General features: G+C 31.0%; 50 protein-coding genes, 2 tRNA genes and 1 pseudogene (1 of these 53 cut by a window edge). 31 read left to right on the top strand and 22 right to left on the bottom strand.

Annotation, left to right across the window (positions count from 1 at the left end; translation table 11 throughout):
• On the bottom strand, positions 1-1,476 hold the 5' portion of the coding sequence (locus tag ACQ65T_RS02445; protein ID WP_430399513.1) for a TonB-dependent receptor family protein. Its footprint begins 756 nt before the window's first position; only the first 1,476 of its 2,232 coding nucleotides appear in the window; its start codon is at positions 1,474-1,476; the stop codon falls past the left edge of the window.
• A 237-nt stretch (positions 1,477-1,713) separates the two neighbouring features.
• Here ACQ65T_RS02445 and ACQ65T_RS02440 point away from each other — a divergent pair, with 237 nt between their 5' ends.
• Positions 1,714-2,115, top strand: coding sequence for a hypothetical protein (locus tag ACQ65T_RS02440; RefSeq protein WP_430399512.1), 402 nt, complete (start codon positions 1,714-1,716; stop codon positions 2,113-2,115).
• Here the strand turns inward: ACQ65T_RS02440 and ACQ65T_RS02435 are convergent, their stop codons facing one another.
• The 4 genes from ACQ65T_RS02435 to ACQ65T_RS02420 all read right to left on the bottom strand — a co-directional run bounded on the left by ACQ65T_RS02435 (position 2,116) and on the right by ACQ65T_RS02420 (position 5,325).
• Positions 2,116-2,238: a FeoB-associated Cys-rich membrane protein gene (locus ACQ65T_RS02435; RefSeq protein WP_430399511.1), complete on the bottom strand. Its 123-nt coding sequence runs from the start codon at positions 2,236-2,238 to the stop codon at positions 2,116-2,118. It lies immediately after the preceding gene.
• A gap of 7 nt (positions 2,239-2,245) precedes the next feature.
• Positions 2,246-4,348 (bottom strand): ferrous iron transport protein B, encoded by a 2,103-nt coding sequence (gene feoB, locus ACQ65T_RS02430; RefSeq protein WP_430399510.1) that lies wholly within the window; start codon positions 4,346-4,348, stop codon positions 2,246-2,248.
• A 5-nt stretch (positions 4,349-4,353) separates the two neighbouring features.
• A complete protein-coding gene (locus ACQ65T_RS02425) occupies positions 4,354-4,590 on the bottom strand; it encodes a FeoA family protein (protein WP_430399509.1) in 237 nt (78 codons plus the stop codon).
• Positions 4,591-4,665: 75 nt separating this feature from the next.
• Entirely contained in the window at positions 4,666-5,325 is a 660-nt protein-coding gene (locus ACQ65T_RS02420; protein WP_430399508.1) for an SCO family protein, read from the bottom strand.
• 130 nt (positions 5,326-5,455) lie between these two features.
• On the opposite strand from ACQ65T_RS02420, the gene ACQ65T_RS02415 reads away from it, so the two are divergent.
• Entirely contained in the window at positions 5,456-8,833 is a 3,378-nt protein-coding gene (locus tag ACQ65T_RS02415; protein ID WP_430399507.1) for a T9SS type A sorting domain-containing protein, read from the top strand.
• 580 nt (positions 8,834-9,413) lie between these two features.
• On the opposite strand, the gene ACQ65T_RS02410 is transcribed toward ACQ65T_RS02415, so the two are convergent.
• The gene (locus ACQ65T_RS02410; protein ID WP_430399506.1) at positions 9,414-12,536 is read right to left on the bottom strand and encodes a M36 family metallopeptidase; all 3,123 of its coding nucleotides are present in this window, start codon (positions 12,534-12,536) and stop codon (positions 9,414-9,416) included.
• Between the two features lie 186 nt (positions 12,537-12,722).
• Between ACQ65T_RS02410 and ACQ65T_RS02405 the strand changes: the two genes are divergently transcribed.
• Positions 12,723-14,816 carry a M13 family metallopeptidase gene (locus tag ACQ65T_RS02405; protein ID WP_430399505.1) on the top strand — a complete coding sequence of 698 codons (2,094 nt, stop codon included), beginning with the start codon at positions 12,723-12,725 and terminating at the stop codon, positions 14,814-14,816.
• Between the two features lie 45 nt (positions 14,817-14,861).
• Here ACQ65T_RS02405 and ACQ65T_RS02400 read toward each other — a convergent pair whose 3' ends face one another.
• Genes ACQ65T_RS02400 through ACQ65T_RS02375 form a run of 6 tightly spaced genes read right to left on the bottom strand, consistent with a single transcriptional unit; the run spans position 14,862 to position 18,218 of the window.
• On the bottom strand, positions 14,862-15,785 hold the full coding sequence (locus tag ACQ65T_RS02400; RefSeq protein ID WP_430399504.1) for a DMT family transporter: 924 nt from the start codon (positions 15,783-15,785) through the stop codon (positions 14,862-14,864).
• Between the two features lie 2 nt (positions 15,786-15,787).
• Entirely contained in the window at positions 15,788-16,648 is an 861-nt protein-coding gene (locus ACQ65T_RS02395; protein WP_430399503.1) for an SDR family NAD(P)-dependent oxidoreductase, read from the bottom strand.
• Between the two features lie 8 nt (positions 16,649-16,656).
• Positions 16,657-17,007: a hypothetical protein gene (locus ACQ65T_RS02390; RefSeq protein ID WP_264559816.1), complete on the bottom strand. Its 351-nt coding sequence runs from the start codon at positions 17,005-17,007 to the stop codon at positions 16,657-16,659.
• The gene (locus ACQ65T_RS02385) at positions 17,000-17,311 is read right to left on the bottom strand and encodes a hypothetical protein (protein ID WP_430399502.1); all 312 of its coding nucleotides are present in this window, start codon (positions 17,309-17,311) and stop codon (positions 17,000-17,002) included. Before ACQ65T_RS02385 ends, ACQ65T_RS02390 begins: the two co-directional genes overlap by 8 nt.
• Positions 17,298-17,720, bottom strand: coding sequence for a hypothetical protein (locus ACQ65T_RS02380; protein WP_430399501.1), 423 nt, complete (start codon positions 17,718-17,720; stop codon positions 17,298-17,300). Before ACQ65T_RS02380 ends, ACQ65T_RS02385 begins: the two co-directional genes overlap by 14 nt.
• The gene (locus tag ACQ65T_RS02375) at positions 17,721-18,218 is read right to left on the bottom strand and encodes a DUF6265 family protein (RefSeq protein WP_430399500.1); all 498 of its coding nucleotides are present in this window, start codon (positions 18,216-18,218) and stop codon (positions 17,721-17,723) included.
• 199 nt (positions 18,219-18,417) lie between these two features.
• Between ACQ65T_RS02375 and ACQ65T_RS02370 the strand changes: the two genes are divergently transcribed.
• Positions 18,418-18,741 (top strand): single-stranded DNA-binding protein, encoded by a 324-nt coding sequence (locus ACQ65T_RS02370; RefSeq protein WP_264559813.1) that lies wholly within the window; start codon positions 18,418-18,420, stop codon positions 18,739-18,741.
• 42 nt (positions 18,742-18,783) lie between these two features.
• Here ACQ65T_RS02370 and ACQ65T_RS02365 read toward each other — a convergent pair whose 3' ends face one another.
• Complete coding sequence (locus ACQ65T_RS02365) at positions 18,784-19,473, bottom strand: HAD family hydrolase (protein WP_430399499.1); 690 nt, start codon at positions 19,471-19,473, stop codon at positions 18,784-18,786.
• Position 19,474: 1 nt separating this feature from the next.
• The gene (gene metG / locus ACQ65T_RS02360; RefSeq protein WP_430399498.1) at positions 19,475-21,538 is read right to left on the bottom strand and encodes a methionine--tRNA ligase; all 2,064 of its coding nucleotides are present in this window, start codon (positions 21,536-21,538) and stop codon (positions 19,475-19,477) included.
• A 159-nt stretch (positions 21,539-21,697) separates the two neighbouring features.
• Between metG and ACQ65T_RS02355 the strand changes: the two genes are divergently transcribed.
• From ACQ65T_RS02355 to ACQ65T_RS02260, 20 genes are all read left to right on the top strand, one after another.
• Positions 21,698-22,594, top strand: a complete 897-nt coding sequence (locus tag ACQ65T_RS02355) for a S66 peptidase family protein (RefSeq protein ID WP_430401308.1) — start codon at positions 21,698-21,700, stop codon at positions 22,592-22,594.
• Positions 22,595-22,653: 59 nt separating this feature from the next.
• A complete protein-coding gene (locus ACQ65T_RS02350; RefSeq protein WP_430399497.1) occupies positions 22,654-23,013 on the top strand; it encodes a YraN family protein in 360 nt (119 codons plus the stop codon).
• 52 nt (positions 23,014-23,065) lie between these two features.
• Positions 23,066-23,731: an aspartate kinase gene (locus tag ACQ65T_RS02345; RefSeq protein ID WP_430399496.1), complete on the top strand. Its 666-nt coding sequence runs from the start codon at positions 23,066-23,068 to the stop codon at positions 23,729-23,731.
• A 103-nt stretch (positions 23,732-23,834) separates the two neighbouring features.
• A complete protein-coding gene (locus tag ACQ65T_RS02340) occupies positions 23,835-26,456 on the top strand; it encodes a gliding motility protein (RefSeq protein WP_430399495.1) in 2,622 nt (873 codons plus the stop codon).
• A gap of 20 nt (positions 26,457-26,476) precedes the next feature.
• On the top strand, positions 26,477-26,872 hold the full coding sequence (locus ACQ65T_RS02335; protein WP_430399494.1) for a bactofilin family protein: 396 nt from the start codon (positions 26,477-26,479) through the stop codon (positions 26,870-26,872).
• Positions 26,847-27,068, top strand: a complete 222-nt coding sequence (locus tag ACQ65T_RS02330) for an AtpZ/AtpI family protein (RefSeq protein WP_430399493.1) — start codon at positions 26,847-26,849, stop codon at positions 27,066-27,068. Before ACQ65T_RS02335 ends, ACQ65T_RS02330 begins: the two co-directional genes overlap by 26 nt.
• On the top strand, positions 27,058-27,438 hold the full coding sequence (locus ACQ65T_RS02325) for a hypothetical protein (protein ID WP_430399492.1): 381 nt from the start codon (positions 27,058-27,060) through the stop codon (positions 27,436-27,438). The genes ACQ65T_RS02330 and ACQ65T_RS02325 overlap by 11 nt, the downstream gene beginning before the upstream one ends.
• 156 nt (positions 27,439-27,594) lie before the next feature.
• Positions 27,595-28,635 (top strand): F0F1 ATP synthase subunit A, encoded by a 1,041-nt coding sequence (gene atpB, locus ACQ65T_RS02320; RefSeq protein ID WP_430401306.1) that lies wholly within the window; start codon positions 27,595-27,597, stop codon positions 28,633-28,635.
• A gap of 40 nt (positions 28,636-28,675) precedes the next feature.
• Positions 28,676-28,876 (top strand): ATP synthase F0 subunit C, encoded by a 201-nt coding sequence (atpE, locus tag ACQ65T_RS02315; RefSeq protein WP_320815916.1) that lies wholly within the window; start codon positions 28,676-28,678, stop codon positions 28,874-28,876.
• Between the two features lie 71 nt (positions 28,877-28,947).
• Positions 28,948-29,439, top strand: a complete 492-nt coding sequence (locus ACQ65T_RS02310; protein ID WP_430399491.1) for a F0F1 ATP synthase subunit B — start codon at positions 28,948-28,950, stop codon at positions 29,437-29,439.
• A 5-nt stretch (positions 29,440-29,444) separates the two neighbouring features.
• The gene (gene atpH / locus ACQ65T_RS02305; protein WP_430399490.1) at positions 29,445-29,978 is read left to right on the top strand and encodes an ATP synthase F1 subunit delta; all 534 of its coding nucleotides are present in this window, start codon (positions 29,445-29,447) and stop codon (positions 29,976-29,978) included.
• Positions 29,979-30,021: 43 nt separating this feature from the next.
• Positions 30,022-31,596 (top strand): F0F1 ATP synthase subunit alpha, encoded by a 1,575-nt coding sequence (gene atpA / locus ACQ65T_RS02300; RefSeq protein ID WP_430399489.1) that lies wholly within the window; start codon positions 30,022-30,024, stop codon positions 31,594-31,596.
• 79 nt (positions 31,597-31,675) lie between these two features.
• Positions 31,676-32,533, top strand: a complete 858-nt coding sequence (gene atpG / locus ACQ65T_RS02295; protein ID WP_430399488.1) for an ATP synthase F1 subunit gamma — start codon at positions 31,676-31,678, stop codon at positions 32,531-32,533.
• A gap of 100 nt (positions 32,534-32,633) precedes the next feature.
• Positions 32,634-33,122, top strand: a complete 489-nt coding sequence (locus ACQ65T_RS02290; protein ID WP_430399487.1) for a hypothetical protein — start codon at positions 32,634-32,636, stop codon at positions 33,120-33,122.
• Between the two features lie 28 nt (positions 33,123-33,150).
• The gene (locus ACQ65T_RS02285; protein WP_430399486.1) at positions 33,151-34,602 is read left to right on the top strand and encodes a lipopolysaccharide biosynthesis protein; all 1,452 of its coding nucleotides are present in this window, start codon (positions 33,151-33,153) and stop codon (positions 34,600-34,602) included.
• Complete coding sequence (dut, locus tag ACQ65T_RS02280) at positions 34,602-35,036, top strand: dUTP diphosphatase (protein ID WP_430399485.1); 435 nt, start codon at positions 34,602-34,604, stop codon at positions 35,034-35,036. The genes ACQ65T_RS02285 and dut overlap by 1 nt, the downstream gene beginning before the upstream one ends.
• A gap of 16 nt (positions 35,037-35,052) precedes the next feature.
• A complete protein-coding gene (locus ACQ65T_RS02275; protein WP_430399484.1) occupies positions 35,053-36,066 on the top strand; it encodes a sugar phosphate nucleotidyltransferase in 1,014 nt (337 codons plus the stop codon).
• Between the two features lie 5 nt (positions 36,067-36,071).
• On the top strand, positions 36,072-37,424 hold the full coding sequence (locus ACQ65T_RS02270) for a tetratricopeptide repeat protein (protein WP_430399483.1): 1,353 nt from the start codon (positions 36,072-36,074) through the stop codon (positions 37,422-37,424).
• Entirely contained in the window at positions 37,424-38,191 is a 768-nt protein-coding gene (locus ACQ65T_RS02265) for a DUF4292 domain-containing protein (protein WP_430399482.1), read from the top strand. Before ACQ65T_RS02270 ends, ACQ65T_RS02265 begins: the two co-directional genes overlap by 1 nt.
• 37 nt (positions 38,192-38,228) lie before the next feature.
• Positions 38,229-39,455, top strand: coding sequence for a murein hydrolase activator EnvC family protein (locus ACQ65T_RS02260; RefSeq protein WP_430399481.1), 1,227 nt, complete (start codon positions 38,229-38,231; stop codon positions 39,453-39,455).
• 273 nt (positions 39,456-39,728) lie between these two features.
• Here the strand turns inward: ACQ65T_RS02260 and mfd are convergent, their stop codons facing one another.
• The 3 genes from mfd to ACQ65T_RS02245 form a co-directional block, all read right to left on the bottom strand.
• On the bottom strand, positions 39,729-43,037 hold the full coding sequence (gene mfd, locus ACQ65T_RS02255) for a transcription-repair coupling factor (RefSeq protein WP_430401304.1): 3,309 nt from the start codon (positions 43,035-43,037) through the stop codon (positions 39,729-39,731).
• Between the two features lie 133 nt (positions 43,038-43,170).
• Positions 43,171-44,817, bottom strand: coding sequence for a hypothetical protein (locus ACQ65T_RS02250; protein ID WP_430399480.1), 1,647 nt, complete (start codon positions 44,815-44,817; stop codon positions 43,171-43,173).
• Positions 44,818-44,820: 3 nt separating this feature from the next.
• Positions 44,821-45,450, bottom strand: a complete 630-nt coding sequence (locus ACQ65T_RS02245; RefSeq protein WP_430399479.1) for a hypothetical protein — start codon at positions 45,448-45,450, stop codon at positions 44,821-44,823.
• A 153-nt stretch (positions 45,451-45,603) separates the two neighbouring features.
• On the opposite strand from ACQ65T_RS02245, the gene ACQ65T_RS02240 reads away from it, so the two are divergent.
• Entirely contained in the window at positions 45,604-46,557 is a 954-nt protein-coding gene (locus ACQ65T_RS02240) for an NAD-dependent epimerase/dehydratase family protein (RefSeq protein WP_430399478.1), read from the top strand.
• Here ACQ65T_RS02240 and ACQ65T_RS02235 read toward each other — a convergent pair.
• From ACQ65T_RS02235 to ACQ65T_RS02215, 5 genes are all read right to left on the bottom strand, one after another.
• The gene (locus ACQ65T_RS02235) at positions 46,554-47,060 is read right to left on the bottom strand and encodes a nuclear transport factor 2 family protein (protein ID WP_430399477.1); all 507 of its coding nucleotides are present in this window, start codon (positions 47,058-47,060) and stop codon (positions 46,554-46,556) included. The two genes, ACQ65T_RS02240 and ACQ65T_RS02235, sit on opposite strands and share 4 nt — an antisense overlap.
• Before the next feature lie 80 nt (positions 47,061-47,140).
• Positions 47,141-47,214: transfer RNA gene (locus tag ACQ65T_RS02230), tRNA-Asn, on the bottom strand.
• 61 nt (positions 47,215-47,275) lie between these two features.
• Positions 47,276-47,349, bottom strand: a tRNA-Asn gene (locus tag ACQ65T_RS02225).
• Positions 47,350-47,421: 72 nt separating this feature from the next.
• Complete coding sequence (gene rseP, locus ACQ65T_RS02220; protein WP_430399476.1) at positions 47,422-48,747, bottom strand: RIP metalloprotease RseP; 1,326 nt, start codon at positions 48,745-48,747, stop codon at positions 47,422-47,424.
• A gap of 75 nt (positions 48,748-48,822) precedes the next feature.
• A complete protein-coding gene (locus tag ACQ65T_RS02215) occupies positions 48,823-50,751 on the bottom strand; it encodes a M1 family aminopeptidase (RefSeq protein WP_430399475.1) in 1,929 nt (642 codons plus the stop codon).
• A gap of 119 nt (positions 50,752-50,870) precedes the next feature.
• On the opposite strand from ACQ65T_RS02215, the gene serS reads away from it, so the two are divergent.
• From serS to ACQ65T_RS02185, 6 genes and pseudogenes are all read left to right on the top strand, one after another.
• A complete protein-coding gene (gene serS, locus ACQ65T_RS02210; protein ID WP_430399474.1) occupies positions 50,871-52,142 on the top strand; it encodes a serine--tRNA ligase in 1,272 nt (423 codons plus the stop codon).
• A 76-nt stretch (positions 52,143-52,218) separates the two neighbouring features.
• Positions 52,219-53,994, top strand: a complete 1,776-nt coding sequence (locus ACQ65T_RS02205; RefSeq protein ID WP_430399473.1) for a tetratricopeptide repeat protein — start codon at positions 52,219-52,221, stop codon at positions 53,992-53,994.
• Between the two features lie 20 nt (positions 53,995-54,014).
• Complete coding sequence (locus tag ACQ65T_RS02200; RefSeq protein ID WP_430399472.1) at positions 54,015-54,341, top strand: DUF4286 family protein; 327 nt, start codon at positions 54,015-54,017, stop codon at positions 54,339-54,341.
• Between the two features lie 38 nt (positions 54,342-54,379).
• Entirely contained in the window at positions 54,380-55,156 is a 777-nt protein-coding gene (rsmA, locus tag ACQ65T_RS02195; RefSeq protein ID WP_430399471.1) for a 16S rRNA (adenine(1518)-N(6)/adenine(1519)-N(6))-dimethyltransferase RsmA, read from the top strand.
• Entirely contained in the window at positions 55,146-56,498 is a 1,353-nt protein-coding gene (gene mgtE, locus ACQ65T_RS02190; RefSeq protein ID WP_430399470.1) for a magnesium transporter, read from the top strand. The genes rsmA and mgtE overlap by 11 nt, the downstream gene beginning before the upstream one ends.
• A gap of 46 nt (positions 56,499-56,544) precedes the next feature.
• Positions 56,545-57,495: pseudogene (locus tag ACQ65T_RS02185) on the top strand (2-hydroxyacid dehydrogenase); the annotation flags it as partial.
• Between the last annotated feature and the right edge of the window lie 176 nt (positions 57,496-57,671).

Below are 57,671 nucleotides of genomic sequence, written 5' to 3'. Positions count from 1 at the left end.
ATCTGAAAATAGTACAGGTCGATATGCTTGAGAAATGTTTGCATATAGGTTTGTTGAATTTATTTTATATTCTAAACCTAAACCAAATAAAGGTTTGTTTCTAGTAATTTTTTTATTTTCTAAATAAACAGGTGTGTTTCCGTTAACTCCAAATTGGCCTTCAGCTGTGGAATTTATATATTCGTAACGAATTCCGGGTGTAACACTAAATAATTCATTTATTTTAAATTCGTTTTCTGCAAATAAAGCAAAGTTCTCTGTGTTGAAATCTAAATTTCTAGGGTAATCTCCTTCAATATTTAAGTTAAAATCTGAACCTGTTGAACCAGCTCCTTGCTGCTTTCTTATTGTATTAGCTCTATATAGCCTAGTTCCAAAAGCTAAGTGATTTTCTGTTTTCCCTAAATTATAAGTTAGTATGTTTCTGTTTTCAAAACCAAAATTTTTATAAAAGTCTCGATCAACTCTTCTGTTTTCATAAGTATTTGAGGTTGGGTTAATTGCATCTTCTATGTTTGGAGTAAGTGTAAATCCAATACTATTTCTTTCGGCAATTAATCCAAAAAATTTATAATTTGAACTAATTTTTGAACTAATTTTTGTATCGAAGTTTAATGAAAAGACATTCCAAGGTGTTCCAAACCAGTTTCTTTCGCGTAAAGATTGTCTTGGATTGTTGCTGTATTGCTCGTCGGTTAATCCACCAGGTTGTTGCAATTTATAATTCATGTTTGTGTATTCTGCTGATATTTTTGTGTTTTCATTAAACTCATATTGTAGGAATACATGAGAGTTTCTAACTTTATATTCATTGTTTTCTCTCCAACCATCAGCACTTCTAGAATGATTATAGGCGTAGTAATAAAATTTATTTATTTTCCCACCAATTGCATTAAAACTACTCATTAAATTATAACTACCTGCTGTGTTTTGTGTTTCAAATGAAAACTCCTTCTTTGTTTCTCTTTTTAAGACATAATTTAGCATGCCTCCAAATTGTGGTCCAAATTGTAAAGAAGCCCCACCTCTTATTAATTCAATAGATTCTACAGCTTCTAATGGAGGGTTGTAATACGCTTCTGGATAACCAAATACATCTGCAGAAATATCATATCCGTTTTGTCTTGTATTAAGTTCCCAACTTCTGTTAGGACTTAATCCTCTTACTCCAACGTTAATTTGTATTCCAGAGCCTTCATTTTCCCAAACAGTTACGCCTGGCACTCTTGAAAATATTTCTCTAGCATTATTTGTAGTAAGATTACCGGTAATATTTGATAATTTTAAAACTTCATTTTTTTTACCCGAGAAAAGTGCATTGTTTTTTATTTTAGGCATTCTTTCAGGCGTGTTCTTTATAGAAAAAACAGTTACCGGGTTTAAATATTTTACAGTGTCATTAATTGTTGTTTTGTTGTTTTGTGAAAAACTTATACTGACGAAAAAGCAAAAAATAGCAATTGAAAAGCACTTCATTTTGTTTTAATTTAGATTAATTCTAAACACAAAATTACTTCACAATTCTTATTTAGACAAATTATAAATAATTTTTGTTCTTTCTTTATAACTTTTTATTATTTATTTTCATTTTTATTATTTTTACTTTAATTAATTTGTTTTTTCATAAAATATTAACTCATTTTTTCGATAAATACTTTCGATAAAAATGTTTTTTATAAACTCTCAACTAATATTCTCTAATAATTTAAAAAAATGAAACAAATTATAATTATTGGTGTATTGCTTTTTTTAGTTGGTTGTGCTAAGAAACCTTTATTAGAAAGTGTTTCAGCAAATTCAATTAACAATAATACACGTACAGATAAATACGAAATAATTATTTCAAAAGTTATTTCTGATTCTCGCTGCCCAGTAGATGTTAATTGTGTTTGGGCTGGAGAAGTTGAACTTATGCTTTCAATCTATAAAGAGAATGTTTTTTATACAGAGGAATTAATAACTGTTAGTTATAAAAACACGTTAGAAAATAAATCGATTTTAGAAAAATACACTTCAAATAAAAAAATTAAAAGTATTGAAGTGCTTCCAGAAAAGAAGCAAGGAGTTGAAATTAAATTACAAGATTATTCTTTAAAAATTGATTATATTGAATAATTAATGACAAGCACAATCATCACCACAAGGCTTTGATTTTTTTGTTCTTTTTTTCCAAAAAAACTTCTTAATCAAAAATCCAACAGCGATAACCAACGTTATGTAAACTAAAATTTCTTGCATAACTTTTTTATTTTAAAACCTGATAGGCAATTAATGATACAATATAAGCTAATCCGCTCATGAAAACCAACTGAATTATAGGCCATTTCCATGAATTAGTTTCTTTTTTTACGATTGCTAAAGTACTTACACATTGCATTGCAAAGGCATAAAAGAGCAATAAAGACACACCTGTTGCAAAATTAAAAATTTTATCGCCTGTTACAGGATGTACTTCTGCAGCCATTTTGTTTTTAATAGTAGTTTCTTCTTCACTATGATTTCCTACACTATATATGGTTGCTAAAGTTCCAACAAATACTTCTCTTGCGGCAAATGAACTTAAAACTGCGATTCCTATTTTCCAATCGTAACCTAACGGTTTAATAGCGGGTTCAATTGTTTTTCCAAGAATTCCAATATAAGAATGCTCAAGTTTATATGCGCTAATTTCATCTTCAAGCACATCATCAGTTATGTTTTGATTTAGGTGTAACTCTGTTATTGTTTTTTCGGCATTGTCAAAGTCTTTGCTTGGACCATGTGAACCTAAAAACCATAAAATCACAGAAAGTGCTAATATTATTTTTCCTGCCCCGGCTACAAATGCTTTTGTTTTTTCTAAAACATTAATTCCTACATTTTTAAACATTGGAATTTTATAACTCGGCATTTCAACAACAAAATAGGATTTGCATTTAAGTTTTAATACTTTATTTAGGAGACAAGCTGAAAACACTGCTGATCCAAAACCTATTAAATATAAAAACATTAAGGTTAATCCTTGAAGACTCAAAAAGCCGAAAATTCTTTTTTCTGGAATTATCAATGAAATTAAAATGGCATAAACAGGTAGTCTAGCAGAACATGTTGTGAAAGGAGTTACTAAAATAGTTATTAATCGTTCCTTCCAGTTTTCGATGTTTCTTGCACTCATAATTGCTGGAATCGCACAAGCTGTTCCTGAAATTAAAGGCACAATACTCTTGCCTGAAAGTCCGAATTTCTGCATGATTTTATCCATCAAGAAGACAACGCGACTCATGTAACCACTTTCTTCTAACACAGAAATAAATAAAAATAAAAAGGCTATTTGAGGAATGAAAATTACTATTCCTCCTATTCCAGGGATGATACCTTCACTTATAAGATTTGTGAATTCTCCCGCTGGTAAATTTGTTTTTGCGTATGAACTTAAATTGGCAAAAGTTTCATCAATAAAATCCATTGGAATACTACTCCAGTCAAATAAAGACTGAAAAATAACCATTAAAATTCCAAAGAAAATAACGTAACCAAAAATTTTATGTGTTAAAACCCTGTCTAATTTACTTTGAAAATCAGATGCTTTTGTTTTATCTATGGTTTGACCAATTTTTAAAGTATCGTTTATAAATTGATACCTTTTAATTGTTTCTTTTTGTTGTAAGCGCTTTAAATCAGCATGTGATTTTGTGAATGAACTTTTAATTTCATTTCGCTCTAAGTTTAAAAAATTAACATCTTGAGTAATTACCAACCAAAGTTTGTATAGCAATTGATTAGGAAATGTTTTTCTTAATTTATCAAAATATTCAGGGTCAATACTTGAAGCGTTTAGGCATGGTTCTGTAGATAAATTTTTATAATCTAAAATTAAGTTTTTAAGATTTTCAATGCCAATTTTTTTTCTAGAACTTACGAGCGCAATTTTAGTGTTAAATTCTTTCTCAAGATATGGAATGTCTAACTCAATGCCTTTTAAGGCCATTCTGTCGCTCATGTTAATGACAAGAATAGTAGGGATTTCTAGATCTTTAATTTGTGTAAATAAAAGTAAATTCCGTTTTAAATTTTCTACTTCAGTAACAACAACTGCTACGTCTGGGAAATCGATATCATTTTTATTTAGTAGTAATTCAATTACTACATTTTCGTCAATTGAATTTGCATTTAAGCTATAGGTTCCGGGAAGGTCAATTATCTTCGCTTTTGAGTTTGAGGGTAATTTACATATACCTTCTTTTTTTTCGACAGTTATCCCAGGATAATTCCCTACTTGTTGGTTAAGTCCTGTTAATTGGTTAAAAACAGATGTTTTACCTACGTTAGGGTTTCCTATTAAAGCAACTTTTATAGTAGTATTGTGCATTTGAATTAAATCTGATTTTCTAAACGTATTGTAATTTCAGAAGCAGTCTCTTTTCTTATTGCAACATGAGAATCATTTATATTGAAATATAAAGGATCTCCAAGCGGAGCTATTTGAAGCAACTCAATTTGGTTTCCTGGCAAACAACCCATTTCCAGAAGTTTTAAAGGAATTTCTTCGATATTAACATCAAGAATTATTGCTTTTTCGCCAATTTTTATATTTGAAAGTAAAACAGCCACTCTTATTTAGATTGAATTAAAATACAAATGTAGCCATTATTTAGAAAATCAAAATGATAAATAGTATAAATTAATTTACTCTTGAGAAAGGTAATGAATGTCTTCGATTAGTTTTTTAACTTCTTCAAGGTTAGTTCCGTCATAAAAGCCTCTAATTCTTCTTTTTTGATCTACTAAAATAAAATTTTCAGTATGAACCATATCGTAAAGTTCATCACTACTATTCGTTTTTACAGCCAAATAAGATTTTCGTGCAATGTAATAGATATCTTTTTTGTTTCCTGTAACCAAATTCCATTTTGAATCATCAACCCCTTTTTCAATTGCATATTTTTTTAAAACATCTACATTGTCAATATCGGGTGTTACTGAATGCGAGAGTAACATTACTTTTGGATTGTCTTTAATTTGTTCTTGAAGCCAAACCATATTGTCTGTCATCTTAGGGCAAATTGTTGGGCAAGTTGTAAAAAAGAAATCGGCAACATAAATTTTGCCTTCATAATCTTTTTCGGTAATTACTTTGTTATTTTGATTGGTGAATTCAAAATCAGCTATAGTATGATTGTACCCAATATGTTGAATTGTAGTGTCTACTAACTCTGTATTTACATCTCTTGGTGTAAATATTTTAAGAGATTTTTTAGGTGTTAACAAAGAGTATATAGCGATAAAAATTATTAACGATATAGTCGTAATTGTAATTATGAAAATTTTATATTTTTTAAGAAACATGTTATTTTTTTACAAAAATAAATAAATTATGTTTTTTTATGTAAATATTTGATATTTATATTGTTGAGAAGTATTGGATTTATAAATAACTTTTTATATTTGTGAAATTACCTACATAAAACTACTAAAAATGAAAAAAATTTACTCATTGTTAACATTGCTTATTTCCTTTTTAGGATATTCGCAATTTAACGAATCTGCCCCATGGAATGTAAATTCTCAAAACTCACGACAAAATGAATTATCAATTGATGAATTAAAAAGTTCATTTGATCAATACTGGATTTCTCATGATAAAGATGTGAAAGGTTCTGGATATAAGCCTTTTATGCGTTGGGAATATCATTGGAGAAATAAAGTAAATGACCAAGGGTATTTAATTAATCCACAAGAAATGTGGGATGCTTGGAATCAAAAACAACTTTCAAAACAATCTAGAAGTGTAATGTCGTTACCGCCAAGTAACTGGCAGCCAGTAGGTCCTTTTACTCATACAAATACAGGCTCATGGTCTTCAGGACAAGGAAGAGTTAATTTTGTGTACGAAGATCCAAATACTGCAACTACTTTATATATAGGTACTCCTGCAGGTGGAATATGGAAATCTATTGACTCAGGAGTGAATTGGTCACCTCTTTCAGATGAATTACCACAAATAGGTGTTTCTGGTATTGCGGTAGACCATACTAATTCGAATGTTATCTACATTGCTACCGGTGATAAAGATGCTGGAGATACTTACTCTATTGGTGTTCTTAAGTCTACTGATGGTGGTGTAACATGGAACACTACAGGTTTGTCTTTTGCAAATACATCAACTAGAGCAGGTGACATTATGATGCACCCAACGAATAATCAAATATTATTATGCGCCACAAGTGCTGGTTTATATAAAACTTCAAATGGAGGAACTACATGGTCTGTTGTTCAAACGGGAAGTTTTGCTCAAGGTTCAATTCGATTTAAACCAAATGATCCAACTACTGTTTATGCAGTAAATTACAATAGATTTTATAGATCAACAAATACAGGAGATTCTTTTTCAACTGTTATAACTGGTCTTCCTGTAAATTCTGGAAGATTAATCTTAGATGTTACTCCTGCCAATGCAAATTATGTTTATATATTAAGCGCAACTACAGGAAATGCTTTTCAAGGTATTTATCGTTCTACAAATAGTGGAACTAACTGGGCAAAAACATCTGGAACAACTGATGTTTTTGAATCAACTCAGTCTTGGTATGATCTGGCTTTTGCTGTTTCTGATACAAATGCAGATGAAATTTACACAGGCTGTTTAAATGTTTGGAAATCTACAAATGGTGGAGTTGCTTTCACAAAAATGAACAATTGGAGCTCTCCTACAGCTCCTTCATACACACATGCTGATATTCATTATTTAGGATTTTATAATGGAAAACTGTTTTGCGGAAGTGATGGTGGAGTATATCGTTCTACAAATGGTGGAACAAATTTTACCGATTTAACTGCTACGGCTCAAATTAGTCAATTTTATAAAATTGCCGTTGCAAAACAAACTTCAGCGAATATAGTTGGAGGATTACAAGATAATGGCGGACATGCATATAGTGGTGGTGCTTGGAAAAATTATTATGGTGCTGATGGTATGGATGCTGCAATTGACCCAACAAATCAAAACTTATATTATGGATTCATACAAAATGGTAGCAGTATGTATGTGAGTAATAATGGTGGAGATGCAATTTCAAGTTCTGTTGGTTCTCCAGGAGGAGCAAGTGGAAATTGGGTAACACCCTTAATGCCAAATTCTCAAGGTGAACTTTTTTCAGGTTTTGGAAATTTATTTAAATTAAGTGGAGGAGCTTGGGTTCAACAAAATACAGGTAGTATTGGAAGTGGAAATTTAGAATTAATTCATGTTGACCCTTCAAATGATGACATTATGTATGTTGCCAATGGTTCAGGTTTGTACAAAAGTACAAATCATGGAGTGAACTTTAGTTTAGCATATTCTGCTCCAGGTAACATAACTTCTATAGAGGTTCATTCTTCAAATAGCAGTATTGTATTTATTACTACGTCAGGGACTACTGGACAAGTTTATAGATCTACAAATGGAGGAACATCTTTTACTTCACATAATACCGGATTACCAAATATTGGTAAAAATATAATTGTTCACCAAGGTAGAAATACAGATAATCCATTATATGTAGGTACAAGTCTAGGTGTTTATTATAGAGATGACTCTATGTCTTCTTGGATGCCTTTTGATACTAACTTACCAAATGTTTCAGTTACAGATTTAGAAATTAACTTAGAAGATGCAAAACTAATTGCAGGAACTTATGGAAGAGGGGTTTGGCAAACGGATATTCCAGTTGAAATACCTGCAGATGATGTTAAGCTAGTACAAATTCAAAATCCTACTTTAAATATCAATTGTGGAACAGTATCACCTGTTGTTGAAGTTAAAAACAATGGTACAAACTCAATATCATCTGTTACAGTTAATTATACAGTAGATGGTACTCCATATAGTTATGTTTGGAATGGAACTTTAGCTTCAAATACAACAACAACTATTGGTCTACCAGCTTTAGTATTATCTAGAGGAACTCATAATTTAAATGTAACTACTACAATTACTAATGATGCATATCCTGATAACAATAGCGGATTGACACCATTTTATATTAATGATGCAGGTACAGTTGGTGTTGTAAATAATTTCACAAATGCTTCTGATGAATTAATTGCTTATAATGAGGGCGCTTCAGGATCAGCGTGGGAAAGAGGAGTTAGACCTATTGGAACAATGGGTTCTGGAGGAAATACTGTATATACGTCTAATTTAACTACTACAAACTACCCAGATTTAACAAAATCATACTTAGTTTCTCAGTGTTATGATTTATCAAGTGTTTCAAATCCACAAATTAGTTTTGAAATGAAATTTGATTTAGAACAAGATTGGGATATAGTTTATGTAGAATACTCAACAAACTTTGGAGCTTCTTGGTCTGTATTAGGAACTATGGGTACAAATTGGTACAATAGTGATAGAACTCAAGCTACTGCAGGAAATGATTGTTACAATTGTCCTGGAGCACAATGGACAGGGACAGATTTAACACTAAAAACATATTCATACCCATTGAATTCTTTGGGCGCACCTTCTAATGTTATTTTTAGAATTGTCTTTCATTCTGATGAGTCTGTGAATCAAAAAGGTGTAAACGTAGATGATTTTGTTATTACTGGAGTTTTAGCTAATGAAAGTTTTGAAATGAGTAATATTTCTGTATATCCTAATCCTTCTAATGGATTGGTTACGATTACATATGGAACTTTTGAACCTACTCAAATTCAAGTGTATGATATCTCAGGAAAGTTAATCTTAACTAAAGAAAGCTTAAATGTTTCAGAAACTAATTTAGACTTATCTTCTGCTTCCCAAGGGATTTATTTTATAAAAATTTCTTCTGAAAATCAGAGTGTTGTAAAGAGGTTAATTAAAAAATAAGCTATATCAATAATTTAAAAAAGCTCGTAAATTATAATTTACGAGCTTTTTTAGTTTCTAACTTTTTGTTTGTAAATTGTCTCAAGTAGCTTCTTTAATTGAAATATATCTTTAATTAAATTAAAATGGTTTTGTGGTGTATATTTTATATTTATATATTCATAATTAAATTATGCTTCCTTTCTTTAAAAAATAGCTATAAAGTTCGATTCTTTTTAAAGGGTGTGTTTCTTTGTTGACAAGCTTTAAAGATGAATTTTTAGCCTTAGTTTGTTTTTTAATTTATACCTTCTTTTGTATCAGCCAATCATATTTTTGCTTGCTTTGTGTATTAGTCTCAGCTTCTAGGTATTTATTGTCTCTTAATCATTCGATATAACTGTTAATTGGTTGTTCTGTTGTTTTGTTTTAAAGTTTTAAATCATTTTTATTTTCTTTTAACCTTCCAAATTATTATTGATTTATTAAGAATTTAGCGTATAAAATTTTTATTGTAGAATTTCTTTTCCCTCATAATTGTATAAAAAAAGCTTCCAACATTGGAAGCTTTTTTTATGAAAGACTTTTACTATTTTATAGATTAGTTTTTAATAAATCTTTTAGTCAAAGTATTGTTGTCTTCAGTTTCAATAGTAAAAAAGTAATTTCCATCTGCCAAATTAGAAACGTTAATTATAATTGATTTGTCGTCAATAAAATCAATGTTAATTTTATTTGATAAAACTCTACCTGTTATATCGTAAAGGGTAATTTTTGAATTTTGTAACGAAATATCACTTTTTATATTTAATATATCATTTGTAGGATTAGGATAAAACACTAAGTTTTGAATGTTATTATCTTCTAGAGAAAGCGGATTTGGCACTCCTTCTACTACAAAATTATCAATTAATGCACCTTCTTCGGCATAAGCTTCATCTGCATGATACGTAAATCTAAAAACAATACTAGTTTCTGCTGAACCAGTACTGTCAAAAGCACTTAAAGTATGACTGTAATTATGCATTGTTCCTACTGTTCCTCCATCGGTATGTGTAGTAGCATCAGCAGCTTCACCTGTCCATTGCGCACCAATACAATTAAAACAATCAATCCCGTTTGGTAGCCTTGAACTGTTGTACCAATTAATATCTGAAGAAGTACCAAGGTTGTTCCAAGTAATTCCACTGTCAGTCGAATATTCTAAATATAATAAATCCCAGTCCTGCTCAATGTCAAAAGCCAAGTCAAAGCGCACAAATGTGTCTTTAAGTAATGATAAGTCATAACATTGAGAAATTAAATAAAATTTAGCCCCATCGCCATGAATTCCATCTAAATTAGTTCCGTATACTTTAGAACCACCTGCGATTGTGCTAGTTAAGCTTCTTCCAATTCCTGGAGCATAAGCATCGCCTCTTTCCCATGTAGCATTTCCTGTATCATCATATGCAACTAAGTTATCTGTAGTGTTGGTAAATGTGTTAATTGCATTAACAGTTCCGGAGTCATTTACGCTTACAAAAAATGAAGCTGGAACAGTTACTGGATTAGTGCCTGTAATTACAATTTCATGTGTGCCTCTTGGTAAAGATCCATATGTAAAAGGAACTCCGCTTGTTGCAGAGCAAGAATTTATTGTTCCTGACCAAGTTCCAGAATTTGGTGCGCCTCCATCGATTGTGTAATTATAATCAAATTGATTAATTGATGTTACATTTAAGTTTGATAGAGTAAGTTCTACAACATCAGATCCACATGCGTTTGATGTTACATTCGTAAAAATGTATGCTAGAGGCAAGTCGAAAGCTTCTGTACCATCAGATCTAGATGCAGAAGTACCTTGTATTGCAGATGCTCCAAGTCCTCTTCTAGCAAATACTTCCCATATTAAACATTGATTATCACCCCCAGTTAAAGCAAAGTCGGCAGCTAATAGCGCATCTCTTGAATCAACAAAGCCTGATCCGCATGGTTGTAGTTTTAATCCGTCTAAAACCAATTGCATCACTTTGTTATTCCCTCCGGTTCCATTGTATAAGTCTGGGTCAAACCCATATTTGTCTATATATGCCCATGTTAAATCCCAAAGCATTGCGCACCAAACAGATCCAACACCGTGAGGTACTGCTTCAGTTTTAATGTCGTCATATGTGTGAGGATTTATAGCCATATTAGTTGAGTAGCGATAAGTTCTTATACCGCTTCCGGTAACTGGCTGGTTTCTTGCATAAGTTCCAATTCCTCTTCCATCAGTCCCTAAATCACCAGGCTCAATAGTAGACATTAGAGCAAACCAATCAGACCATCCTTCACCTTGTTGTTCATTGCCTGATAAACAGCCACTGTTGTTTGGGCCTCCTGCTAATCTAGTTGAGATACCATGACCATATTCATGTGCAATTATTCCGTTGTCTAAATCACCATCTTTGTCAGGATTAGGAGTAGTCCATAGATACATTTGCATTCTACCATTACCTCCATCAGTTGGGGTGCTAAAGTTTGCGTTGTTAGAGCCACTTCCGTCTTGAGCTTCAGCTTTTACGTAGTCGCCACCAATTCCTCCATTTCCATAGTTGTTTTCTTGAAAATTTCCTGATGCTTCATCAAATCCATAGGCATACCAAATATCATGCATCATGTTACTCATGTAAAATAAGTTTGTAGTATTCGAACTTAAATTCTGAGCACTTGGTGTGTTTGTACTTGGAGCTAATGCTAAATTTGATGTAAAATCAAATGACAACGGAGCGCCTCCGTCTGGTTCATCTCCTTGACTGCTATTTGTATTAGCAATATCATTGTAGGCATGAACGTTATTTCCTCTAGTAATAGTATATTCAGGACCTGAAATACCGTTAGTATCATGCCATCCAAAAGGAGATGCTGTTAAGTTTTCAGGATCTATTGCCAATGTTCTTCCAGCATGATTAGGACTTTCGGCAGGAAGAGCATATACTCTATATTCAGCTCCACCTACTAATGAAGAGTTTGGTTTTTTGAAAAAATGTGTAGAAAACTCATTTTCACCAACTTTACTGTGATGATGCTCTTCAGAAATGTCACAAGGAATTCCAAAATCACAACTTATAACTAAATCAGAAAATTCAATAATTGATCCTGTTACTGCATCAACTCTCGCATTCCAATTATGTTTCCCATCAATTGTATAAAGACTTACATCCCAAGACAGTTTTAATTCTTGTTGATCTACATACGTGAACACAAGTTTAACAGGAATATTTTCAAGTAATGTTGTCCCTTTGTCAAAAATATAATTATTTTTTGTTGAACTAATTAATTTAACTTGGTTAGGCAAGTCAAGTCCAAAACGTAAGGCAACATTTTTTATAGCCTGCTCTTTAGAAATTATTGGGGAAACTGTGTTGATTTTTTCATTAACGTTTTTAACAAACGAAGAACCTACATAGAATACATTATCATTTTTAATAGCAATACTTGAGATTGCATTATATATTTTTATACCTTCAAATTGTTGGCCTACATATACATGAGTAATTTTAGTCTTTTTTGAAAGATACTCACTGTCTACATATAAATTGTTTATGTCTTCATTTGATAGTTCATATTTAGACAAAGACAAATGTTTCTTGATTTTATCTCCATATTTGGAGACTTTTAAATCATCTTGAGAAAACCCTTTTTCGTTATATAATAACGACAATACCGCAAAAAAGAGAGATAGGTAATGTTTTTTTTTCATGTTGTGTTGTAATTAGTAGATTAATAGAGCAATATAATTATTTTTAATCAAAAAATATAAACATAATAAAATTCTTCACATTAAAAACTTATAATGTTAAATTGTTATTGAAAATAGGGTTTCAATTAGAAATTTAACTTACTAAAACATATATTTGTTTATAGAACCCTCAAAACTATAATATCAATGAAAAATTACTTTTTAAAAGGAAGTTTAGGCTTTCTTTTTTTAGCATCACTTTTAAACTCTTGTAAAGCAAAACAAGAAGCAGTTAAAGCTATAGAAACAGTAGAAATTAAAAAAGAATCGACAGGTATTAATACTGATTTTATGGACACTTCTGTGAAACCATCAGACGATTTCTTTCGCTTTGTGAATGGGAAATGGTTAGACAATACGGAAATTCCTAGTGATAGAACTCGTTGGGGAAGTTTTGACGAACTTCGCAAAAATACAGACGAAGACGTAATGACTATTTTAAAAGAAGCTATTAATGATAAATCAATTGACCCAAAATCAGATCAAGCAAAGGCAATTAACTTATACAAATCTATATTAGATACTGTAACTAGAAATAAACAAGGAATTGAGCCTTTGAAGCCATATTTAGCGAAAATTGATGCAGTTAAATCAGCAAAAGATGTAGCTGCTTTAATTACTGAAATGGAAGCTGATGGTAACGGTGTTGGATTCTTTGGTAGTTATGTGTATACAGACGCTAAGAATAGTAGTAGAAATGTTGTGTACTTAAGCACAGGTAGTTTAGGATTACCAGATAGAGATTATTATGTTTCTGATGCTCCAGATAATGTTGAAAAACGTCAAAAATACCAAGCACATGTGGCAAGAATGCTACACTTTATTGGTGAAGATGAAAAAACGGCTACTTCAAATGCTGCTAAAATTTTAGCTTTAGAAACTGAGATGTCAACAGCTACATTCGATAGAGTAGAACGTAGAGACAGAAGAAAAACCTATAACCCAATGACTATTGCTGAATTGCAAAAATTAAGTCCTTCAGTTAATTGGTCTTCTTACTATCAAGGAATTGGAATTGGAAAAATTGATTCTGTAATTGTATCTCAACCAAAATATATAGAAACGGTTGAATCTATTCTTAAAGAGAACAAAGTAGATTCTTGGAAAGCGTATATGAAATGGACCGTTTTACGTCAATCTTCAGGGTTATTAACAACTGAAATTGGAAATGCCAACTGGGAATTTTATGGAAAAACGTTAACAGGAGCGGTTAAACAGCGTCCAGCTGACGAAAGAGCATTAGCAACTGTAAATGGAACTTTAGGTGAAGCTTTAGGTAAACTGTATGTGGAGAAAAAATTCCCTGCAGAAGCAAAAGCAAAAGCAGAAGCAATGATTGCAAATGTATTTTTAGCTTTTGAAAATCGTATCGATAATTTACCTTGGATGACAAAAGCTACTAAGGAAAATGCAAAATTAAAACTTAGAAAATCAAGAGTTAAAATTGGTTATCCAGACAAATGGAAAGATTATTCTGAATTGGTAATTGCAAGTCCAGAAAATGGAGGAACGTATTTTGAAAACATGAAGAATGCTTCAAAATGGGGAAATAATGAGAACATTAAAAAACTTGGAAAACCAGTAGATAAAGAAGAGTGGGGAATGTCTCCTCAAACGGTAAATGCTTACTTTAACCCTTCAAATAATGAAATCGTTTTCCCGGCTGCAATTTTACAACCACCTTTCTATGATTATAAAGCAGATGAAGCTGTTAATTACGGTGGAATAGGTGCAGTTATTGGTCACGAAATTTCTCATGGATTTGATGATTCAGGTTCACGTTACGATGCAGACGGTAACCTTGTAAACTGGTGGAGTGATGAAGATTTAACACAATTTACTTCTCTAGGAGGTGCTTTGGCTGATCAATATTCAAACTTACAACCATTACCAGGAACATTTGTAGATGGTAAATTTACATTGGGTGAAAACATTGGAGATTTAGGTGGAGTAAATGCAGCTTATGATGGTTTACAAATTTATTTAGCTAAAAATGGAAATCCAGGATTAATAGATGGTTTCTCTCCTGAGCAACGTTTCTTTATTTCATGGTCAACCATTTGGAGAAGTAAAATGCGTGATGAAGCAATTAAAAATCAGGTAAAAACTGATCCGCATTCTCCAGGAATGTATCGTGCATATGTTCCCCTACAAAATGTGGATGCTTTTTATAAAGCGTTCAGTATTAAAGAAGGAGATGGAATGTATATTGCTCCAGAAAAAAGAGTTAAAATTTGGTAATACAAATTTAAAATAAAAAACCCCAAGTGAAAGCTTGGGTTTTTTTTATTTCTTTTTAATCGCCTTATTTACCATGAAAAGTCCAGAAAGAGTAATCAATCCGCCTATGATAATTGCAGTGCTCAACGATTCGTTAAAAAGTAAATAACCAAACAATAAGGCAACCATTGGATTTACATAAGCGTACAAACTACTTATTTCTCTAGGTAAATGTTCTAATGCGTATATAAAAGCGATAAATGTAAATACAGAACCAAATAATACAAGATAACCAATAGCCCACCAAGAAATAGTAGGAATAGATGCTAACGGTATACTAATTCCAGAAATGCCACAAACTGAAAACATCACAACACTCGAAATAAGCATTTGCAAACCAATATTGAAATATGGATTAAAATTGGTGTTGTTTTCTTTAATATAAATAGTTGATAATGCCCAAGTGAAGGTTGCTATAATTGATAAAATAATTCCAAACTGAAATTCTGGATTTAAAAAGTCGTGCAAGTAATCGTAAAAAACTACACAGATTCCTAAAAAACAAATGACCAATCCTAGCGTAGCACGCCAAGAGACTTTTTCGCCTCTAAAAAAACTAATGATTACAATCCAAAGTGGAAAAATAGAACCAATAATTGCTCCTAAACCACTCGAGATGTATTTTACACCCCAAGTACTCAAACCATTACTCAACATGAAATTAAGTACACTTAAAATAAGAATGTTACGCCATTGCCTTTTGTTTGGCCATGATGCTTTTGTAATTAAGAAGTAGGCTAAAAAAACTCCTCCACCCAGTAATTGACGAATAGCAACTAGTTGCAACGCAGGCATATGTTTTACACCTTCTTTTGAAGCTATCCAGGTTGTTCCCCAAAAGAAGCAACACCAGCAAAGTGCAAGAACGGGCAACCCAATTGCGTTTTTCTTTTTAGTAATATAATTATGAAAAACGCTGTAATATGCCATTTTTAAATTTCTTTTTGAAAAGTGTAATTCAAAATTTGTTGCAGTTTTTGACTGCTTATTATTTTGCCTTTAGATATCGAATCTTTTACAAAAGTAGGAACTTTTAAATTCATTTCTAAAGCTTTTTTGTGATAATATTCTGCTCTTATTGGATGATTAGGTGCAACTGCATTAAAGGTTTCATTCCAACTCCAATTGTCAGACTGAGCCTGTCGAAGTCCTTTGTTAATTAACTTTTCAATAATTCCGATACAATCGACTTGATGAATAAAGTTAATAGGTGCTTCAGGGTTTTCGACATTTTCTCTTCCTGCTAAGAATTTTATAGGATGACGATCTTTACCAATTAATCCACCAAAGCGAACAACTGTAGTCTTAAAATTGGGATTGGATTGTAATAATTGTTCTACTTCAAGTAATTGTTTTCCACCTTCAGAATCTGGGTTTAAAGTTGATTCTTCTGTCACTTCGAGCGCAGTCGAGAAGATTGGCAAATCTCCATAAACTGAAGTTGAACTAACAAATAAAACTTTTTTAATTGCCGATTTTTCAATTTCTACAATTAAGTTTTTTATTTTTTTTACAAATGTCTTTCCGAGCGCAGTCGAGGAATTTGCTCGTGATTTTGGTGGAATATCAATAATTAAAATTTCTGATTCGTTAAGAAAATTGGTTATTTTTCCAATTATTTTATCTTCGTTTAATACTATTAAATAAGGTTGAATTTTGTTTTCTTCTAATACAGTTAGCTTTTCTTCAGAAGTTGTTGAGCCTTTAATTAAAAATCCGTTTTCAACTAGCTTTTTGGCTAAAGGAAGCCCAAGCCAACCACAACCTAAAATGGATATGTTTTTCTCTTTCATACTTATCCTTAGCTAACTTTTTTAACTAACATAAAAAAATCATCTTCTAATTGTCGGTAACCTTGGTCGTATAAGAAGTAATAAATATTTCCTGTTTTTGTTGTTAACATGCTGGTAAAAAACTCAAAATCGAAACCTTTACTCAATAATTTAGTTTTGGTTGTTTTTGATTTCTCATCTGGATTCAATTCGCAGAGAATTCTATAATTTTTACGCAATTTGTTATTAATGTTACGCATTAAATTATTAGAATCTTTATTCATTTTGTTGTTGTACGCATTTCTGCAACCGTCGCTACAAAACTTTTTATCTTCTCGGCCTATAATTTTATCGCCACATTCTAAACATCCTTTACTCATTTAATTTATTTTTTAAACTAATAAATATTTTTTCAACCTTTTTAATGTTACAATCGGTTAAAATGATTTCTTTAACACCGTTATTATGTTTAATTCTTAATGTTGTTGAATTTTTTGGAAGTTTCCATCCTGATATTAAAAATGTAATTATTTTTGAAAATAGATTATCATTAAAAATCAATTCAACATCAATGATTTCTGTTAATTTATAATTACAATTGTCTTTTTTAAAATCTTCATTGTTAACAATTAAATAGTTTTCATCTATATAAATTTCAAATTTTGGGTTTTTACGAATTTCCATTAACATTTAAGTCTTTTAATTCATCAGTGTCAATATAATATTTAATGTTCCAATAGTTACTTCCACCATCTTTTATAATTATTTTTTTATCTAACCATATTTCTTCTAAGATTTTGTTAGGAATAAAAAAATTTATTAATAGGTATACATTCTCATTTTCGTCATATAGACCAAAATATTGTCTTTTATACTTTTCTATGTTTTCTAAATCGACTTTTAAATTTTTTAATTTGCTTTTAAGACATTTTTCAGCTTTTAAAATTTCATTTTTATTAGGTGTGAAACCATCACTAGTTTTTGGAAAAATTGCCGCTTCAAATTGATCTGCTTTATAATGTTCTGCTATATTTTGAGAATGAACATTTAGTATAATTAAAAATAAAACAGAAATTAAATATTTGTTTTTCATCTACTTCTTAAAATTAAAAACTACTTCTTCTTTCGATTCTTCAAAATAAGCGTAAACGTTTACTTCATTATCCGAAACTTTTTCGAAAGTAAAATTGTCAAAATACATTCTGTTTTTTTCTTTCTTGATGAATCTAAAATCTTCCGATTTGTCTTTTTCTTCCCAACCTTTTAAATTTTGGTCAAAATGTTTAATTTGATATAAAAGCGAATTGTCTTTTTCAATAATATGACCTAATTCATAAAAAACAACTTTTCCTTCTGCTACTAATTTAAAGTTAAACATCATAGAGCCGCCCGTTGGTTTGCTCCAGTTTTCTTCAAATTCACCTCCAAAAGCTTCTCCTTTCCAAGTTCCTGTTAACCAAGAAATATCCTCTAATATTGCTTTTTCCGAACCTTTTTCATCGTTATAATGTAAGGTGTTTTGTGCAAACGTTGTAATTGAACAAATAAAAAGTAAGAAATAAATACTTTTTTTGAAGCGTAGATTTTTCATGTGTAAAGTCTTATAATTAAGGCTAATATACAAAAATATTTTCCATTTGCAAACGCTTACAAACATTTACAACCGAAAGTAAGTAGATAAATACCGAATAACCTTTTTTTGTTGCCACATCTTTGCACTGTCGAAATGAACGAACGCTTTCAACAAAAAAACAAATTTTAATTAACACAAACATTTAAATTTACACGCCATGAAAAACAGAGTACAATTAATCGGACACGTAGGACAAGAGCCAGAAGTTAAAAACTTAGAAGGAGGAAAAAAATTAGCAAACATTTCTATTGCTACAAATGAAGTCTATTATAAAGACAACGGTGATAAAGTAGAAAAAACAGAATGGCACCGCGTAACAGCTTGGGGAAAAACAGCTGAAATTATTGAAAAATACGTTACTAAAGGTAAGGAGCTTGCAATTGAAGGGAAGCTAACGACAAGAAGTTATGACGACAAAGAAGGTGTTAAACGCTACATTACAGAAATTGTTGCCAATGAAGTTTTGCTATTAGGAAAGTAATTAGCAGATGAAAAGAAAAAACCACGCATTTGCGTGGTTTTTTTATTTTAAAATATTTAAAACTTCTTCAATATTATTCAAGGCTATGAAATTTTCATGTTCAATTTCAAAGTCTATTTTTTCATATTCCCAAGTAGTTGCATACGGAACGTGAATTCCATATCCACCTAAATTTATGATTGGTAAAACATCTGACTTTAGAGAATTTCCTATCATTAAAAAATCTTCTGCTTTAATGTCTAAGCGACCTAGCATTTTTTCGTAATCTAGTTCGGTTTTATCACTTAATACTTCAATATGATGAAAATAATGGCCAATTCCAGAATCATGTAATTTTCTGTGTTGATCTTTCAAATCGCCTTTTGTAGCCATTACCAATTTATAATTTCCGTGAAGCTCTTGCAATACATTTTCTACATTTGGCATTAATTCGACCGGTTTTTGCAATAAGTCTTTACCAATTGTAATAATTTGTTCAATTCCTTTTCCAGAAATATTATTATCGGTAATTTTTAAAGCCGTTTCAATCATAGAAAGCGTAAAGGCTTTAATTCCAAATCCATAAATAGGTAAGTTTTTTACTTGGTGGTTTAAAATTAGTCCTAAAATTTCTTGACTAGAAGCAAAATCTTGAAAAAGTTTGCAAAAACGTGCTTGTGCTTCATCGAAATAAGGTTCGTTGTGCCAAAGTGTGTCGTCTGCGTCGAAAGCAATAATTTTCGCGTTTTTCATCTTAGCTAATTAAACCTCCATTCATTACACCTTCAGTATCTGGATTTACGAAAACTAATTTTCCGTCAGGTAAATTCGTCATTAAAATCATTCCAGCACTTTCTACTCCACGTAATGCTCTTGGAGCCAAGTTTACTAAAACCGTGACACGCTTTCCAATAACTTCTTCCGGAGAAAAATGCTCGGCAATTCCAGAAACAATTGTTCTTACATCTATTCCTGTATCAACTTTTAAAACCAATAGCTTATTTGCTTTAGGCATTTTTTCAGCTTCTAAAATAGTTCCAACACGTAAATCTAATTTTGTAAAATCGTCAAAAGTGGCAGTTTCTTTTTGTGGTTCTGCTGTAGTGTTTTCCATTTTATTAGCTGTTTTTGTTGCTTCTAATTTGTCTATTTGTTTTTGAATTTCTTCGTCTTCAACTTTTGAAAATAAAATTTCTGCTTGACCAATTTTATGATTTGATTCTAATAAATTGGAGTTACTTGAAATATCTGCCCATTTGATTTCATCTTCTTTTTTATTAAGCATTATTCTCAATTTATCAGCTGTAAAAGGTAAAAACGGCTCGCACAAAACACTTAGTGCAGTTGTAATTTGTAAGGCAACATACATTTGCGTTTTAACTCTTTCAGGATTTTCTTTTATTGTAATCCAAGGTTCAGTTTCTGTCAAATATTTATTTCCTAAACGCGCAACATTCATCATTTCGCCTAATGCTTCTCTAAAACGATAGCGTTCAATTGATGAAGCAATAACTTCAGGATAAGCTTTTAATTCGGTTAAAGTTTGTTCGTCTAATTCAGAAAATTCATTTGGAGTTGGAACAATTCCGTCGTAATATTTATTCGTTAGAACAATAACACGATTTACAAAATTCCCTAAAATAGAAGCCAATTCGTTATTGTTTCTAGCTTGAAAATCTTTCCAAGTAAAATCGTTGTCTTTGCTTTCTGGAGCATTTGCTGTTAATGTGTAACGTAGCGCATCTTGTTTGCCAGGAAAATCTTGTAAATATTCGTGTAACCAAACTGCCCAGTTTTTAGAAGTAGAAAGTTTATTTCCTTCTAAATTTAAAAATTCGTTTGCCGGAACATTATCTGGTAAAATATAACTTCCCTCAGCTTTAAGCATGGCTGGAAAAATAATACAATGGAAAACAATATTATCTTTTCCAATGAAGTGAACTAGTTTCGTTTCTTCATCTTTCCAATATGGTTCCCAATCTTTTCCTTCTCTTGTTGCCCATTCTTTAGTTGCAGAAATGTATCCAATGGGAGCATCAAACCAAACGTATAGTTTTTTTCCTTCGGCACCTTCTACAGGAACATCAATTCCCCAATCTAAATCACGTGTTACGGCTCTTGGCTCTAAACCACCATCAATCCATGATTTTACTTGTCCGTAAACATTAGGTTTCCAGTCGTTTTTATGACCTTCTAAAATCCATTCTTTTAAGAAATCTTCATATCTATTCAAAGGTAAAAACCAGTGTTTAGTAGATTTCATAATTGGAGTTTCTCCAGTTATTGTAGATTTTGGATTAATTAAATCCGTTGCGTTTAAAGTAGAGCCACATTTTTCACATTGATCTCCGTAAGCTTCTGGATTGTCACATTTTGGACAAGTTCCAATTACAAAACGATCTGCTAAAAATTGATTTGCTTTAGCATCGTATAATTGCTCGGTAACTTCTTCAATAAAATCGCCGTTATCGTATAATTTTTTAAAAAATTCTTGAGCTGTATCATGATGAATTTTAGATGAAGTTCTTGAGTAATTATCAAAAGAAATTCCGAAATCAATAAAAGACTGACGAATAATTCCGTCGTATTTATCAATTACTTGCTGAGGTGTGATGCCTTCTTTTTTTGCTTTCATCGAAATAGCAACTCCATGCTCATCACTTCCACACATAAAAGCAACATCTTTTCCTTGCATGCGAAGGTAACGTGCATAAATATCGGAAGGAACATAAACACCAGCTAAATGACCAATATGAATAGGGCCATTTGTATAAGGCAAAGCAGCAGTAATTGTATATCTTTTAGGATTTTTAATCATAATACATTGAAATTTGATGCAAAAATAATTCTTTACAAATGAAATGGCGAATTTTTGTTTCTAATTTATGTATTTTTGGGTTAAACTTTTACAAATATGAAATATATCGGTTTTGTATTGGTGCTTTTTGTTTCATTAAATTCATATTCCCAAAAGAAAATGAAAATTCCTCCTTATTTAAAAAAAGGCGATACGATCGCTCTTGTTTGTACTGCTCGTAAATTTTTTCCTGAAGATGCCATTCCTGCTAAAGAATTATTAGAATCTTGGGGTTTAAAAATAAAACTAGGAAATACTATTGGTTTAGATAGTTGTCAACTAGGCGGAACAGATGCTGAACGTGCTGCCGATTTACAAGATTTAATGGACGATGATAATGTAAAAGCAATTTGGTGCGCTCGTGGCGGTTATGGGACGGTTAGAATTATTGACATGTTAGATTTTACAAAATTCAAAAAGCATCCTAAATGGATTATGGGTTTTAGTGATGTTACGGTTCTGCATAGTCATGTTAATGTTCAACGCATTGCAACTTTGCATTCTATAATGCCTTTTACGGTTCCAAAAGCACCTGATGAAGTTAAAGAAACTTTAAGAAAAGCGCTTTTTGGAGAGCCTATAGAATATACAATTCCATCTGTTTCTTATAATGTAAAAGGAAAGGCGTCTGGCGAATTGGTTGGTGGGAATTTGTCTATTTTATATAGTTTATTTGGTTCGAAATCATCATTAGAAACAAAAGGTAAAATTCTTTACATAGAAGATTTAGATGAGTATCTTTATCATGTAGATCGTATGATGCAAAACATGAAGCGTAACGATTATTTTGATGGTTTAATGGGCTTAATTGTTGGCGGAATGACTGATATGCATGACAATGAAATTCCTTTTGGACAAAATGCTGTCCAAATTATTACCGCAATTGCTTCACAATATAATATTCCAATTGCATTTGATTTTCCAGCTGGCCACATGAAAGACAATCGAACCCTGATTTTGGGTAAACAAGTTGATTTTGAAGTTAATGATAAAGTAGTAATTTTAAAATTCAAGTAATAATTTTCGCTAAAAAAGATACTGATTACTAAAAACTGACAACTGAATACTTTAGAATAATGGCTGAACATAACGATTTAGGAAAGCTTGGTGAAGAATTAGCTGTTGAATTCCTTCAAAATAAAGGATATCAAATTTTAGAAACCAATTGGGTTTTTCAAAAAGCAGAGATCGACATCATTGCTCAAAAAGAAAATATTTTGGCCGCAATTGAAGTTAAAACGCGTTCGAGTATTGAATTTGGTTTGCCTCAAGATTTTGTGAACCCCAAAAAAATACAATTATTAGTTAAAGCAATTAATGAATATGTAACAGTCAATGAATTGGATGTGGAAGTAAGGTTTGACATAATTGCAATTCATAAAGAAGTTTCGAAATTTAACATTGAACATATTAAAGAAGCTTTTTATTATTTTTAAGTTATATATATAACAATTTGTTTCTTTTTGTATATTTGCCAAAATTTTTTTTATGAAAACAATTTCTTCTGTTGTAGAAAACTACATTAAGTCAAAACCATTTTTATTAAATTCTTTGGCTCAAGGTATTATTAACCTGACTTCACTAGCACGAATAATGGTTCCTGAGCTTGAAAAAGAATTAGGAAAAGACATTAAGCAGGGAGCAATTGTTATGTCTTTAAAAAGGCTTTCTGAGGAGTTGGATTTTAAAATAAATAGAAAAATATCTAAGGTTTTAACCAATATTGGAGAAATAACAGTTAGATCTTCATTGTCGGATTTTGCATTCGTAATTTCAGATACTTTATTAGAAAATCAGGGGAAATTAATTTCAGAAATACAAAACCACAAAGATGTTTTTTATACTTCATCAAGAGGTGTAAACGAATTAAATATTATCATTAGTACTTCATATTCTCATTTGGTTGAAAATTTCTTTAATCATGAAAAAAGTACTTTAAAATTAGATAATTTATCTTCCATAACTGTGAAATTACCTCAAGATAATATTTCGGTGCCTGGAGTTTATTATTTTATTTTTCAAAAATTAGCTTGGGAAGGAATAGTTATTCATGAAGTTATTTCAACTACTAACGAATTTACAATTGTTGTAAGTGATGATCAAATTGACATTGCTTTTAAGGTTATAAAAAGTTTAAAAACCATTCAAGAATAGTAAAAAAAAGGCTATTTTTTTCTGCATCAAAAAAAGAAACGTATTTTTACCATTCTTATACTAAAAGCAGTAAATTTTAGTTTAAGATTAAAAACGTTTTAATTTGAAGACTAAACATTTAAAATACGCATTAACATTAGGGTTAATGCTTTTTATATTGGCTTGTTCTGTTAAGAAAGATAAATTTATTAACAGAAATTTCCATGCAGTAACTACCGAATATAATGTTTTATATAATGGTAATTTAGCGCTTGATTCTGGACTAGAAAACTTAAAAGTTACATTTAAAGATAATTTTTGGGAAATTCTTCCAGTCGAAAGAATGCAAGAAAAAGAAGAAAATTTCCTGCCGGGCCAAACCAAAAATCCAAATTTTACTAGAGCGGAAGAAAAGGCTGTAAAAGCCATTCAAAAGCATTCAATGAACATTGGCGGTACAGAAAAAAACCCTCAAATGGATGAAGCTTATTTGCTTTTAGCAAAAGCGCGTTATTATGAAAATAGATTTATCCCTTCTTTAGAAGCATTGAATTATATTCTGTATAAATATCCTCAAAGTGATAAAATTTATCACGCTAAGGTTTGGCGAGAAAAAGTTAATATTCGACTTGAAAATAATGAAGGCGCAATAAAAAACTTAAAAAAGCTATTAGAAAAAAAGGATATACAAGGTCAAGACTTAGCAGATGCAAATGCTATATTAAGTCAGGCTTACAGAAATATAGGGGCTAATGATAGTGCAATAGCAACTATGAAAATAGCAAAGTTAGAAACTAAGAATAACGAAGAGAAGGCTCGTTATTCTTTTATTCTTGGTCAGCTTTATGAGTCGTTTGAATATAATGACAGTGCTTTTGTAGCTTTTCAAGATGTAATAGATTTAAAAAGGAGATCACCACGAAGATATGTTATTCAAGCTCACGCTAAACAAGCGCAACAGTTTGATTATAAAAACGGTGATACTTTGGCGTTTGTAGAGAAATTTACAAAATTAATTGAAGATAGAGAAAACAGACCTTTTTTAGATATTTTGTATCATCAAATGGGCGTTTTTTATGATAAAAATAGCAAACCAAAAAATGCTGAAAATTTTTACAATAAATCCATACGCTCGTTTGGCCAAGATGAATATTTGATTTCTTCAAATTATAGAAATATTGGCGAGATTTATTTTAAAGATGCTCAATATAAAATTGCAGGAAAGTATTACGATAGTACTCTGATAAGATTAAAAGAGGGTACTAGAGAATATAGAAAATACAAAAAGAAAAGACTCAATTTAGTAGATGTAATTAAATATGAAACTATTGCACTAGAAAACGATAGTATTTTAAGTTTAGTTGCAATGAGTGATTCTCAAAAGACTGCATATTTTCAAAAGTATATTGAAGAACTTAAAACAGCTGACGAGTTAAAAGCTAAAAAAGAGGCTGAAAAAGCAGAGATTGAAGCTAATATAGCAGCTAACAACGCTGTAAAGCCAGGTGGTCAGCCAGGAAAGTTTAATCCAAATCCATCTTCTATTTCACCTCCAATTGGAAATTCAGGAATGTTGCCTCCAGTTTCTGTAGGTGGCGAAGCAAGTAATTTTTATTTTTACAATCCAGTAACTGTTAGTTATGGGAAAAAAGAGTTTGAAGCAAAGTGGGGGAAAAGAGAATTGAAAAAAAATTGGCGACTATCATCAAATAAGGATATTGATTTTTCAACTAATGATATTTCAGATGTTGTAATTGAGAACGATTCTTTGTCTACTGAAGTTGAAGAGAAATATACGGTTGAGTTTTATACTTCTAAATTGCCTATTTCTCAATTGGTTATAGATAGTTTGTCTAAAAGTAGAAACTTTGCTTATTATCAGTTAGGAGTTATTTACAAAGAAAAGTTTAAAGAGTATGAATTGGCTGCTTCACGATTAGAGCAGTTGCTTAAAAATAATCCTGAGGAAAGACTTGTTTTGCCAGCAAAGTATAACCTTTTTAAAATTTATGAAATTTTAAAGTCAAGTAAAGCAGAATTTTATAAGAATCAAATAATTTCCGAGTATCCAGAAAGCAGATACGCTCAAATTCTTCAAAACCCATCGGTTGAGTTAACTGATAATGATAGCCCTGATAAAGTATACTACAACTTGTATAAACTTTTTCAAGACAATGCGGTTAGAGATTCTTATGAAGAAGTTCTTTTAAGAATAGACCAGTTTTTTGGGGACGAATCATTGCCAAAGTTTGAGCTCTTAAAAGCAAATATCATTGCCAGATTAGAAGGGGTAGAAAGCTATAAAAAAGCATTAAACTTTGTTGCATTGACTTATCCAGACGAATTAGAAGGTAAACAAGCCGAAAGCTTATTGCAAAATGATATTCCTAAACTTGAAGCTTTTGAATTAGGAAAAATTGAGCCAACAACTTGGAAGCTTATTTTTGTTAAGGACTATCCTTTAAAAGAAGATTCTAAAATGCTTATTGAAAAAATTAATAAATACATAAAAGACAGAAATAGCGTGCTTTTAAAAGTTTCAACGGATCTTTATACTTTAGATAATGATATGATTGTAGTTCATGGGTTTAAAAATAAAGAAAACGCACAGTCTGTTTTGAGTGTGTTGAAAGAATATAAAGATTATAAAATTAAAGACAAAGCCTATCTTATTTCTTCTGAAGATTATAAAGTAATTCAGTTTAAAAAGAATTTTAACGATTGGTTATTATTAAATAAACAATAAAATTAAAATACCATTATATTATGTTTGATAAAACTAAGAAAGATACAAGTCAATTAGGGCAAACAAATAGAATTGTACAGGGAACAGTAATTAAGGGAGATATTAGTTCTAAAACTGATTTTAGGCTTGATGGAATATTAATAGGGAATTACGAATCTACTTCTAAATTGGTAATTGGTCCAACAGGAGAAGTGCAAGGTGATATTAAATGTGTTAATATTGATATCGAAGGAAAATTTTCGGGAAAACTTGAGGCTTCAGAATTATTAGGAGTAAAATCTACTGCAAAAATAAAAGGTGAAGTAATGGTTGGTAAGTTGTCTGTAGAGCCAGGAGCGGTTTTTGAAGCAACTTGCGAAATGAAAAGTAATTTAAAAGCTATTCCAACCGATGACCAAAAAGAAAAACTCGCATAAGTGGTTGAGCCTAATTAATATTCCCTTTCAAATGGGTGTAATAATTTTTGCTGGAGTTTTTTTTGGTAATTATTTAGATGACATGTTGGAATTGTCTCCTTTGTTTGTAGTTTTAATTTCTTTAGTTTCTATAGGAATAGCTCTTTATAATGTTTACAGGCAAGTCAAAGCCATTCAAGATAAAAATGATGATTAAAAGTTACTTTGCTTCAATTTTTTTAACATTAATTCTAGGAATTTTTTTCGGAGCTATAAACTATTTAGCAACAAAAGAAATTGTTTTATATAATTCTATTGAAGAAATCTATTTTTTCAACTTTGTTCTAACCTTAGTTTCTCTTTTTATTCTTTTTGTAATAAATTTAAAATTTAATGATAAAGTTGGGTATGCATTTCTTGCCGTAGGGATAATAAAAATGGCAGTTTCTGTGGTTTATTTATTGCCTTTAGTAGATTCGGATTTTTCAAATAAAATTCCTGATACATTGAGCTTTTTTTCAGCTTATTTTATTTTTTTAATAATTGAAAGCATTGTTGTTGTTCGGCTATTGAATAAAAAGAATTGATGAATGTAATTTGGAGTTATTTTTTTTTGAATTAATTTCGTTATTATGAATTATAATGTACCTTTGCAAAAAATTTTAAAACACTGTTTTTAACTAAATGTAGTTATGAAGATATTCGGAAAGGCCTTAAAGTTCGTTTTTTGTATTGCCATATTAATGGTTGCAAATACTAGTTTTGCTAGTCATGGTGCTGAAGAAGGAAAAGAATTTAGTCCAACGGAATTAATAAATTCCCATATTGGCGATGCTCATGATTTTCATATTGCTGATTGGAATGGTCATGCGATTTCTATGCCATTACCAATTATTTTATGGACAGAAAGTGGTTTAGAAATTTTTTCTTCATCTATTTTTCATCACGATAATACTGGCGAGCATCAAGTTGAAGTTAATGGGCAAAAATTTGTAAAGTACAATGAAGTAATTTATTATGCAGACAAATTTTCTTCGCTAACAGATGAGCAAAAATCTGGAATGATGAATGGTTTTAACTTTGCAGAAAGACCATTAAACTTTTCAATTACTAAGAATGCTTTTTCAATGATATTGTCCGTGTTTCTTATTTTATTATTGTTTATTATGGCAGCTCGTTCTTATAATAAAAATAAGATGGCTCCAAAAGGATTGGCTGGTTTTCTTGAGCCACTTGTTTTGTTTGTTAGAGATGATATAGCTAGGCCAAATATAGGTGATAAGAACTATGCAAAATATATGCCTTATTTATTGACTATATTCTTCTTTATCTGGGTAAATAATTTAATAGGCTTAATTCCTTTCTTTCCATTTAGTTCTAACTTAACAGGAAACATATATTTCACTTTTGTTTTAGCTTTTATTACTTTTATAGTTACAACTTTAAGTGCTAAGAAAGACTACTGGTCTCATATTTTTATGCCGCCAGTACCTAAGGCTTTATACCCTATAATGATTCCTGTGGAAATTATTGGGATGTTGACAAAACCATTTGCATTAATGATTCGTTTATTTGCGAATATTACTGCTGGTCATATTATTATTTTGAGTTTAATTTCGTTGATTTATATATTTAAAACAGTTTGGATTTCGCCTGTTTCTGGTGCATTTGTATTATTTATGAGTGTTTTAGAGATGTTAGTTGCGGTTTTACAGGCTTATGTATTTACATTATTATCAGCATTGTTTATTGGTCAGGCTGTTGAAGAGCACGATCATCATTAAATTGAGTTTTATTAATTATTAACTATATAAATATTTTATTATGGTATTAGCTGGAATCGGTGCTGGATTAGCTGTTATTGGAGCAGGAATCGGAATTGGAAAAATTGGTGGTTCTGCAATGGACGCTATGGCAAGACAACCTGAGGTTGCTTCAAAAATTCAAACAGCAATGATTATTGCTGCTGCTCTTATCGAGGGTGTTGCACTTTTCGCGGTAGTAGTTGCTTTAATCGCTAAGTAATTAATTATCTTCTCACAACGGTTGGTTGTGAGAAGATTTTTTAAAACAAACAAACAAATAAATTATATATTATGAATTTCACTTCACCTGAAAGTTTAATTTTTTGGACAACTATAATTTTCGTAGTCTTTTTTATATTATTAAAAAAGTTTGCATGGAAGCCAATTTTAGAAGCTGTTAAGACTAGAGAACAATCAATTAACGATGCTCTTCTTTCTGCTGAAAATGCTAAAAAAGATTTGCTAAATCTTCAAGCGGACAACGAAAAATTATTAGCTGAAGCTAGAGCAGAAAGAGATGCAATGATAAAAGAAGCTCGCGAGTTAAAAGACAAAATGATTGCAGATGCTAAAGGAGAAGCACAAGCGCAAGGAGAAAAAATGATTTCTCAAGCTAAAGCTTCTATTGAATCTGAAAAAAATGCTGCAATGGCTGAAATTAAGAATCAAGTTTCTTCACTTTCAATTGAGATTGCAGAAAAATTATTAAAAGAAGAATTAACTAACACTGAAGCTCAATCTAAATTGGTTGAGAAAATGTTAGGTGAAGCAAAATTAAACTAAGCATTATGGCAGGAACTAGAGCGGCTATTCGATATGCTAAGGCTATTCTTGATATTGCAAAAGCAAATAATAATACAACAAGCGTTAATAACGATATGTTGTCTATTAGTGCAGCTGTGAAGGAAAGTAAAGAATTGAAAGGTTTTTTATTGAATCCTACAGTTATTGGTAATGTTAAGCTAAATGCTTTACTAGAAGTTTTTGCTTCAGCACAAAATGAAACAAAAAGTTTATTTCAATTGCTTTTAGAAAATAAAAGATTTGAAATTTTACATGCAATTGCTTCAGAATATAACGCTTTATTTGATGAGTTAAATGGAATTGAAACGGCAATAGTTACTACTGCATTTCCAATTTCACCTGATTTAGAAAGTAAAGTGCTAGCAAAAATAAAAGAGTTTTCAAATAAAACTATTACTATTCAAAATGTTGTCGACCCTTCAATTATTGGTGGATTTGTATTGAGAATAGGGGATAAACAATTCAATGCATCTGTAGCGAGTAAGTTACAGTCATTAAAACAAGAATTTAGTAATTAATAATAGTCAACGCACTCAGCGAGTGTTTAAATTATAAATTAAAATGGCTGAAATTAAACCTGCTGAAATATCAGCAATCTTAAAAAAGCAATTATCAGGTTTTCAATCTGGTACTTCATTAGAGGAAGTTGGAACAGTACTTCAAGTTGGAGATGGAATCGCACGTGTTCACGGATTATCTAACGCTCAATATGGTGAGTTAGTACAATTCGATAACGGGTTAGAAGCTATCGTTCTTAACTTAGAGGAAGACAATGTTGGTGTAGTATTATTAGGTCCTTCTACAGGTATTAGAGAAGGTTCTAATGTTAAAAGAACTCAACGTATTGCTTCTCTTAAAGTTGGTGAGCAAGTTGTTGGTCGTGTTTTAGATACGTTAGGAAACCCTATTGATGGTAAAGGACCAATTGGTGGTGATTTATATGAAATGCCATTAGAAAGAAAAGCTCCTGGAGTTATCTTCCGTCAACCAGTAACTGAACCATTACAAACAGGTATTAAAGCTATCGATGCTATGATTCCTGTTGGTAGAGGACAACGTGAATTGGTTATTGGTGACCGTCAAACAGGTAAAACTACTGTTTGTATTGATACCATTTTAAATCAAAAAGAATTTTATGATGCTGGGAAACCAGTATTCTGTATATATGTAGCAGTAGGGCAAAAAGCATCTACAGTTGCTGCAATTGCAAAAACATTAGAGGAAAAAGGAGCAATGGCTTATACAGTTATTGTTGCTGCAAATGCATCTGACCCTGCAGCAATGCAAGTTTATGCGCCATTTGCTGGAGCTTCTATTGGTGAGTATTTCCGTGATACAGGTCGTCCTGCATTAATTATTTATGATGATTTATCTAAGCAAGCAGTTGCTTACCGTGAAGTATCGTTATTATTAAGAAGACCGCCAGGACGTGAAGCTTACCCTGGAGACGTTTTCTATCTTCACTCTAGATTATTAGAAAGAGCTGCAAAAGTTATTGCTGATGACGATATTGCTAAAGACATGAATGATTTACCAGAATCTTTACGTCCAATCGTTAGAGGAGGAGGTTCGTTAACAGCTTTACCAATTATTGAAACGCAAGCTGGTGACGTTTCTGCTTATATTCCAACAAACGTAATTTCGATTACTGACGGACAAATCTTCTTGGATGGAGATTTATTTAACTCAGGTGTACGTCCTGCAATTAACGTTGGTATTTCTGTATCTCGTGTTGGGGGTAATGCACAAATTAAATCAATGAAAAAAGTAGCTGGTACTTTAAAATTAGACCAAGCTCAATACCGTGAATTAGAAGCGTTTGCTAAATTTGGATCAGATTTAGATGCGGTTACTATGAACGTAATTGAAAAAGGAAAACGTAATGTTGAAATTTTAAAGCAGGCAGTAAATGATCCTTATACAGTAGAAGATCAGGTTGCAATTATATATGCAGGTTCTAAAAACTTGTTAAGAAATGTACCTGTAACGAGTGTTAAAGAATTTGAAAGAGATTTCATTGATTATTTAAATGCTAAACATAGAGATACTTTAGACGGATTAAAAGCTGGTAAATTCACAGATGAAATTACTGATGTTTTAGAAAAAGCTGCTAAAGAAGTTTCTGCAAAATATTAATTTTTAGGTAATTAGTTTTAGGTGAAAGGTAATAGTTTATACCAATCACCTAAAGCCTATAACCAAACACCTATATAGAATGGCAAATTTAAAGGAAATTAGAAATAGAATAGGTTCCGTTTCATCTACGATGCAAATAACATCGGCAATGAAAATGGTTTCTGCCGCAAAGCTTAAAAAAGCTCAAGATGCTATTACAGCAATGCGCCCTTATGCCGAAAAATTAACTGAATTATTGCAAAATTTAAGTGCTACTCTTGAAGGAGATACTGGTGGAGCATTTGCTGAGCAAAGAGAAGTTAATAAAGTTTTAATTGTGGCAATTACTTCAAATAGAGGTTTGTGTGGTGCATTTAATTCTAATGTAATTAAAGAAGTTAGAAATTTATCTGGTTCATATTCTGGAAAACAAGTTGATGTTTTTGCTATTGGTAAAAAAGGAAATGATGTTTTAAAGAAAACAAACACTATAGTTGATAATAATAATTCAATCTTTGATGATTTATCATTTGAAAATGTTTCTGAAGTTGCTCAACTTTTAATGGATAAATTTGTTGCAGGTGATTATGATAAAATTCATATTGTATACAATCACTTTAAAAACGCTGCAACTCAAATAGTGAAAACCGAACAGTTTTTGCCATTAGCTCCTATTACTGGAGGTGAAGTTGTTTCTTCAGATTATATTTTTGAGCCATCTAAAGAAGAAATTGTATTGACTTTAATTCCTAAGTCTTTAAAAACTCAATTATACAAATCAATTCGCGATTCTTTTGCTTCTGAACATGGAGCTCGTATGACAGCTATGCACAAAGCAACTGATAATGCAACAGAATTAAGAAATCAATTGAAATTGACATACAACAAAGCACGTCAAGCTGCAATTACCGGAGAAATTCTAGAAATTGTTGGTGGTGCTGAAGCATTGAACAATTAGACGAAGCATTTGCTTAGTCGTTTTTACAAAAAAAGAGCCAAACTTAGTTTGGCTCTTTTTTTGTTATATAATTTGTACATTTAACTAAAATATTTTTATAATGATAGTTTCTAAATTAATTACTTTTTTTCTTAGTATTGTTTTGCTTTCATGTGGAAGTTCAAAGACAGATATTCAAAAATTAGAAGATCAAACTCAAATTAAAGAAGTTTATTCTCAAGCTTGGGTTGCTGGTGTTAGAGGTGGCGGAGCCGGAATAAATGTTTTTGTTAATCTGAATTCGCCATTTGAAGAAGATCTTGTTTTGGAGAAAATTCAATTTAAAACCTATGAAGCTTCTTTTGAAAAAACGAATGAGTTAAGTTATGTAGCAAGGATTGATACGGGTCAGAATAAGCTAAAAACAATAAATATTGAAGTTACAGATGCTGAGGAAGAAACAGTTGTTAGTAAACCAAAAATTAACTTAAAAGAGAAACAAGCAATTTTATTTTTTAGTAAAGAAGGTAAAATGTATTCTAAAATTATAGAAAATGTAGAAGAAAGAGAAATGATTGCTTATCCTTCTATGAGAAAACCTACAGAATAACTATTTTTGTTTCTTAAATAAAAAAACTTTGAGTTCATATAAAAAGCTTCTAAATCAAACAGCTATTTATGGCATTGCGACAGTATTGCCTAGGATGCTGAGTTTTCTTCTAGTAAGGTTGTATACAGACTACATGCCTTCAAGTGAATACGGAGAGGTCTCAATTATTTTTTCTTACTTGGTTTTTTTCAACGTAGTGCTTTCTTACGGAATGGAAACTGCATTTTTTCGTTTCTATAACTCCGAAGATAAAAAAGATAAAGTAATTACTACTTCGATGATTTCTTTATTGGCTTCAACACTTCTTTTTTTTGGAATTTCAATGTTTTTTAAAGAAGATATTGCTCATTGGTCAAACAAGAATGTAGATTATATTTTCTACACTATTTTAATTTTGACTTTAGATGCTTTAGTAATCATTCCATTTTCAAAATTAAGAGCCGAAGGAAGGCCAATAAAATATGCAGTTATTAAAATTGGTAACGTAGTTATTAATTTGTCGTTAAATTTTTTCTTTTTGGTTTTTTTGCCAAAATGGGCTCAAAACAATTCTTTGTTAGAAGGTATTTACTTCGAAAATTTCCAAATTGGTTACATATTTGTTTCTAATGTAATAGCAAGTTTATTTACGTTATTAATGCTGCTTCCTGATTATTTTAAATTGAAGTGGCAATTTGATGTGGTGCTTTGGAAAAAAATGATGCATTACGGTTTCCCAATTTTAATTGCCGGAATAGCATTTGCAATCAATGAACATTTTGATAAAATTTTATTAGAATGGATGCATGTTGATTTGGCTCATATTGGCGCTTATTCGGCTTGTTATAAAATAGGAATGTTTATGGTGTTATTTAGAACAGCTTATACACTTGGAATTGAACCATTCTTTTTTAGTCATGCAAAAAACAAAAATGCACCACAAACGTATGCCGAAATTACAAAGTATTTTGTAATATTTGGTTCGTTTATGTCGCTTGGAGTAATTGTTTTTGCCGATGTGTTAAAAGTTTTTTTAGTGCCTAGAGAAGAATATTGGATTGCAATGAATATTGTTCCTTTAATTGTAATTGCTAACTTTTTCTTAGGTATTTATACCAATCTTTCTGTTTGGTATAAGTTAATAGACAAAACGAAAATCGGGGCTTATATTTCAATTGTAGGTGCTTTAGTAACATTGTTGTTCAATTATATTCTAATTCCTTATATCGGTTTTATGGGCTCTGCAATAGCAACCATTTTAGCTTATGGAATAATGATGATAATTTCATATAAACTGGGACAAATAAATTATCCTATTCCTTATGATAAAAAGAAAATTGGTTTCTATTTAGGACTTTCGGTTCTATTAAGTATGCTTTCTTTTTACATACCAATTTTAAGAGAAACCTATGTTTTTGGAATAGCTAGTTTATTAATTTTTGTTTACTTTGTATATCGAAACGAACAACAACTTTTCTCAAGAATTTTAAAACGTAAATAATGCAAATTAAAATTATAAATAAATCGTCACACGAATTGCCAAACTACGAAACTATTGCTTCGGCAGGAATGGATTTACGTGCAAATATTACTGAATCAATTGTGTTAAAACCATTAGAAAGAGCCATTGTTAAAACCGGACTTTTCATTGAATTACCAATTGGCTTTGAAGCGCAAGTTCGACCGAGAAGTGGTCTAGCTGCCAAAAAAGGAATTACAGTTTTAAATTCTCCAGGAACAGTCGATGCCGATTATCGTGGAGAAATAGGTGTAATTTTAGTTAATCTTTCAAACGAAGATTTTACCATTGAAAGCGGAGAAAGAGTAGCGCAGTTAGTAATTGCAAAACACGAACGCGCAGAATGGATTCAGGTGGAAGAATTATCTGAAACGTCACGTGGAGAAGGCGGTTTTGGAAGTACAGGAGTAAAGTAATTTAACAAAATAGAATATGAAAATAATAGTGCCAATGGCAGGACGTGGATCACGTCTTCGTCCACATACATTAACAATTCCTAAACCATTAATTCCAGTTGCTGGTAAACCAATTGTTCACCGATTAGTAGAAGATATTGCAGGAGTTTTAAATCAAGATATTGATGAAGTTGCTTTTATCATTCACGAAAGTTTCGGAAAACAAGTAGAGAAGGATTTAATTGCAATTGCTGAAAAGTTAGGTGCAAAAGGAACAATTTATTACCAAAATGAAGCATTAGGAACAGGTCATGCTATTATGTGTGCAAAAGATTCTCTTTCTGGACCTGCAGTAATAGCCTATGCAGATACATTAATTCGTGCAGATTTTGACTTAGATACAACTGCCGATAGTGTTATTTGGGTTAAACAAGTAGACGAACCAGAAGCTTTTGGTGTAGTAAATTTAAACGATAACGGTGAAATAATAGAATTAGTTGAAAAACCACAAGAATTTGTTTCAGATTTAGCTGTTATTGGAATTTACTACTTTAAAGATGTTGCCGTGTTGAAAAACGAATTGCAATTGGTAATTGATAATAATATTATTCATGGAGGAGAATATCAAATTAACGATGGTATTAAACAAATGATGGAAAAAGGCATGAAATTTGTTCCTGGTAAAGTAGATGAATGGATGGATTGCGGAAATAAAGATGTTACAGTTGACACCAACTCTAGAATGTTGAAGTTTCTTCTTGATGATGCTGAAGAAACAATGGTGGCTGAAACTGTTAGAATTCAAAATTCAACGATTATTCCACCTTGTTACATAGGGGAAAATGTTGTTTTAATAAACTCTATTGTAGGGCCAAACGTTTCATTAGGAAATGCAACACATCTAACTAATACAAAAATTCAAAATAGTTTAGTGCAAACACATGCACATATAAGAAACGCTAAATTAAACAATGCAATGATTGGTAACCATGCTACTTTCGATGGAGACTTCACAAGTATAAGTATTGGAGATTACTCAGTATTAGAATAAATAATTTGAAACACTTTAAAACAATAGCATTTTTTTTCTTGTTGGTTACTTTGAGTAATCAACAAGTTATTTATGGACAGATCAATCCAGACGACATTGCTCTTGTAGAAAATGAAGTTGAAAATAATTTTTACAAAGCGCTAAAACAACGCGGAATTGAAAATTATGACAAAGCAATTGTTGCTATTCAAAAATGCATTGAAAAAGATAATACTAATCCTGTTTTTTATCATGAGTTAGGGAAAAACCACCTGGACTTAAAACAATACCTTGAAGCAGAAAATGCTTTTAAAAAAGCAATTGAATTGAACCCAAATGAAAGGTGGTATTTAAACAGTTTATACGATGTATATTATCAGACAAAGGATTTTTTAAAGTCTATTCCAATTGTTCAAAAGCTAATCTCATTTGATCCTAATATGAGTGAAGATTTGGTTTCTTTATATATGTATACTAATCAGCACGATAAAGCATTGAATCTATTAAACGAAATGGAGAGTACTTCAGTTTTAAGCCAATCCATGGAATATTATAAATTAAAAATTCAATCGTCAAATGCTAATTCTAAGCCAGAAGTTAAAGAACTTGAAAATTTAATTCGAAAAAACCCAAAAGTAGAGCAAAATTATATTGATTTAATGATGCTATATTCAACAAGTAACCAAGAAGAGAAAGCCTTTGAAGTTGCAAAAGAATTAGCAAAAGAAATTCCAAACTCCGATTGGGCACATGTAAGTTTATTTAAGTTTTATTTAGTAAATAATGAGGTTAGCAATGCTAAAAAATCAATGTTTAAGGTTTTTAATAACAAGAATATTGATTTAAGAATAAAACATAGAATTCTAAATGAATTTTTAATTGTTACAGTTAATACTAATGAGCACGATAAGGACTTAGAGGAAGCAGTTAGTTATTTTGCAAATGACAACATTATAAATGTTCCAAAAGAAATTGGAAAGTTTTTTTATAATAAAAAGGAATATTTAAAGACTGAACTATATTTAAAGAAAGGTATTCAAAACGAGCCAAATGATATTGAGTCTGTTTTACTTTTATTAGAAGTTGAAAGCACATTAGAAAAGTTTGAAGATGTTAAAAAGATAGCAACAAATTACATCGACTTATTTCCTACATTTTCCAAATTGTATTTTTACGCGGGCTTAGCAAATTATAATTTGAATAATACAAAAGCCGCTATTAGCCAACTTGAAATGGGTTTAGAATTTATTATTGAAGATGCAGTTTTAGAAAATCAGTTCTATTTACTTTTGGCAGAATCTTTTAAAAAGGAGAACAATACAACAAAGGAAAAAATATACCGTTCTAAAGCAGAACTTATTCAAAAGAATTTCAAGTAATGAAAAAAATAATTATTGTTTTTATAGGATTGTTCTTTTTGGTTTCTTGTAAATCAAAACAATCTGTTTTAGAGTCAGCAGCAAATGAATCATTGGCTGCAGCAAAAATTATTTCGGGTCATTACGAGAATGAAAAAAACTTTTCAACTCTAAACATTAGAGCAAACGCAAAGTATAAAGACGATAAACAATCACATTCTGTAACTGCTGATATTCGTATTAAAAAAGATGAAATAATTTGGATTAATGTAAAATTACTCGGCTTTCCAGTCGCTAAAGCATTAATTACTCCTGAAAAAGTAAGTTATTATGAGAAAATTAATAACACTTATTTTGAGGGCGATTTTAGTTTGTTAAGTAATTGGCTTGGAACAGAGCTCGATTTTAATAAAGTGCAAAATTTATTAACTGGAAACGCAATTGACGATTTAACTAAAGAGAAGTATATTGCTAAAATTGAAAAAGAACTGTATCAATTAACAGAAAAAAAGAAAAGTAATACTTCAAAAGTTTTTAGTTTTGAAGGCGGAAATTTTTTGTTAAAAAAAGAGACTATTTTTCAAGAGCAAGAAAACAGGAAATTAGAAATTTATTATCCTTCTCATAAGAAGCAAAATAATGTATTTTTGCCGAATGAAATTAATATAAAAGCGCATCAAAAAGAAACTGTTTTTATTGATTTAGAGTATAAAAATATAATTTTTAATGAAAATTTGAGTTATCCTTTTTCAATACCAAGTAGTTATGATCAAATAAATGTTAATTAAAATTTCAAAACTATATTATCTTTGTAAAAAAATTAAAATGAAGCAATTTCAATTATATATTCTTTTTTTCTTTTGTTTTTCTTTGGGTTTTTCACAAACTCAACAAGAAAAACTTGAAGCTCGAAAAGTGCAAATTCAGAAAGAAATTTCTGCATTTAAAGAGTTGTTGCAAACAGAAAAGAAAAAAGAACGTTCGGTATTAAGTGAAATAGCTGCACAAAAAGCGCGTATCCGATTAAGCGAAAGGTTAATTAGTACTACGGCTAAGCAAAAGAGAATATTAGATGATAACATCTATTTGAATCAATTGGAAATCAATAAATTAAATAGAGAGTTAAAGGTTCTAAAAGAAGATTATGCTAAAATGATTGTAAAATCATACAAAAGCCGAAATGATCAAAGTAGAATTATGTTTGTACTTTCTTCACAAAATTTTCTTCAAGCATATAAAAGAATACAGTATATGAAACAATATGCTGGTTTTAGAAAAATGCAAGGAGACGAAATCCAGGAAAAGCAAGAAAAATTATCAACTAGAATTGTAAAACTAGAAAAAGATAAAAAAAATAAAGAAAAAGTCTTGGCTGAAAATGAGGCTGAGAAAAAAATCTTAGAAGAAAAAAAGAAAGAACAAGAGCAATTAGCAAAGCTTATTCAAAAAGACAAGAAGAAATACGCTGCTGATATCGATAAGAAACAAAAAGAAGCTCGAAATATTGATAAACAAATTAAAAAAATAATTGCTGATGAGATTGCTGCTGCCAATAAAAGAAATGCTGCTAAATCAGGATCTACAGCTTCTACAGCTTCTGTTTCTAAATTTGATTTAACACCTGAAGGTAAAATTGTTTCTGATAATTTTAAATTGAATAAAGGAAAGTTACCTTGGCCTGTTGATAATGGCTATGTACAATTACGTTATGGTGACCAACCACACCCTGTTCATAAAAACCTTACTGTTCATAATAGCGGAGTAGAAATTGCAACAAAACCAGGGTCTAACGCAAGAGCTGTTTTTGGAGGTGAAGTGCTTCAAGTTCAAGTAATTTCTGCAAACAACAAAGCTGTTTATGTACAACATGGAGACTTTATTACGGTTTACTTAAATTTAAATACAGTAAATGTAAGTAAAGGTGATAAAATTGCTATTAAACAAATTTTAGGAAAAATACACACCGATTCATCTGGAAGTGCAGTAATAAAGTTTTTAGTTTTACAAAATACCACTTATTTGAATCCTGAACAGTGGATGTCTAATATGTAATTTAACAAAATATACATTTTTTCTGTAACCGAGAAAACTAGAAAGTAAATATCTTTACCTCGGTTAATAGCAGTAATTTTTTCTATTCAAAAAATTATCATAAAATCCGGAGTGAGGACTTCGGATTTTTTTTATGCGTTAGATTTAACAAAATGTACAAATTATCTGTAAACAAATAATTTTATTTTAAGATACCTTTATATCGGTTAATAGTAGTAATTTTTCTGATTTTAAAAAGATGTAAACACCTTAAGTCACCCCACTTAAGGTGTTTTACATTTTATTGAAGTATTCTAAAGCTTTTGTAATACTTTTTACATTATCAAATGTAATGAGTAAACGTAATCCGTTTTTAGTTTGTTTTTCTTTAACTTTACAAATGTTTCCATTTTGCTGAGCAAATTGCATTACTTTCATGAATCTATCAGACTGATAATATTTGCTTTGCTGATCACTTATAAAATAGCCAACCAGTTTTCCTTGCTTCATTAATAGTTTTTCAATTCCTATCGAAGTGGCTTTCCATTTTATTCGTAAACTATTTAAAAGGGCAATTGCTGGTTTTGGAAGCGCTCCAAAGCGATCAATTAGTTTTTGTTCGAAAAGTAATAAGTCTTCTTCTTTTTTAATTAAGCCTAATTCGTTGTATAAACTTAATCGTTCAGCAACACTGTTAATATATTCGTCAGGAAACAATAATTCGAAGTCTGTATCAATCAAAATATCTTTTACATATTCTTTTGTCTCAATATTATTTTCTTCTTCGTAAAGCTCTTTAAATTCATTTTCTTTTAATTCATCAATTGCCTCGTTCATGATTTTTTGATACGTGTCGAAACCAATTTCATTTATGAAACCACTTTGTTCACCCCCTAATAAATCTCCAGCTCCTCGAATTTCCAAATCTTTCATAGCGATATTAAATCCACTTCCCAGTTCGCTAAATTGTTCCAATGCATTAATACGTTTACGAGCATCATCTTTCATAACTGAATCTGGAGGTGTGATAAAATAACAAAATGCTTTTTTATTGCTTCTTCCAACACGACCTCTCATTTGATGTAAATCCGAAAGACCAAAATTATTAGCATTATTAATGAAAATCGTATTCGCATTTGGCACATCTAATCCGCTTTCAATAATGGTGGTTGCCACAAGAACATCAAATTCACCTTCAATAAAAGCAAGCATTAATTCTTCCAGTTTTTTACCGTCCATTTGTCCGTGACCAATCCCTACTTTCGCGTCAGGAACCAATCGTTGAATCATTCCGGCAACTTCTTTAATATTTTCAATTCTATTATTTATAAAAAATACTTGACCGCCTCGTTCAATTTCATATGAAATAGCATCTCTAATAGCATCTTCATTAAATCTAATGACATTAGTTTCAATTGGATGTCTATTGGGCGGAGGAGTAGTTATAACGGATAAATCTCTAGCTGCCATTAACGAAAACTGTAATGTTCTAGGAATTGGTGTTGCCGTAAGCGTTAGTGTATCAACATTAGCTGCAATTGTTTTTAGTTTGTCTTTTACGTTTACACCAAACTTTTGTTCCTCATCAACAATTAACAATCCTAAATCTTTAAACTGAACATTTTTATTTACCAATTGATGTGTTCCAATGATAATATCTACTTTTCCTTCGCTAAGGTCTTTTAAAGTTTCTGATTTCTGTTTGGCTGTTCTAAATCTGTTCAAATAATTAATGGTTACTGGCATCTCTTTTAAACGCTCAGTAAATGTTCTGTAATGTTGATAAGCTAAAATTGTTGTTGGAACTAAAACGGCAACTTGTTTCCCGTTATCAACTGCTTTAAATGCTGCGCGAATGGCTACTTCAGTTTTTCCAAAACCAACATCTCCACAAACCAATCGATCCATTGGTCTATCATTTTCCATGTCCATTTTTACATCATTTGTTGATGAAATTTGATCGGGAGTATCTTCATAGATAAAAGAACTTTCAAGTTCTTTTTGCAAATAACTATCAGGTGCACATGCAAAACCTTTGTCTAATCTTCTTTTTGCATACAATTGAATTAAGTTGAAGGCAATATGCTTAACACGTGCTTTTGTTTTTTGTTTTAACGCTTTCCAGGCGTTACTTCCTAGTTTGTAAATTTTTGGAGGAGCGCCATCTTTACCGTTATATTTCGAGATTTTATGCAAAGAATGAATACTAACATAAACGATGTCATTATCTGCATAAACTAATTTAATAGCTTCTTGTGTTTTTCCTTCGACCTGAATTTTTTGTAAACCTCCAAATTTTCCAATTCCATGATCAATATGAGTAACATAATCGCCAACAGATAATGAAGTAAGCTCTTTTAACGTTATGGTTTGTTTTTTGGAATAACCGTTTTTAATAGAAAATTTATGATAACGCTCAAAAATTTGATGATCGGTATAACAAGCCAATTGATTTTCTTGGTCGATAAAACCTTGAAACATTGGAAAAACTAATGTTTTATATTGTTTACGAATGCTTTCGTGGTTTTCTTCGTCTATGCTTTGAAAAATATCATGAAAACGCTTCGATTGATTTTCATTAGAACATAAAATATAATTTGAAATACCATTTTCGTGGTTTTCGCTTAAGTTGGCTAATAATAAATCAAATTGTTTGTTGAAAGAAGGTTGGGGTTGAATGTGAAATTCAAAACTTTTATCAACTTTTAAAATGGATTTATTATTTAATTCTACAATTGGAAAATCAATTACTTTTCTTAAAAATGTTTTTTCATTTAAAAATAATTCTTCAGGGTTAGCTTGTTTTATTTCGCCTGTTAAATTAGAGTAAGCTTCATTTGCTTTTCCAAATAGAGTATTTAATTTTTGACCAACTTGTTCTGTATTTTGAATAAAAACAGCTGTTTTTTCGTTAATGTAGTTTAAAAAGCTTTCACGGTTTTCTTGAAGCATCTTGTTTTCTACATTCGGAATAATTGATATCTTTTTTAGTTTTTCTTTAGAAAGTTGGGTTTCAACATCAAAGCTTCTAATGCTGTCTACTTCATTTCCAAAAAACTCAATTCTATAAGGTTCGTCATTTGAAAAAGAAAACACATCAATAATTCCGCCACGAACAGAAAATTCACCCGGTTCAACAACAAAATCAACTCGTTTAAAATTGTATTCAAATAAAGTTTCATTGATAAAATCAATCGACAAATTATCGTTTACAGCAAGTTTTAAAGTGTTTTTATCTAATTCTTTTCGAGTTACTACTTTTTCAAATAACGCTTCTGGATATGAAACAATAATAGCTGGTTTTTTACGTGAATTAATTCGATTTAAAACTTCAGCTCTTAATAAAACATTTGCGTTGTCTGTTTCTTCAATTTGATAAGGCCTTCTATATGAACCTGGATAAAATAAAACATCTTCGTCATTAAGTAATTGCTCTAAATCATTTAAATAATAGGCGGCCTCTTCTTTATCATTTAAAATTAGTAAAAACGGAATTTCCGCTTTTTTAAAAAGCGATTGTATGATGATTGATAAAGACGACCCTATTAATCCAGAAATAGAAGCTTTTTTACGTTCAATTAACAATTGAGTAATTTGCTCAATTTTAGGATTTTGTTCGTATTTTTTTAAAATTTCAGTGACGTTCAATGTGTTTTTATTAATTCGTTGTAAAATTAAAAAAACCACTACAATTCCAATTGGTTTATAGTGGTTTTGTTTTATGTTTTTTCAAAGCTTATAAAATAAGCTTCTTTCTTATTTTTTGAGAATTGTCAAGTGTAACTGTAATGAATATTGTTTGGTTAGCTTGAGGAATATTCTTTTCAAAAGTCAAAGCATTAATGTTTTTCTCTTCAAAAAGTAAACGACCTGTTATGTCAAATGCTTCTATAGCGCTAATCTTTATTTTACTTGAAGTGAATTTAGTTGTTTCATCTTCTGAATAAATAATTAAAGATGCCTCATTAACTATATTGTCGTCAGTCGATAAAGATAAATCTTGATAATGCAATTTAAACCTATTATTAAACGTTCCAGTAGCTGTTGTAAAAGTAAAAGTACTAGTTTTTAAATTGTGAAATGTGCCATTACTGGTGTCTTCTAAAAAGATGTCTTTATCGTCGAAAAAAGAATCTGTATGATCAATTGCAATATCATAACTTCCTGCCTGAGTAGTATTTATTCCTAAAGAGATTTGATCTGTAACTGTCCAGGGGTATGCTCTTCCTTGTATCCCAAAACCAAGTGTAGATGGAGGGATTAGAGAATAAAATTGTATAACTCCAGCAGTTGATGCAAGTGCATCGGTTCCAAAATCATAACCGTTTGTAGCGTCATCTTGATATCCAACAGCTATTTGTTTAAATGCTCCGAGCGTATTGGTTAGGTTTAAGTGAATGTAATAGTTTAAAGGAGTTGACAGTACTTCTCTATAGAATTGACTATTATTTCCGTTAACCCTCATTGCATTTGTAAAGTTAATGGATGTAGTTGTTCCTGCAGAAGCGAAAAACCCTTGGCCAGCAGCAATATATTGACTGGGAGCAGCCCCGCCAGAAACCGCAGCTGTTCCTGTAGTTCTTGTTCTAACTGCATAATCATCTGTAGTAAAAACATTCGCAACTATAGCAGTATTGTGAGTCCAAAAATACAACGTTCCAAGATTTGTATTGTCTATTAAGGTTACAACATTAATTGCAGAAGGATAGGGGTTTGAAATAAAATTATAATTTAAAAGAACAGGATTAAAAGCCTCTACGCCTACTGGAATAATTCCATTATTTGGAGTTCCAACAAATTCTCCATTATAAACTGTTGGTGTAACAGTATAATTATTTGGCGCTTGTATTGCATATCCTTTGCCTGGATCCATAGTGTTTGCACCACTCTCATTGACCCAATTGTTTACAGCTGAATTAGCATTAAAACTATGGAATCTAGATGGACTCGTTAATGGTGAGAATATGTTTAAAACTTGTCCAGAAACTGGAGTTCCCCAATACGTATATTGATTTTCAATCATCGGAGTAGCATCTCTCTTATAAGTAATGTTTCCTGTATTTATTGCAGATCCATTGATTTGAAGTAAACTTGCATTGTTTTCAAAAATGAGACTTGAGCCAGACATTACAGTTATATCGTTTTGAACAGTTAACGTATGTGACGAATTAAAAGTTACAATTGCAGGACTGTTTACCGTTACCGATTTAGCTGTTAAATTTCCTAAAGAAGAATAATTTCCTGTAAAAATAGCATCAGTTATGTTGTCAGGGTTTCCATTGTCCCAAGTAGCTCCATCCCAAGTAGTTGTTTGTGAAAATGCTAATTGTGCAAAAAAGCACATTAAAGCTAGTATTGAATTGTAAAAGTAGTTGTTTCTCATGTTCTATTTTTTTGGCTTTTTCTCTTCTTCTTTAAGAGTATTTGATTTTGAGACGCTTTCTTCAAAAGCTTTGGAGTTTGCCATTCTTGAAGTATCTAGTGCTTTTATCATATCATCTTCGCCGATTTCTTTTGGAATAGCTTGTTTTATGATGATTTCGTCCATTTGATTGTAGACTCCTTTTATTTCATTGTTTATTTCATCAATAAGTAAAAATACTTTTTTTTGAGGAATTTGTTGAAGGTGTAAATAAGTATCTAAAGAATTAATTTTTGTTGTTAATGTAATTAATCGACTTCTAACTTGAGGGATGTTGAATTTTTCAGGCACATTTAAGCTTAAACTATCTGATTTTTTTGCCACATTTTCAATTTTCATTTGAAAAGCCAGCATTGAAGTTTTAGGTTTTTGTTCCAGTTCTTTTTTAAATTGATCCCAATCGTTCCAGTTACTTAAAGCAGCTTGAATTTCGGGTTTTGATACAGGAAATTTGAATTCCCATTTTTTAGAAATTGCTTCAAAAACTTCTGCATTTTTCTGTGCTGCTTTTAAAGAGTTTTCATTTCGATTATTATCTTCAGCACAACTCATGAAGAAGATTGATGTCAGGAATAATATAAAATAGGGTCTCATGAATTATAAATATAAGCAAAAATACAATTGTTTGGTTAATTTATAATATGATTTCGATAAACTTAACATATTCTAAATTTAATTTGGATCTGTTTTTTTTAAAATAATAACTCATACAAATTCTTATATTTGTGTTCTAAATTTATTGTAGTAATGAAAACAAAAATATTAATTATTGGAGCTTGTGGCCAAATAGGAACCGAATTAACGGCTAAGTTAAGAGAAACTTATGGTGTTGAGAATGTAGTAGCTTCAGATATACGTAAATTAGAAAATGATGTTGTAAATAATGGTATTTTTGAAGTTGTAAACGCATTAGACTACAATCAAATTGAGCATTTAATTGAACAATATGAGATTACTGACGTTTATTTAATGGCGGCACTACTTTCTGCAACAGCTGAAAAAAATCCTGCATTTGCATGGGATTTGAATATGAATTCTTTATTTCATGTTTTAAATTTAGCTAAAGCTGGAAAAATTCAAAAGATTTTTTGGCCTTCAAGTATTGCGGTTTTTGGACCAACAACTCCAAGAGATAATACACCTCAATATACCGTAATGGAACCTTCAACGGTATACGGAATTTCAAAACAAGCAGGAGAAAGATGGTGTGAATATTACAATAAGCAATATGGGGTAGATGTAAGAAGTATTCGCTACCCAGGTTTAATAAGTTGGGCAACTGAACCAGGGGGAGGAACCACAGATTATGCAGTGGATATATATCATAAAGCCATTACGGAAGGTAAATTTACCAGTTTCCTTTCTGAAAAAACTGGTTTACCGATGATGTACATGGATGATGCTATTAAAGCAACAATCGGTATTATGCAAGCTCCTTCTGAACAAATTAAAATTCGTTCTTCTTATAATTTGTCTGCGATGAGCTTTACTCCTGCGCAAATTGCTGAAGAGGTAAAAAAGCATTTCCCTGATTTTACTATTGATTATGAACCAGACTTCCGTCAAAAAATTGCAGATAGTTGGCCTGCGAGTATAGATGATACATCTGCAAGAGAAGATTGGAATTGGTCAAATGATTTTGATATTACATCAATGACTAACGAAATGTTTAAAAATCTAAAAGAAAATATTTATAACTAATCTTTATCTTTTAACTGAATCATAAAAGCGTCTTCTATAGGCGCTTTTATTTTTACCACTTCATCTACATTTTCATTTGGAACAGTCATAGAAAGGACATAATGTTTTATTTTCCAAAGGCCTTTTTCTAATACTAATACACCACTTCCTCTGCAAATTTTCATTTGAGTGTCTATTAATTCATCAAACCAAGCTGTTTTTTTGTCTTCTGAAAAATAAATATTTCTTTCAATTGCCTTGAAACTCCAAGCTTTTCCTTTATCAAAATATGGTTTCGCAAAAGCAATAAATTCTTGCTTATTCCAGTTTTCAGTTGCGTCAGTGCCTATGAAAATTGATTCATCGTGCATTACATTGAAATAGTAATCGAAATTTGCTTCAGCTGCAGCTTTGTGCCAATTGTCTAATATGATTTCAATTTTTTGATGTGTTTTGTTGTCTTTTTTTTGAGAAAAGCCAATGAACGATAGTATTGAAGCTGTTAATAAAATTACTTTTTTCATAATTACTTTTTTATAAAAGTAATAAAATGCTATAAATAAAAAAAGACCTTACATTACTGTAAAGTCTTTTTGTGTATTAGCTCCCTCTCTTGGGCTCGAACCAAGGACCCTCTGATTAACAGTCAGATGCTCTAACCAACTGAGCTAAGAAGGAATAACCAATATGTTTGCATTTTTAGATGTAAAAAGCCATTCTTTCGAATAGCTTTTTTTAGCTCCCTCTCTTGGGCTCGAACCAAGGACCCTCTGATTAACAGTCAGATGCTCTAACCAACTGAGCTAAGAAGGAAGGTGTGTTACCTTTAATGCGGTGCAAATATAAGCTGAAAATTTATTTTCACAAACAAAATGTCAAAAAATATTAGAAAAATTTATCTGCTACTAATTGATAGATGTCTTTTCCGAATGTTAAAGCCATTAAGGTCAGTAAGATAATCATTCCAAATGTCTGTACTCTTTCGGCTGCCTTTATACTTAAAGTTTTTCCGGTAATCATCTCTACAATTGTAAATAAAGCATGTCCGCCATCTAAACCAGGAATTGGCAATAAATTCATAAACGCTAAACCTATTGAGAACAATGCTGTAAAATTCCAAATAAACTCCCAATTCCAAGTATCTGGTAATCGACGTGCAATTCCAACTGGACTTTGAACTTGCTTATATGCTTCTGTTTTTGGACTTAAAATTAATTTAAATTGTTTTACATTGTAAACTAACAATTGCCATGATTCTTTAACTGCCGCAGGCATTGCTTCTCCAACACTTAATTTATTGATAACTTGATAGTCGTCTTTATTCATGCTGTTTTGAATGAAGCCTAATTTGCCGTCTTTTCCAACTAGAGTTTTAATTTCAATTATACTATTGTTTCTAGTAACTTCTAATGAAACAGTATCTTTTTTATGTTTTGATAATTCAGCCCCTAATTCATCGAAATAAGTAATCTTAGTTCCGTTAATGCCAATAATGTTATCTCCTTTTTGCAATCCTGCTTTTTCGGCTAAACTGTTCTTGGTTATAGAATCGATAGAAATGTTTGTTAATCTTGCTTGAACAAAGTTTTTTCCTTCAGTAGAAATGATTTTACCTTTCTGTTCATCAGTCAGAGAAAGATTAATTTCTTTACCATTTCTTTCTAAGGTAATATTTTCACTTAATAGAATGTCAATAATTAACCAATTAAACTTTGGTTGAAACTTACCATCAACAGAAATTATTTTGTCTCCGTCTTGAAACCCTACACTTTTACCAATTTCACCAAATGCTAATCCGTTTTTTTGAACTACTTCTGAAGAAATATATTTTTGCCCTACTGTTGCAAACATTGAAGTGTAAATAAACCAAGCTAGTAATATATTTACAATAATTCCACCAAGCATAATAATTAAACGTTGCCACGCTGGTTTTGAACGAAATTCCCAAGGTTGTGGCTCGGTATTCATTTGGTCGGTATCCATACTTTCATCAATCATACCAGAAAGTTTTACATAACCTCCTAAGGGAAGCCATCCAATACCCCATTCAGTTTCCCCAATTTTTTTCTTAACCAATGAAAAACCAGCATCCATAAAAAGATAGAATTTTTCAACTCTAACTTTAAACATTTTTGCGGCAATGTAGTGACCAAATTCGTGAAGAATAACTAATACTGAAAGTATGAATAATATTTGTGCTAATTGAATCATTTTATATGTCTGCTTTTATTTAAAAAGCAAAAGTAAGGTTTTCACCTTACTTTTTACTATAATTTTATGTGTGAACTATTTTTTTATAAAATTTTTATGAATTACTCCTTGGTTGGTTGTGATTTTTACGAAATGTACTCCGTTATTTAGTTGGCTAACAGAAAAGTCAGCTGTGTTCTTTGTGAGCGTTAATTGGCCTATTGCGTTGTAGAATTCTACTTCTTTTAATTCAATAGAGTTTGGTAGTTTTATATGTAATTCGTTATCGCTAGGGTTAGGATAAAGCACTAATGAGTTTTCTAATTCAAATTGTTCGTTTGATAAAGTTGCTGTATTGTTTCTTGAAATAATATCTCTATTTGGGTCAAACTCTACATTTGTAACTTGAAAAGGAACATTAACAATGAATTCTTCGTTATTAGTGGTGTTCTCTAGTCTAAAGTCTTGTGTTTCTCCTAATGCGCCAGTTAAACGTACTGTAATTGGCATTTCGAAATAGGTAACTGATGGATCTGATTGAGTTTGACTTACTAATACTCTTGCTTGACCAGGACCCCAATTTTGAGCTGTAATTGTATAAGTAGGATATCCTTCATTGTAAACCCAATCATTAAAGAATTCGGTAAGGTTTATTCCAGAAGTCATTTCTAAATGATTTTGAAATTGTGGAGTTATAGCATATTCAAAGGCCAATGCTGGATCATCTAGATAATTTCTGAGTGCTTGAAAAAAGTCAGTATCGCCCATTACCCAACGTAACATATGAGTTACCATTGAGCCTTTGTTATAAGACAGTCTGCCACTAAAAATTCTACCAACATTTAAAGCTTCGGAATCTGTAAGGTATACTGCTCCATTTGTTTGGGATGTAATATTGCTTATTTTACTCGCTTTCCAAGAAACAAATGCAGTAGGTCCATCGATTTCTTCAACAGCAATTCCTGCTGTATATTCAGTTAAACCTTCATTTAACCAAATGTCTTTCCATGTACCACAAGTTACTTTGTTCCCAAACCATTGATGCCCTAATTCATGAGCAATTAAACTGCGACTCCATCCACCCATTGATGACATTGTAGCATGTTCCATTCCTCCTCCATAACTGAATTGAACGTGACCATATTGTTCATTTCGGTAAGGGTATGGTCCAAATTTTTCTTCAAAAATATTGAAAATTGTTGTGGTTTGATTTATAGCATTTTGAACTGAAGTGGTGTTGTTTTCAGGATATAGATAATTATTTATTGGAATAAATGGACTTTGAGCTGTACCAAGACCACCCTGTATGTTATATGTAACATAATTAGTAGCATTCAAGGAAATTAAATATGCAGGAATGGGATAATTATGCTGATAATGACGTGTTGTGTTTCCACCAGAAGTTACAGAGCTTTGCAATAAACCATTAGAAACACCAATATAAGAATCAGGACAAGTAATGTAAATATCTACATTGTCAATTTTGTCGTTCAAATCTTGTTTGCATGGCCACCAATCTCTAGCGCCAAAAGGCTCTGATAAAGTGAAAATAACGGGTGTTCCACTATGGGTAGTTCTTGTAAACGCTTGTTCGGCTTGAGGAGGTGAGCCCCCGTAAGTAATTTCTATTGTTGCACTGCTCCCAGTTGTAATTGTACTTGGTAAATTAATGAATAATTGGTAATTGTTTTGAGAATAAGTCAAATTTGTACTATTCATTATTACTGAACTTACTGTTAATTGCGTTGCCATGTCAAAAACAATAGAATTCATGTTTTCTAAAGCTGTAAATGTAGTTGTTACAATACCATCAATATATGGAGTTGTTAAATTTGGGTTTACAGTAAACCGTAACTCATGATAGGTAACGTCGTAATTTAAAGTATTCGGATTTACAAAAATTTCATAGTTTGCAGAAGATGATTTCATTTCACTTTCAACCATTCTTTCGAAATCATCATTTTCAGTCTGTGAATAACTAAATAATGTACTGATTAGCAATAGGTTTAAGAATATATTTTTCATTGAGGTTTAAAAATTTTAGCTAATGTAATAAAATTATTTTGTTTTTAAACTTTAGTTTTTTCAATCACAAAGCATAATCTTATACAAATTCATTAAATTTGTTCCTTAAATTTTATACCATGTTACAAATAGCTTACATCAGAGAGAATAAAGAAGATGTTATTAAACGTTTAGATAAGAGAAATATTAATGCTCAAGATCAAGTTGAGTTAGTAATAAATTTAGACGAAAAAAGACGTTCGCTTCAGGTTGAATTAGATAATACACTTGCAGAATCTAATAAGTTATCCAAAGACATAGGTGCTTTAATGAAAAGTGGCGAGAAAGCGAAAGCTGAAATATTAAAAGAAAAATCAACTCAATTTAGAGAAAAAGGAAAAGAGTTGACTGATCTTTTAAATGAAGTTGCTAATGAATTACAAGAAGAGCTTTATAAGCTACCTAATTTACCTGCAGAGATTGTTCCGGTAGGTAAAACTCCTGAAGAAAATTTAAATGTTTTTGAAGCAGGTGAAGTGCCTAAGTTGCACGAAGGTGCTTTACCTCATTGGGATTTAATAAAAAAATACGACATCATTGATTTCGAATTAGGTACAAAAATAACTGCTCCAGGCTTTCCTGTTTATAAAGGTAAAGGTGCTAAATTACAACGTGCTTTGATTTCATATTTTTTAGATAAAAATACAGAAGCAGGTTATACAGAAGTACAAGTACCTCATTTAGTTAATGAAGCGTCTGCATATGGAACAGGTCAATTACCAGATAAAGAAGGGCAAATGTATCATGATGCAAAAGATGATTTGTATTTAATACCTACAGCTGAGGTTCCAGTAACCAATATTTTTAGAGACGTTCTTTTACAGGAGAATGAACTTCCAGTTGCTTATACTGGATACACTCCTTGTTTTAGAAGAGAAGCAGGCTCTTGGGGTGCTCATGTGCGAGGATTGAATCGTTTACACCAGTTTGACAAAGTGGAAATTGTTCGTATTGAAAAACCAGAAAACTCGTATGCTGCGCTTGACGGAATGGTTGAACACGTAAAAGCGATATTACAAGAATTAAAATTGCCATACAGAATTTTGCGTTTATGTGGTGGCGATATGAGTTTCGCTTCAGCATTAACTTATGATTTTGAAGTATATTCTACTGCTCAAGATCGTTGGTTAGAAATCAGTTCGGTTTCAAATTTTGAGACTTTTCAAGCAAATAGATTAAAATTACGTTTCAAAGATAAAGACGGTAAAAACCAATTGGCACATACTTTAAACGGAAGTTCATTGGCTTTACCAAGAGTTTTAGCAGGAATTTTAGAAAATTATCAAACGCCAGAAGGAATTGTTATTCCAGAAGTATTACGTAAGTATACTGGTTTTGATATCATAAACTAAACGTATACAATTTATAATAATGTACTAAATTGACGCAAAATGTGTTACTTTAGTACATTGTTTGTTTTTAATAAGTATGAAATTTATTCTCATTAAAATAGCTTTTCTGTTTTCGTTTTTTGCTTTTGCTCAAAACGAACAATTGGCATTGGACTATTTTGAGAAAGGTGAATTTGAAAAGGCGGTTACAATGCTTGAAAGTATTTCTAGTAAGCAACCTGCAAATGCCTATTATTTTGAGCGATTAATAACGTGTTACCAACAGTTGCAACAGTATGAAAAAGCTGAAAAAGCAATAGATAATAGAAATAAAAAATACCGTCAACCTGTTTTGTATGTTGAGTTAGGTTATAATTTTCAATTGCAAAAAAACACTTCAAAAGCAGAAAAACAATACAATATAGCTTTAGACGAAGTTAAAAAAGAGCCTAACTACGCTTATCAAATTGGAAATTCTTTTGAGAAAAAAGTACTTTTAGATTGGGCTTTAAAAGTTTATTATATTGCTCAAAAAGAAAATCCAAATTTAAATTTTGATTATCAAATTGCTTTAATTGAAGGACAAAAAGGTAATGTAGAAGGAATGACTGAAAAGTTATTGCAATTTTCATTTGAAAAACAAGACAATACAAGTTTGGTTCAAAATTATTTGTCTCGTTTTATATCAGAAGATGCAAACGGAACTTTTACAGCTTATTTAAAAAAAGCATTACTTACTAAAACACAAAAAAATCCAGATAATTATTGGAATCAGTTTTTGAGTTGGTTATATGTTCAACAAAAAGAATTTGGTAAAGCTTTTATTCAAGAAAGAGCAATATATAAACGTAATCCAGAGAGTTTTTATAATATTGTTGCATTAGCACGATTAGCAATTAACGACAAACAAAATGAAGATGCTGTTGTAATTTTACAATTTGTTTTAGAAAACACGCAAGATGTTGGATTGCAAATGCAAGCACATCATTTTTTAATGCAATTGAAAATTGAATCAGCTAATTCCTCTGAATATGAATCTATTCAAAACGATTTAAATTTGTTGTTAAAAAAATATGGCATAAGTCCATATAGCTTGAATTTGCAAATTTTAACCGCTCATTTTAATGCTTTTTATAGAAAACAGCCTAAAGAAGCAATTCAGTTGTTAAACACAACTTTAAAGTTGCCTTTGAATCTTAGAGAAGAAGCAAAGGTAAAAATGGAACTAGCTGATGTTATGGTTTTCGACGAAAAGTTTAATCAAGCAATATTATATTATGCCCAAGTTGAAGAGAATTTAAAAAATGATGAGTTAGCACATGAAGCAAGTATGAAAATGGCGAAAGCAAATTATTATAAAAATGATTTCGACTGGACATTTCAACAAGTAAAAGTCTTGAAACAATCGTCAAGTTTGTTGATTGCTAATGATGCTATTGCTTTGTTTTTACTCATTTCAGACAACTCTCAAGATAGTACAAGAACTGCTTTAACCGCATATGCTAAAGCTGATTTACTTTTGTACCAAAAGAAAAACGATGAAGCATTAAGTGGTTTTTTAAATATATTAGAAAAATATAAGGGTGATGCGATTGAAGATGAAGCACTATTTAAAATTGCTCAAATTTTTGAAATTAAAAAAGAGTATACACAAGCTTTAAGTTTCTATAAAAAAATAATCGAAAATCATAAGGAAAGTGTTTATGTAGATGAAGCAATGTTTTATTCTGCAGAAATTCTTAGTAAAAAGCTAAATGACACAATTCAAGCAAAACCATTATATGAAAGAGTTATTTTTGAACATCCTGATAGTGTTTTTTATACGGAAGCGCAAATACAATATCGAAAAATAAGAGGAGATAATTCGCTATAATTAAATTAAAAAAAATAAAAATGATAATATATAATGTTACGATTAATATTGACGAAAGCATACATGAAAAATGGTTGGTATGGATGCAACAAAAACACATTAATGATGTTTTAAAAACAGGATTGTTTACTAAAGCAAAGTTGGTTAAGGTGTTAGTTGAAGAAGAAATGGGAGGAACTACCTATGCGGTTCAATATTTTTCGGAATCAAAAGAGAAATTAGAAGATTATTATAAGAATCATGCGCCAAGGCTAAGAGAAGAAGGCTTATCTTTGTTTGGAGATAAAATGTTAGCATTTAGAACAGAATTAGAGGTTTTTAGTGAGCATTTTCATTCAGGAAATTAAACTTTACCAAATACCTAAAAACCAATTACCACAAAAGTATGTCAGTAAAAGCAAAGAAACATCTTGGACAACATTTTCTTACAGATGAAAGTATTGCCGAAAAAATAGCCGATTCAATTTCACTAGAAGGCTATTCTAAAGTTTTAGAAATTGGTCCTGGAATGGGTGTGCTTACTAAATATTTATTAGAAAAACCTACAGAGACATTTGTAATTGAAATTGACACTGAATCAGTTGAATATTTAGGATTAAATTATCCAAAATTAGATGGTAAAATAATTTCTAAAGATTTTTTAAAATACAATTTAAACGAAGTTTTTAATGAAGAGCCTTTTGCTATTATTGGAAACTTTCCTTACAACATTTCTACACAAATTGTTTTTAAAACATTAGAAATGCGAAATCAAATTCCAGAATTTGCTGGAATGTTTCAAAAAGAAGTTGCGCAACGTATTTGTGAAAAAAAAGGAAGTAAGATTTATGGAATTTTATCTGTACTAACACAAGCATTTTATGAAGCAGAATATTTATTCACCGTTCCTCCTGATGTGTTTGATCCGCCACCGAAGGTGGATTCTGGGGTTTTACGATTAAAACGAAAAGAAAACTTCAGCTTGCCTTGTGATGAAAAATTATTTTTCAGAGTGGTAAAAACAGCCTTTCAACAAAGAAGAAAAACCCTAAGAAACAGTTTAAAAACATTTGATTTTTCTGATAGTTTAAAAGAAGATAGTATCTTTGACCTTCGACCAGAACAACTTTCAGTTGAACAATTTATAGAATTAACGCAAAAAATAGCGGCCGATGGAGTTTAAAATCAGCAAAGAATTTATTGCTCAAATAGAGCAACTTATTAGTGAAAACAAAGAACAGGAATTACAAAATCTGCTTCTAGACCTTCACTTTGCTGATATTGCTGAAATCATGGACGAGCTTGATAGTCATGAAGCGAGTTATATTTTTAACGCATTAGATTCGGAAATTACAGCTGAAATATTATTGGAATTAGACGAAGATGTTCGTGAAAAAATTCTTAAAAAACTTTCGCCAAAAGAAATTGCAGAAGAACTAGATGAATTAAGTACAGATGATGCTGCAGACATTATTGCCGAACTTTCGCAAGAAAGAAAACAACAAGTAATTTCTGAATTAGAGGATGTTGAGCATGCCAAAGACATTGTAGACCTTCTTCGATATGATGAAGATTCTGCAGGTGGATTAATGGCAAAAGAATTGGTAAAAGTCAATGAAAATTGGAACGTTCTAACTTGTGTTAAAGAAATGCGTGCACAAGCTGAAAATGTTACTAGAGTTCATTCTATTTATGTAGTTGATGATGAAAATAGACTAAAAGGAAGACTTTCTCTTAAAGATTTACTTACAACTTCTACAAAGACACCTATTAGTGATGTATATATTCCAAAAGTTGATTATGTTAAGGTAGATACCGAAAATGTTGAGGTGGCTCGTATTATGCAAAAATATGATTTAGAAGCTATTCCGGTTGTAGATGAGCTAGGTAGATTGGTGGGTAGAATTACAATTGATGATATTGTCGATGTAATAAAGGAAGAAGCAGATAAAGATTATCAGTTGGCTGCAGGTATTTCGCAAGATGTTGAGGCAGATGATAGTATACTTGAATTAACAAAAGCACGTTTACCTTGGTTAGTTTTGGCTTTATTTGGAGGCTTTATTTCAGTGCGTGTTTTAGGCTTATATGAACCCGCAATGAAAGTTTTTCCAGAGCTGTTTTTCTTTACACCTCTAATAGCTGCGATGGCAGGTAATGTTGGAGTGCAATCATCAGCAATTATTGTACAAGGTTTAGCAAATAATGCTCTTTCGGGTTCATTGTTTAATCGTTTGTTAAAAGAACTCTCATTAAGTTTGCTAAACGGATGTATCTTGGCAATATTGTTGATTTTAGGAAGTCATTTTTTATTAAATATTGACTATATGACGGGAGTTACTGCTGCTTTAGCTTTGCTTTCTGTAATTATTACGGCTTCGTTGATAGGTACTTTTATTCCAATTGTTTTAGATAAGTATGGGGTTGACCCTGCACTTGCAACAGGACCTTTTATTACTACCAGTAATGATATATTGGGAATTATTATATTTTTCTCAATTGCTAAAGTTATTTTAGGGTTTTAAATAACTTTAATTTATTCCGTATCTTTATCATTCTAATTATTATGGAATGATTTCAAATTCAATTAAAATTCTTCACATTGACAGTAATAATTCATTACTGTTAGATCAATTACAAAAATCAGGTTTTCAAAATGATAAAGATTTTACATCTTCAAAAGAGGAAATAGAAGCCAAAATTCACAACTATAACGGAATTGTAATTCGCAGTCGCTTTAAGATTGATAAGGTGTTTATTGATAAGGCGAAAAACCTGCAGTTTATAGCTCGTGTAGGAGCAGGTTTAGAAAGTATTGATTGTGATTATGCCAAAAGCAAAAACATTCAATTAATTGCAGCTCCAGAAGGAAATAAAAATGCTGTTGGTGAACATGCTTTAGGAATGATTTTATCTTTGTTTAACAATCTAAATAAAGCTAATTCGGAAGTTAAAAGTGGTCAATGGAACCGTGAATCTAATCGCGGACATGAATTAGATGGTAAAACAGTTGGCGTCATTGGTTACGGAAATATGGGAAAAGCTTTCGCAAAAAAACTTCGTGGTTTTGATGTAGATGTTTTGTGTTATGATATTAAAGAAGCAGTTGGTGACGCAAATGCAAAGCAAGTTTCTTTAGCAGAATTGCAAGAGAAAGCAGATGTTTTAAGTTTGCACATTCCTTGGACACCAGAAACCGATAAGATGGTGAATACTAATTTTATCGGAAATTTTAAAAAACCTATTTGGTTGATTAATACTGCAAGAGGTAAAAGTGTCGTCACTTCAGATTTAGTAAAAGCTTTAAAATCAGGAAAAATACTTGGAGCTGGATTAGATGTTTTGGAATATGAAAAACTTTCATTTGAAAATTTATTTGATGAAAATCAGAAAAATGAAGATTTTGAGTATTTAAAAAAAGCAGATAATGTTCTTCTTACACCTCATGTTGGTGGATGGACATTTGAAAGCCATGAAAAATTAGCGCAAACCATAGTCAATAAGATTGAACAATTATATAATGGAAATGCGAAAGAGACTATTCAAGAAAAGCGTGTAACAGGTATAGGAGGGTTCTTTTTTAAAACTCAAAATCCATCACTTTTAAAAGAATGGTATAAAAAACATTTAGATTTACCTATTGATGATTACGGCTGTACTTTTTGGTGGAAAAATCAAAATGGAGACGATTGTTCTAC

Source organism: Flavobacterium sp., from assembly GCF_965284515.1.
Taxonomy (GTDB): domain Bacteria; phylum Bacteroidota; class Bacteroidia; order Flavobacteriales; family Flavobacteriaceae; genus Flavobacterium.
This window is presented reverse-complemented; position numbering and strand designations above follow the sequence as displayed.

What these genes read in the sequence shown, in the direction of transcription:
- ACQ65T_RS02440 (WP_430399512.1), top strand. Translation starts at nt 1,714, where the DNA reads ATGAAACAAATTATAATTATTGGTGTATTGCTTTTTTTAGTTGGTTGT.
- ACQ65T_RS02435 (WP_430399511.1), bottom strand. Translation starts at nt 2,238, where the DNA reads ATGCAAGAAATTTTAGTTTACATAACGTTGGTTATCGCTGTTGGATTT.
- feoB (WP_430399510.1), bottom strand. Translation starts at nt 4,348, where the DNA reads ATGCACAATACTACTATAAAAGTTGCTTTAATAGGAAACCCTAACGTA.
- ACQ65T_RS02420 (WP_430399508.1), bottom strand. Translation starts at nt 5,325, where the DNA reads ATGTTTCTTAAAAAATATAAAATTTTCATAATTACAATTACGACTATA.
- ACQ65T_RS02415 (WP_430399507.1), top strand. Translation starts at nt 5,456, where the DNA reads ATGAAAAAAATTTACTCATTGTTAACATTGCTTATTTCCTTTTTAGGA.
- ACQ65T_RS02410 (WP_430399506.1), bottom strand. Translation starts at nt 12,536, where the DNA reads ATGAAAAAAAAACATTACCTATCTCTCTTTTTTGCGGTATTGTCGTTA.
- ACQ65T_RS02405 (WP_430399505.1), top strand. Translation starts at nt 12,723, where the DNA reads ATGAAAAATTACTTTTTAAAAGGAAGTTTAGGCTTTCTTTTTTTAGCA.
- ACQ65T_RS02400 (WP_430399504.1), bottom strand. Translation starts at nt 15,785, where the DNA reads ATGGCATATTACAGCGTTTTTCATAATTATATTACTAAAAAGAAAAAC.
- ACQ65T_RS02395 (WP_430399503.1), bottom strand. Translation starts at nt 16,648, where the DNA reads ATGAAAGAGAAAAACATATCCATTTTAGGTTGTGGTTGGCTTGGGCTT.
- ACQ65T_RS02390 (WP_264559816.1), bottom strand. Translation starts at nt 17,007, where the DNA reads ATGAGTAAAGGATGTTTAGAATGTGGCGATAAAATTATAGGCCGAGAA.
- ACQ65T_RS02385 (WP_430399502.1), bottom strand. Translation starts at nt 17,311, where the DNA reads ATGGAAATTCGTAAAAACCCAAAATTTGAAATTTATATAGATGAAAAC.
- ACQ65T_RS02380 (WP_430399501.1), bottom strand. Translation starts at nt 17,720, where the DNA reads ATGAAAAACAAATATTTAATTTCTGTTTTATTTTTAATTATACTAAAT.
- ACQ65T_RS02375 (WP_430399500.1), bottom strand. Translation starts at nt 18,218, where the DNA reads ATGAAAAATCTACGCTTCAAAAAAAGTATTTATTTCTTACTTTTTATT.
- ACQ65T_RS02370 (WP_264559813.1), top strand. Translation starts at nt 18,418, where the DNA reads ATGAAAAACAGAGTACAATTAATCGGACACGTAGGACAAGAGCCAGAA.
- ACQ65T_RS02365 (WP_430399499.1), bottom strand. Translation starts at nt 19,473, where the DNA reads ATGAAAAACGCGAAAATTATTGCTTTCGACGCAGACGACACACTTTGG.
- metG (WP_430399498.1), bottom strand. Translation starts at nt 21,538, where the DNA reads ATGATTAAAAATCCTAAAAGATATACAATTACTGCTGCTTTGCCTTAT.
- ACQ65T_RS02355 (WP_430401308.1), top strand. Translation starts at nt 21,698, where the DNA reads ATGAAAATTCCTCCTTATTTAAAAAAAGGCGATACGATCGCTCTTGTT.
- ACQ65T_RS02350 (WP_430399497.1), top strand. Translation starts at nt 22,654, where the DNA reads ATGGCTGAACATAACGATTTAGGAAAGCTTGGTGAAGAATTAGCTGTT.
- ACQ65T_RS02345 (WP_430399496.1), top strand. Translation starts at nt 23,066, where the DNA reads ATGAAAACAATTTCTTCTGTTGTAGAAAACTACATTAAGTCAAAACCA.
- ACQ65T_RS02335 (WP_430399494.1), top strand. Translation starts at nt 26,477, where the DNA reads ATGTTTGATAAAACTAAGAAAGATACAAGTCAATTAGGGCAAACAAAT.
- ACQ65T_RS02330 (WP_430399493.1), top strand. Translation starts at nt 26,847, where the DNA reads ATGACCAAAAAGAAAAACTCGCATAAGTGGTTGAGCCTAATTAATATT.
- ACQ65T_RS02325 (WP_430399492.1), top strand. Translation starts at nt 27,058, where the DNA reads ATGATGATTAAAAGTTACTTTGCTTCAATTTTTTTAACATTAATTCTA.
- atpB (WP_430401306.1), top strand. Translation starts at nt 27,595, where the DNA reads ATGGTTGCAAATACTAGTTTTGCTAGTCATGGTGCTGAAGAAGGAAAA.
- atpE (WP_320815916.1), top strand. Translation starts at nt 28,676, where the DNA reads ATGGTATTAGCTGGAATCGGTGCTGGATTAGCTGTTATTGGAGCAGGA.
- ACQ65T_RS02310 (WP_430399491.1), top strand. Translation starts at nt 28,948, where the DNA reads ATGAATTTCACTTCACCTGAAAGTTTAATTTTTTGGACAACTATAATT.
- atpH (WP_430399490.1), top strand. Translation starts at nt 29,445, where the DNA reads ATGGCAGGAACTAGAGCGGCTATTCGATATGCTAAGGCTATTCTTGAT.
- atpA (WP_430399489.1), top strand. Translation starts at nt 30,022, where the DNA reads ATGGCTGAAATTAAACCTGCTGAAATATCAGCAATCTTAAAAAAGCAA.
- atpG (WP_430399488.1), top strand. Translation starts at nt 31,676, where the DNA reads ATGGCAAATTTAAAGGAAATTAGAAATAGAATAGGTTCCGTTTCATCT.
- ACQ65T_RS02290 (WP_430399487.1), top strand. Translation starts at nt 32,634, where the DNA reads ATGATAGTTTCTAAATTAATTACTTTTTTTCTTAGTATTGTTTTGCTT.
- dut (WP_430399485.1), top strand. Translation starts at nt 34,602, where the DNA reads ATGCAAATTAAAATTATAAATAAATCGTCACACGAATTGCCAAACTAC.
- ACQ65T_RS02275 (WP_430399484.1), top strand. Translation starts at nt 35,053, where the DNA reads ATGAAAATAATAGTGCCAATGGCAGGACGTGGATCACGTCTTCGTCCA.
- ACQ65T_RS02265 (WP_430399482.1), top strand. Translation starts at nt 37,424, where the DNA reads ATGAAAAAAATAATTATTGTTTTTATAGGATTGTTCTTTTTGGTTTCT.
- ACQ65T_RS02260 (WP_430399481.1), top strand. Translation starts at nt 38,229, where the DNA reads ATGAAGCAATTTCAATTATATATTCTTTTTTTCTTTTGTTTTTCTTTG.
- ACQ65T_RS02250 (WP_430399480.1), bottom strand. Translation starts at nt 44,817, where the DNA reads ATGAGAAACAACTACTTTTACAATTCAATACTAGCTTTAATGTGCTTT.
- ACQ65T_RS02245 (WP_430399479.1), bottom strand. Translation starts at nt 45,450, where the DNA reads ATGAGACCCTATTTTATATTATTCCTGACATCAATCTTCTTCATGAGT.
- ACQ65T_RS02240 (WP_430399478.1), top strand. Translation starts at nt 45,604, where the DNA reads ATGAAAACAAAAATATTAATTATTGGAGCTTGTGGCCAAATAGGAACC.
- ACQ65T_RS02235 (WP_430399477.1), bottom strand. Translation starts at nt 47,060, where the DNA reads ATGAAAAAAGTAATTTTATTAACAGCTTCAATACTATCGTTCATTGGC.
- rseP (WP_430399476.1), bottom strand. Translation starts at nt 48,747, where the DNA reads ATGATTCAATTAGCACAAATATTATTCATACTTTCAGTATTAGTTATT.
- ACQ65T_RS02215 (WP_430399475.1), bottom strand. Translation starts at nt 50,751, where the DNA reads ATGAAAAATATATTCTTAAACCTATTGCTAATCAGTACATTATTTAGT.
- serS (WP_430399474.1), top strand. Translation starts at nt 50,871, where the DNA reads ATGTTACAAATAGCTTACATCAGAGAGAATAAAGAAGATGTTATTAAA.
- ACQ65T_RS02205 (WP_430399473.1), top strand. Translation starts at nt 52,219, where the DNA reads ATGAAATTTATTCTCATTAAAATAGCTTTTCTGTTTTCGTTTTTTGCT.
- ACQ65T_RS02200 (WP_430399472.1), top strand. Translation starts at nt 54,015, where the DNA reads ATGATAATATATAATGTTACGATTAATATTGACGAAAGCATACATGAA.
- rsmA (WP_430399471.1), top strand. Translation starts at nt 54,380, where the DNA reads ATGTCAGTAAAAGCAAAGAAACATCTTGGACAACATTTTCTTACAGAT.
- mgtE (WP_430399470.1), top strand. Translation starts at nt 55,146, where the DNA reads ATGGAGTTTAAAATCAGCAAAGAATTTATTGCTCAAATAGAGCAACTT.